Annotated in this window: 50 protein-coding genes (1 of these 50 running past the window's edge); 25 read left to right on the plus strand and 25 right to left on the minus strand. The window is 72.3% G+C overall.

From position 1 onward, the window contains the following. Positions 1-112: 112 nt before the first annotated feature. From ACZ7MG_RS40255 to ACZ7MG_RS40275, 5 genes are all read right to left on the minus strand, one after another. A complete protein-coding gene (locus tag ACZ7MG_RS40255) occupies positions 113-817 on the minus strand; it encodes a polysaccharide deacetylase family protein (RefSeq protein WP_471395060.1) in 705 nt (234 codons plus the stop codon). Further along, positions 814-1,518, minus strand: coding sequence for a glycoside hydrolase family 11 protein (locus ACZ7MG_RS40260; RefSeq protein WP_471395062.1), 705 nt, complete (start codon positions 1,516-1,518; stop codon positions 814-816). Before ACZ7MG_RS40260 ends, ACZ7MG_RS40255 begins: the two co-directional genes overlap by 4 nt. Positions 1,519-1,725: 207 nt before the next feature. After that, positions 1,726-2,352, minus strand: a complete 627-nt coding sequence (locus tag ACZ7MG_RS40265; RefSeq protein ID WP_471395064.1) for a TetR/AcrR family transcriptional regulator — start codon at positions 2,350-2,352, stop codon at positions 1,726-1,728. 93 nt (positions 2,353-2,445) lie between these two features. Continuing rightward, positions 2,446-2,733, minus strand: coding sequence for a YiaA/YiaB family inner membrane protein (locus ACZ7MG_RS40270; protein ID WP_471395065.1), 288 nt, complete (start codon positions 2,731-2,733; stop codon positions 2,446-2,448). 112 nt (positions 2,734-2,845) lie between these two features. Beyond that, positions 2,846-3,997, minus strand: coding sequence for an acyl-CoA dehydrogenase family protein (locus ACZ7MG_RS40275; RefSeq protein ID WP_471395067.1), 1,152 nt, complete (start codon positions 3,995-3,997; stop codon positions 2,846-2,848). 73 nt (positions 3,998-4,070) lie between these two features. Here ACZ7MG_RS40275 and ACZ7MG_RS40280 point away from each other — a divergent pair, with 73 nt between their 5' ends. Together ACZ7MG_RS40280 and ACZ7MG_RS40285 are read left to right on the plus strand one after the other, a co-directional pair. Continuing rightward, positions 4,071-4,718: a TetR/AcrR family transcriptional regulator gene (locus ACZ7MG_RS40280; protein WP_471395068.1), complete on the plus strand. Its 648-nt coding sequence runs from the start codon at positions 4,071-4,073 to the stop codon at positions 4,716-4,718. 108 nt (positions 4,719-4,826) lie between these two features. After that, positions 4,827-5,804: a DMT family transporter gene (locus ACZ7MG_RS40285; RefSeq protein ID WP_471395070.1), complete on the plus strand. Its 978-nt coding sequence runs from the start codon at positions 4,827-4,829 to the stop codon at positions 5,802-5,804. A gap of 13 nt (positions 5,805-5,817) precedes the next feature. On the opposite strand, the gene ACZ7MG_RS40290 is transcribed toward ACZ7MG_RS40285, so the two are convergent. From ACZ7MG_RS40290 to ACZ7MG_RS40335, 10 genes are all read right to left on the minus strand, one after another. Then, positions 5,818-7,143 carry an MFS transporter gene (locus ACZ7MG_RS40290; RefSeq protein WP_471395071.1) on the minus strand — a complete coding sequence of 442 codons (1,326 nt, stop codon included), beginning with the start codon at positions 7,141-7,143 and terminating at the stop codon, positions 5,818-5,820. 234 nt (positions 7,144-7,377) lie between these two features. Continuing rightward, positions 7,378-8,463 carry a Zn-dependent alcohol dehydrogenase gene (locus ACZ7MG_RS40295; RefSeq protein ID WP_471395072.1) on the minus strand — a complete coding sequence of 362 codons (1,086 nt, stop codon included), beginning with the start codon at positions 8,461-8,463 and terminating at the stop codon, positions 7,378-7,380. Between the two features lie 32 nt (positions 8,464-8,495). Beyond that, on the minus strand, positions 8,496-9,884 hold the full coding sequence (locus ACZ7MG_RS40300; protein WP_471395073.1) for an aldehyde dehydrogenase family protein: 1,389 nt from the start codon (positions 9,882-9,884) through the stop codon (positions 8,496-8,498). A gap of 137 nt (positions 9,885-10,021) precedes the next feature. Continuing rightward, a complete protein-coding gene (locus ACZ7MG_RS40305; protein WP_471395074.1) occupies positions 10,022-10,516 on the minus strand; it encodes a DUF3574 domain-containing protein in 495 nt (164 codons plus the stop codon). Between the two features lie 123 nt (positions 10,517-10,639). Then, on the minus strand, positions 10,640-11,221 hold the full coding sequence (locus tag ACZ7MG_RS40310) for a class F sortase (RefSeq protein ID WP_471395234.1): 582 nt from the start codon (positions 11,219-11,221) through the stop codon (positions 10,640-10,642). 553 nt (positions 11,222-11,774) lie between these two features. Continuing rightward, a complete protein-coding gene (locus ACZ7MG_RS40315; RefSeq protein WP_471395076.1) occupies positions 11,775-12,401 on the minus strand; it encodes a hypothetical protein in 627 nt (208 codons plus the stop codon). 100 nt (positions 12,402-12,501) lie between these two features. Further along, on the minus strand, positions 12,502-13,752 hold the full coding sequence (locus ACZ7MG_RS40320; protein WP_471395077.1) for an MFS transporter: 1,251 nt from the start codon (positions 13,750-13,752) through the stop codon (positions 12,502-12,504). A gap of 43 nt (positions 13,753-13,795) precedes the next feature. Beyond that, positions 13,796-15,280, minus strand: a complete 1,485-nt coding sequence (locus tag ACZ7MG_RS40325) for a CitMHS family transporter (protein WP_471395078.1) — start codon at positions 15,278-15,280, stop codon at positions 13,796-13,798. A 121-nt stretch (positions 15,281-15,401) separates the two neighbouring features. After that, complete coding sequence (locus ACZ7MG_RS40330; RefSeq protein ID WP_471395079.1) at positions 15,402-17,669, minus strand: molybdopterin oxidoreductase family protein; 2,268 nt, start codon at positions 17,667-17,669, stop codon at positions 15,402-15,404. Positions 17,670-17,894: 225 nt separating this feature from the next. Next, positions 17,895-18,512 (minus strand): TetR/AcrR family transcriptional regulator, encoded by a 618-nt coding sequence (locus ACZ7MG_RS40335; RefSeq protein WP_086756958.1) that lies wholly within the window; start codon positions 18,510-18,512, stop codon positions 17,895-17,897. A 319-nt stretch (positions 18,513-18,831) separates the two neighbouring features. On the opposite strand from ACZ7MG_RS40335, the gene hmgA reads away from it, so the two are divergent. From hmgA to ACZ7MG_RS40350, 3 genes are all read left to right on the plus strand, one after another. After that, positions 18,832-20,148 carry a homogentisate 1,2-dioxygenase gene (gene hmgA, locus ACZ7MG_RS40340; protein WP_471395080.1) on the plus strand — a complete coding sequence of 439 codons (1,317 nt, stop codon included), beginning with the start codon at positions 18,832-18,834 and terminating at the stop codon, positions 20,146-20,148. 28 nt (positions 20,149-20,176) lie between these two features. Continuing rightward, complete coding sequence (locus tag ACZ7MG_RS40345; RefSeq protein ID WP_471395082.1) at positions 20,177-20,926, plus strand: GntR family transcriptional regulator; 750 nt, start codon at positions 20,177-20,179, stop codon at positions 20,924-20,926. Positions 20,927-21,038: 112 nt separating this feature from the next. Further along, positions 21,039-22,238, plus strand: a complete 1,200-nt coding sequence (locus ACZ7MG_RS40350) for a type ISP restriction/modification enzyme (RefSeq protein WP_471395084.1) — start codon at positions 21,039-21,041, stop codon at positions 22,236-22,238. A gap of 17 nt (positions 22,239-22,255) precedes the next feature. Here the strand turns inward: ACZ7MG_RS40350 and ACZ7MG_RS40355 are convergent, their stop codons facing one another. After that, entirely contained in the window at positions 22,256-22,963 is a 708-nt protein-coding gene (locus ACZ7MG_RS40355) for a TetR/AcrR family transcriptional regulator (protein ID WP_471395086.1), read from the minus strand. A 63-nt stretch (positions 22,964-23,026) separates the two neighbouring features. Here ACZ7MG_RS40355 and ACZ7MG_RS40360 point away from each other — a divergent pair, with 63 nt between their 5' ends. The 3 genes from ACZ7MG_RS40360 (at position 23,027) to ACZ7MG_RS40370 (ending at position 26,095) form a co-directional block, all read left to right on the plus strand. Further along, positions 23,027-23,983 (plus strand): ATP-binding cassette domain-containing protein, encoded by a 957-nt coding sequence (locus tag ACZ7MG_RS40360; protein ID WP_471395087.1) that lies wholly within the window; start codon positions 23,027-23,029, stop codon positions 23,981-23,983. Then, a complete protein-coding gene (locus ACZ7MG_RS40365; RefSeq protein WP_471395089.1) occupies positions 23,980-24,762 on the plus strand; it encodes an ABC transporter permease in 783 nt (260 codons plus the stop codon). The genes ACZ7MG_RS40360 and ACZ7MG_RS40365 overlap by 4 nt, the downstream gene beginning before the upstream one ends. 109 nt (positions 24,763-24,871) lie before the next feature. Continuing rightward, positions 24,872-26,095: a CaiB/BaiF CoA transferase family protein gene (locus tag ACZ7MG_RS40370; protein WP_471395090.1), complete on the plus strand. Its 1,224-nt coding sequence runs from the start codon at positions 24,872-24,874 to the stop codon at positions 26,093-26,095. Between the two features lie 46 nt (positions 26,096-26,141). Here the strand turns inward: ACZ7MG_RS40370 and ACZ7MG_RS40375 are convergent, their stop codons facing one another. From ACZ7MG_RS40375 to ACZ7MG_RS40385, 3 genes are all read right to left on the minus strand, one after another. Further along, positions 26,142-26,408 carry a hypothetical protein gene (locus ACZ7MG_RS40375; RefSeq protein WP_471395092.1) on the minus strand — a complete coding sequence of 89 codons (267 nt, stop codon included), beginning with the start codon at positions 26,406-26,408 and terminating at the stop codon, positions 26,142-26,144. Between the two features lie 115 nt (positions 26,409-26,523). After that, entirely contained in the window at positions 26,524-27,336 is an 813-nt protein-coding gene (locus tag ACZ7MG_RS40380; RefSeq protein ID WP_471395093.1) for an anti-sigma factor, read from the minus strand. A 34-nt stretch (positions 27,337-27,370) separates the two neighbouring features. Then, complete coding sequence (locus tag ACZ7MG_RS40385; RefSeq protein WP_471395094.1) at positions 27,371-27,913, minus strand: sigma-70 family RNA polymerase sigma factor; 543 nt, start codon at positions 27,911-27,913, stop codon at positions 27,371-27,373. Positions 27,914-28,203: 290 nt separating this feature from the next. Here ACZ7MG_RS40385 and ACZ7MG_RS40390 point away from each other — a divergent pair, with 290 nt between their 5' ends. From ACZ7MG_RS40390 to ACZ7MG_RS40405, 4 genes are all read left to right on the plus strand, one after another. Further along, the gene (locus ACZ7MG_RS40390) at positions 28,204-29,727 is read left to right on the plus strand and encodes a DUF4331 domain-containing protein (protein ID WP_471395096.1); all 1,524 of its coding nucleotides are present in this window, start codon (positions 28,204-28,206) and stop codon (positions 29,725-29,727) included. Between the two features lie 174 nt (positions 29,728-29,901). Next, entirely contained in the window at positions 29,902-31,839 is a 1,938-nt protein-coding gene (locus ACZ7MG_RS40395; RefSeq protein WP_471946690.1) for a tetratricopeptide repeat protein, read from the plus strand. Further along, the gene (locus ACZ7MG_RS40400; protein ID WP_471395100.1) at positions 31,836-33,656 is read left to right on the plus strand and encodes a HoxN/HupN/NixA family nickel/cobalt transporter; all 1,821 of its coding nucleotides are present in this window, start codon (positions 31,836-31,838) and stop codon (positions 33,654-33,656) included. The genes ACZ7MG_RS40395 and ACZ7MG_RS40400 overlap by 4 nt, the downstream gene beginning before the upstream one ends. Positions 33,657-33,728: 72 nt before the next feature. Continuing rightward, complete coding sequence (locus ACZ7MG_RS40405; protein ID WP_471395102.1) at positions 33,729-35,459, plus strand: serine/threonine-protein kinase; 1,731 nt, start codon at positions 33,729-33,731, stop codon at positions 35,457-35,459. On the opposite strand, the gene ACZ7MG_RS40410 is transcribed toward ACZ7MG_RS40405, so the two are convergent. Then, positions 35,443-36,249 carry an SGNH/GDSL hydrolase family protein gene (locus ACZ7MG_RS40410; RefSeq protein ID WP_471395104.1) on the minus strand — a complete coding sequence of 269 codons (807 nt, stop codon included), beginning with the start codon at positions 36,247-36,249 and terminating at the stop codon, positions 35,443-35,445. The two genes, ACZ7MG_RS40405 and ACZ7MG_RS40410, sit on opposite strands and share 17 nt — an antisense overlap. 316 nt (positions 36,250-36,565) lie before the next feature. On the opposite strand from ACZ7MG_RS40410, the gene ACZ7MG_RS40415 reads away from it, so the two are divergent. The 7 genes from ACZ7MG_RS40415 to ACZ7MG_RS40445 all read left to right on the plus strand — a co-directional run bounded on the left by ACZ7MG_RS40415 (position 36,566) and on the right by ACZ7MG_RS40445 (position 46,307). Further along, a complete protein-coding gene (locus ACZ7MG_RS40415; RefSeq protein ID WP_471395106.1) occupies positions 36,566-37,771 on the plus strand; it encodes a S8 family peptidase in 1,206 nt (401 codons plus the stop codon). Positions 37,772-38,056: 285 nt separating this feature from the next. After that, positions 38,057-38,386, plus strand: a complete 330-nt coding sequence (locus tag ACZ7MG_RS40420; RefSeq protein WP_471395108.1) for a hypothetical protein — start codon at positions 38,057-38,059, stop codon at positions 38,384-38,386. Positions 38,387-38,389: 3 nt separating this feature from the next. Further along, positions 38,390-39,511, plus strand: coding sequence for a GNAT family N-acetyltransferase (locus ACZ7MG_RS40425; protein ID WP_471395110.1), 1,122 nt, complete (start codon positions 38,390-38,392; stop codon positions 39,509-39,511). 353 nt (positions 39,512-39,864) lie between these two features. Continuing rightward, a complete protein-coding gene (locus ACZ7MG_RS40430) occupies positions 39,865-40,668 on the plus strand; it encodes a glycosyltransferase family 2 protein (RefSeq protein ID WP_471395112.1) in 804 nt (267 codons plus the stop codon). After that, positions 40,665-41,681: a glycosyltransferase family 2 protein gene (locus tag ACZ7MG_RS40435; protein WP_471395114.1), complete on the plus strand. Its 1,017-nt coding sequence runs from the start codon at positions 40,665-40,667 to the stop codon at positions 41,679-41,681. Before ACZ7MG_RS40430 ends, ACZ7MG_RS40435 begins: the two co-directional genes overlap by 4 nt. Continuing rightward, positions 41,678-42,493, plus strand: coding sequence for a polysaccharide deacetylase family protein (locus ACZ7MG_RS40440; RefSeq protein WP_471395116.1), 816 nt, complete (start codon positions 41,678-41,680; stop codon positions 42,491-42,493). The genes ACZ7MG_RS40435 and ACZ7MG_RS40440 overlap by 4 nt, the downstream gene beginning before the upstream one ends. Next, positions 42,486-46,307 carry a lipopolysaccharide biosynthesis protein gene (locus ACZ7MG_RS40445; protein WP_471395118.1) on the plus strand — a complete coding sequence of 1,274 codons (3,822 nt, stop codon included), beginning with the start codon at positions 42,486-42,488 and terminating at the stop codon, positions 46,305-46,307. Before ACZ7MG_RS40440 ends, ACZ7MG_RS40445 begins: the two co-directional genes overlap by 8 nt. A gap of 75 nt (positions 46,308-46,382) precedes the next feature. Here ACZ7MG_RS40445 and ACZ7MG_RS40450 read toward each other — a convergent pair whose 3' ends face one another. After that, a complete protein-coding gene (locus ACZ7MG_RS40450) occupies positions 46,383-47,801 on the minus strand; it encodes a GH39 family glycosyl hydrolase (protein WP_471395235.1) in 1,419 nt (472 codons plus the stop codon). Between the two features lie 201 nt (positions 47,802-48,002). Between ACZ7MG_RS40450 and ACZ7MG_RS40455 the strand changes: the two genes are divergently transcribed. Next, positions 48,003-49,097, plus strand: coding sequence for a DUF5925 domain-containing protein (locus ACZ7MG_RS40455; RefSeq protein WP_471395120.1), 1,095 nt, complete (start codon positions 48,003-48,005; stop codon positions 49,095-49,097). A 26-nt stretch (positions 49,098-49,123) separates the two neighbouring features. Then, positions 49,124-49,891 carry a DUF72 domain-containing protein gene (locus ACZ7MG_RS40460; RefSeq protein WP_471395122.1) on the plus strand — a complete coding sequence of 256 codons (768 nt, stop codon included), beginning with the start codon at positions 49,124-49,126 and terminating at the stop codon, positions 49,889-49,891. A gap of 290 nt (positions 49,892-50,181) precedes the next feature. On the opposite strand, the gene ACZ7MG_RS40465 is transcribed toward ACZ7MG_RS40460, so the two are convergent. Beyond that, positions 50,182-50,550, minus strand: a complete 369-nt coding sequence (locus tag ACZ7MG_RS40465; RefSeq protein ID WP_471395124.1) for a GntR family transcriptional regulator — start codon at positions 50,548-50,550, stop codon at positions 50,182-50,184. 71 nt (positions 50,551-50,621) lie between these two features. On the opposite strand from ACZ7MG_RS40465, the gene ACZ7MG_RS40470 reads away from it, so the two are divergent. Next, on the plus strand, positions 50,622-51,551 hold the full coding sequence (locus ACZ7MG_RS40470; protein WP_471395126.1) for a GNAT family N-acetyltransferase: 930 nt from the start codon (positions 50,622-50,624) through the stop codon (positions 51,549-51,551). Next, a complete protein-coding gene (locus tag ACZ7MG_RS40475) occupies positions 51,532-52,056 on the plus strand; it encodes a ribonuclease FAU-1 family protein (RefSeq protein WP_471395127.1) in 525 nt (174 codons plus the stop codon). The genes ACZ7MG_RS40470 and ACZ7MG_RS40475 overlap by 20 nt, the downstream gene beginning before the upstream one ends. On the opposite strand, the gene ACZ7MG_RS40480 is transcribed toward ACZ7MG_RS40475, so the two are convergent. Then, the gene (locus ACZ7MG_RS40480) at positions 52,037-52,711 is read right to left on the minus strand and encodes a class I SAM-dependent methyltransferase (protein ID WP_471395129.1); all 675 of its coding nucleotides are present in this window, start codon (positions 52,709-52,711) and stop codon (positions 52,037-52,039) included. The two genes, ACZ7MG_RS40475 and ACZ7MG_RS40480, sit on opposite strands and share 20 nt — an antisense overlap. 137 nt (positions 52,712-52,848) lie before the next feature. Here ACZ7MG_RS40480 and ACZ7MG_RS40485 point away from each other — a divergent pair, with 137 nt between their 5' ends. After that, positions 52,849-52,983 (plus strand): hypothetical protein, encoded by a 135-nt coding sequence (locus tag ACZ7MG_RS40485; protein WP_086751667.1) that lies wholly within the window; start codon positions 52,849-52,851, stop codon positions 52,981-52,983. Positions 52,984-53,120: 137 nt separating this feature from the next. Here ACZ7MG_RS40485 and ACZ7MG_RS40490 read toward each other — a convergent pair whose 3' ends face one another. Further along, positions 53,121-53,891 carry a dienelactone hydrolase family protein gene (locus ACZ7MG_RS40490; RefSeq protein ID WP_471395131.1) on the minus strand — a complete coding sequence of 257 codons (771 nt, stop codon included), beginning with the start codon at positions 53,889-53,891 and terminating at the stop codon, positions 53,121-53,123. A gap of 230 nt (positions 53,892-54,121) precedes the next feature. Between ACZ7MG_RS40490 and ACZ7MG_RS40495 the strand changes: the two genes are divergently transcribed. Beyond that, entirely contained in the window at positions 54,122-55,117 is a 996-nt protein-coding gene (locus tag ACZ7MG_RS40495; RefSeq protein ID WP_471395133.1) for a lytic polysaccharide monooxygenase auxiliary activity family 9 protein, read from the plus strand. 74 nt (positions 55,118-55,191) lie between these two features. Here ACZ7MG_RS40495 and ACZ7MG_RS40500 read toward each other — a convergent pair whose 3' ends face one another. Further along, positions 55,192-56,034, minus strand: partial view of an esterase/lipase family protein gene (locus ACZ7MG_RS40500; protein WP_471395134.1) — the 3' portion only. 27 nt of this gene lie beyond the right edge of the window; only the last 843 of its 870 coding nucleotides appear in the window; its start codon lies beyond the right edge, outside the window; its stop codon occupies positions 55,192-55,194.

Genomic DNA, 56,034 nt, shown 5'->3' on the forward strand with positions numbered 1-56,034 from the left:
AGAGGGTGAAGAAAGGCAGGTGTGTGGGGGGGGGTCGGTATCCAGGCACCATTTCTAACCACCGGACGCCCTGTGGTGCGGTGGCCCCCCCCACCCCACCACAGGTGAGGCCCTAACCGGGTGCGACCGCGCGTCCGGTCTGCGGCGAGATCATGCCGGCGCACAGGCCGCGACCGGCCAGTCCCTGGGCGATGCGCGGGATCGCCGCGAGGGTGTTCGCGGACCAGTCGTGCATGAGGATGACCTGGCCGTTGGTGAGCCGGGCGGCGGCCTGCACGATCGCGTCCGTACTAGCCCCGTTCCAGTCCTGCGAGTCGACCTGCCAGAGGATCTCGGTCAGGCCGTACCGGGCGGCGACGGACTTCACCGTCGCGTTGGTCTCGCCGTACGGCGGCCGGAACAGCTTCGGGGTGCCGCCGCCCGCCCCCGCGACGGCCTGCTGGGTGCGGGAGATCTCCGAGTCGATCTGCGCCTGGCTCAGCCGGGTCAGATGCGGGTGGGTGTAGCTGTGGTTGGCCACCCACATCCCGGCGGTGACCTGGGCCCGCACCTGGGCGGGGTTGGCGGCGGCGTACTGACCCTGGTTGAACATGGTGGCCCGCAGCCCGTTGTTCCGGAGTGCGTTGAGCAGGGCCGGGGTGTTGCCGGACGGGCCGTCGTCGAACGTGAGCCCGACATAGCCGGTGCAGGCCGCGGCCCGCGCCGGGGCCGCCTCGGCGGATGTGAGCGCGAGCGGGGCGATGCTCGCCAGGACCGCGGCGACGACGGCCGCCCGTCCGCCCGGGAGACGGGACGGGCGGCGCGCCGCGGTGCTCACGCGGCCACCGTGATGCTGGAGTTGCCGCTGCTCCGGTAGCCCTCGGTGGCCATGATCATGTAGTAGCGGAAGCTGCCGAGGGGCATTCCGGCGCGGGCCCAGGCGTCGAAGTGGGTGCCGGTGGTGATGCTGCCGCCCGTCCGCTTCGACTGACGGACGCTCCAGTACTGGTCGAAGGTGCGGGTGCCCTCGACGGACGGGGCGTTGTACCGCGTGGTCTTGTAGATGTCGTAGGTGCCGCCGTCGCTGGTGACCGTGCCCTTGTACGTGCCGGTGGGCCGGTAGGTGCCCCAGTTGTCGACGATGTAGTACTCGATGAGCGGACTGGCCGTCCAGCCGTAGAGCGTCAGATAGGCGTTGCCGGACGGGTTGAAGCTGCCCGAGTAGCGCACGGTCCGGCGGGAGCCGTTGCTCCAGCCCTTGCCGGCGACGAAGTTCCCGGTGTTGCTCCAGGAGGTCCGGTAACTGCCGCCGGCGGACAGGGTCATGGAGACCGTGCCCGGGGCGTCGGTCCAGAAGGAGTAGTAGAAGCCGTTGTCGGTGCCGGTCCGGTTGCTGGTGACGACCGTGTCCGCCCGGGCGGTGCCGGGCAGGGCCACCGTGGTCGCGGCGGCCAGCGCGGTCGCGCCGAGGCCGCCCAGGAAGAGCCTGCGGCTCGGCGGCTGGCTGGGAGTGGCTGCGGGTGCGGGTGCGTCGTTCATACGCGCGCGTCCTCCTCGGGGCTCGTGGGGGTTCGCCCTGTCACCCGGGGAGTGTTGGCCTGCCCCTGCCAACTGTCAATGCTTTCGGCACTGATCCCGAAACATTCGCGAGCCGCACCAGCGAAGACGCGCCAAGACCGTCGAAAGGGGGATCGGACGCCCGCCCCTACTCTTCGAATGTTTCGAAGAGGCGGCCGATCGCCCGTGTCACTTGCTCGCGCCCACCATGCGCAGCACGAGGTCGGCGTACAGGGTGCCCACCTCGTCCGGGGTGCGGGGGCCGTTGACGTTGAACCAGCGGGCCACGTCGATGCAGAGGGAGAGGACGGCGACGGTGGTGCCGCGGACGTCGGGGACGTCGAAGTCACCGGAGGCGACACCGTCCTCGATGATGCCGCGCACGGCCGCGTCGTTCTCCCGGCGGAGGGTGACGATCTCGGCGCGGGCGTCGGGGCCGAGGGCGTCCAGCTCGTACTGGACGACACGGGCGACGGTGTGCTGACCTGCGTGCCAGCGGACGAAGGAGCGTACGGCCTCGGCGAGGCGGTCGGCCGGACTGCCCTCGCCCCGGGCCGCGGTGCGCAGCACGTCGAGGGCCTTCTCGTGGCCGATGCGGCTGATCCGGTGGAGCAGCTCTTCCTTCGTCTTGTAGTGGATGTACAGCGCGGCGGGGCTCATCCCCGCGCGGCCCGCGATGTCACGGGTCGTCGTCGCGTGGTAGCCCCGTTCGGCGAAGGCCTCCACGGCGGCCACCAGCAGCCGCCGGGCCGCGTCCGGGTTGACCTCGCCCCACGGCTGCGGTTCGTCGCCCGCCGGGTCCTGCGCCGTACTCATCGCTCGTTCGCCCCTTCCGATGGCTGGGCACCACCATACCGCCGAGGGTGAGCGAGCGCTTAGAAGGCCCGTTCAGGGCGGTCGGTGCCGGGCTCAGAGCTTCTCGAAGGGGTCGTGTTCGGCGAGGAGCTTCTCCAGTCTGGCCTGGTCGACCCGGCTGACGATCCGCCCGGCCTCCTGGCGGTCGCGGATCACCTTGGCCAGGGTGAAGGACGAGGTCACGAGGTAGAGGACCGCGATGGCCAGGAAGGCGCGGACCCAGGTGTCGGCGTCGAGGTGGTAGATGCCGACGGTGGTGGCCGCCATGGCGGCGGCGAAGGAGGCGACGGCCTGGCCGTAGAAGGCCGCCGTGTTCTGCTGCTTGACCGGTGTCTCACTCATGGGGACATGGTTCGGCAGGTGTGGTGCGGCCCACATCCGTGCGGGTACTCAGATCGGCGCACGGTGCGGGCCCGCGTACTCAGGATGGCGCGGAACCGCTGACGGCCTCGGCTCAGAATGCCGAAACCCCGGTCAGCGCACGTCCGATGAGCAGTTTCTGTATCTGGCTGGTGCCCTCGTAGAGGGTCATCACGCGGGCGTCGCGCAGGAGTTTCCCGGCGGGATACTCGTCGATGTAGCCGTAGCCGCCGAAGACCTGGAGGGCGTTGTTCGCGGCGCGGACGGCGGCCTCGGAGGCAAAGAGCTTGGCCTTGCTCGCCTCGGTGGCGAAGGGCTGCCCCCGGTCGACGAGGTCGGCGACGCGCCAGGTCAGCAGGCGGGCCGCGTCGACGTCCACCGCGATGTCGCTGAGCAGTTCCTGGACGAGCTGGTGATGGGCGATGGACCTGCCGAACTGCTCGCGCTCGCCCGCGTACCGCACCGCCACGTCCAGCGCGGCCTGGGCGATGCCGACGCAGCCGGCGGCGACCGACATCCGGCCCTTGGCGAGCGCGGACATGGCGACGGTGAAGCCCTTGCCCTCCGGGCCGAGCAGGGCGGCGGCGGGGACCCGGACGTCCTCCAGGACCAGTTCGGCGGTGGCCTGGCCGCGCAGGCCGAGCTTGCCGTGCAGGGCGCGGCGGGTCAGGCCGGGGGTGTCGGTGGGGACGAGGAAGGCGGAGACGCCCTTGTGGCCGGGGGCGTCGGTGGAGCGGGCGAAGAGGAGGACGACGTCCGCCCAGGTGCCGTTGGTGATGAACATCTTGGTGCCGCTGATGACGAAGTCGTCGCCGTCGCGGACGGCCCGGGTGGCGAGGTTGCCCGCGTCGGAGCCGGTGCCCGGTTCGGTGAGGCCGAAGCAGCCGAGGTACTCCCCCGCCGTGAGCCCCGGCAGCCAACGGCGCTTCTGCTCCTCGTCGCCCCAGGCCGCGATCGTCTTCGCGACCAGGCCCAGGGAGACGGAGACGATGCCGCGCACGGAGGAGTCACCGCGGCCGAGCTCCTCGGTGACCAGGCAGTACGCGAGATGGTCGCCGCCGGAGCCGCCGTACTCCTCGTCGACGGTGAGCCCGAGGAAGCCGACCTCGCCGAGCTTCTTCACGATGCCCCGGTCGACGTTCTCGGCACGGTCCCAGGCGATGACGTGCGGGGCGATCTCGCGCTCCACGAAGTCTCGCGCGAGTCGGCGTACGGCGGTCTGCTCCTCGCTGAGCTCCAGGTTCACACGGCCCGCCTCTCATCCGTTCCCGCTTAAATTACCACTGCTAGTTTTACTGTGCAGCCCTACTATGTGCGCCATGGCCCGACCGCGCAAGCCCCTGCTGAGCACCGACCGCATCGTGGAGACGGCGCGGGCGCTGGTCGACGCGGAGGGGCTGGCGGCGGTCTCCACGCGCCGGCTCGCCGCCGAGCTGGGGGTGAGCGGGCCCTCCCTCTACAACCACTTCCGCACCATGGACCAGATCCTGGAGGCGGTCGCCGACTCGGTGAGCGCGCAGGTCGATCTGTCGATGTTCGAGGACGGGCGGGACTGGCGGACCGCGCTGCACGACTGGGCGGTCTCCTACCGGGCCGCCCTGCGCGACCATCCGAACATCGTGCCCGTCCTCGCCCGGGGGCCCGGACGGCGGCCCGCCGGTCTGAAGGTCGCCGACGTCGTGTTCGGGGCGATGGTCGCGGCGGGGTGGCCTGCCGCGCACGCCACCTCCATCGGGGCGTTGCTGCGGTACTTCATCATGGGCTCCGCGGTCGGGTCGTTCGCCGGGGGCTTCGTGGACGACCGGAGCGCGTACGACCCGGCCGACTATCCCCATCTCGGGCAGGCCCATCTGCTGGCCGAGCAGCAGGAGAAGGTGGACGAGCGGGCGTTCGAGGTGGGGTTGCGGGCGCTGCTGGACGGGCTGGAGCGGCAGTACGAGGAGGTCGCGCGGCCGTCCGGTTCCTAGGCGTCCGGTGCTGCTGTCGAGCGGCCGGGGTCGCGGTGGAAGCCATCGGCACGTGGGCGTCCGAAAACCGCGAGCCTCCGGCGCACTCCCCCGCCTAGCCTCGACCCCATGACTGACGACTCCCGGGCCACGCCCACCCGCAGGACCGAGCTGCTCGCGGCGGGGGCGGCCGCCGTCACCGTGGTGCTGTGGGCGTCGGCGTTCGTGTCGATCCGGAGCGCCGGGGAGGCGTACTCGCCGGGCGCGCTGGCGCTCGGGCGGTTGCTGGCCGGGGCGGTGGCCCTGGGGGCGATCTGGGCGTGGCGCCGGGAGGGGCCCCCGCCGAGGGCCGCGTGGCGGGGCATCGCGGTGTCCGGGGTGCTGTGGTTCGGCTTCTACATGGTCGCCCTGAACTGGGGCGAGCAGCAGGTCGACGCGGGCACGGCGGCGCTGGTGGTGAACATCGGGCCGATCCTCATCGCGCTGCTCGGCGCCCGGCTGCTGGGCGACGCGATGCCGCCCCGGCTGCTGGCCGGTATGGCGGTGTCGTTCGCGGGCGCGGTCGCCGTGGGGCTGTCGATGTCCGGCGAGGGCGGCGCCTCGGTGCTGGGCGTCGTCCTCTGTGTCCTCGCGGCCGTCGGGTACGCGGGCGGGGTCGTCGCACAGAAGCCCGCGCTGGGTTCGGCGAGCCCGCTCCAGGTGACCACCTTCGGCTGCCTCGCCGGGGCGGTGGTGTGTCTGCCGTTCGCCGGGCAGCTGTGGCAGGAGGCGGCGGACGCGCCGGTCTCGGCGACCCTCAACATGGTCTACCTGGGCGTCTTCCCGACCGCCCTCGCCTTCACCACCTGGGCGTACGCCCTGGCCCGGACGACCGCGAGCCGCATGGGCGCGACCACGTACGCCGTGCCCGCCCTGGTCGTCCTGATGTCCTGGCTGGCACTGGGCGAGGTACCGGGACCGCTCACCCTGGCCGGGGGCGCGCTCTGCCTGGCGGGGGTGGCGGTCTCCCGGTCCCGGGCACGCACCCGGGAGGTGCTCCCCGGCGCGGGGGCCGCGGCCCCGGACGCCGTTCCGGAACCGCGACCCGGGCCGCGTTCGCGAGGCTAGGGCCCCGCCGGGGCTAGCCGTCCGCTCGTGTACTCGCCCTCCCCGCGAGGATCTTGATCGAGATCAGGGCGATCACCGAGAGGCCGATGATGTACGCCGACACGGACAGGGACGTGTCGGTGGTCTCCAGGAGGATGACCATCAGGAACGGGGCGAGGCCGCCGCCGAGGACCGCCGCGATCTGGTAGCCGAGGGAGGCGCCGGTGTAGCGCATCTCCGGGGTGAACAGTTCGGCGAACAGGGCGGCCTGGGGCCCGTACATGATGCTGAGGAAGCAGCCCGCGACGAAGGTGCTCACGGCGAGCCACACCAGGGAGCCGGTGTCGATGAGCAGGAACATCGGGACGGCCCACACGGCGATGCCGGCCGCGCCGAAGGCGTAGATCCGGATCCGGCCGAGGCGGTCGGAGAGGGCAGCGGCGGCGGGGATCAGCACCAGCTGGGTGAGGCTGACGCAGAGGGAGACGGCGAGGACCGCGCTGCGCTCCATGCCGAGTTCGCGGGTGGTGTAGTCGAGGACGCCGGTGATGAGGATGTAGAAGGTCGCGGTGTTCACGGCGAAGGAGCCGCCCGCCAGGAAGACCGTGCCGAGATGGCCCCGGAGGATCGTCCTGAGCGGGGAACTCTTCTCCCCGCTCTCCTTCTCCGCCAACTCCCGCTCCGCCGCGCGGAATTCGGGGGTCTCCTCGACATGGCGGTGGATGTACCAGGCGAGGCCGAGGACGAACAGGCCGACCAGGAAGGGCACCCGCCAGCCCCAGGCGGAGAACGCCGTGTCGCTGGTGGCGGCGCCCACGACGAGGAACATCGTGTTGGCGCTCACCACACCGATGGGGACGCCGAGCTGGACGAAGCTGCCGTACACCCCGCGCTTGCCCTCGGGGGCGTACTCGGTGGCCAGCAGCATCGCGCCGCCCCACTGGGCGCCGACGGCGATGCCCTGGGCGACGCGGAGCAGGACCAGCAGGATCGGAGCGGCGATCCCGATGGTCTCGTACGTGGGGAGGAGGCCGATGCCGGTGGTGGCGAGGCCCATCAGGGTGAGGGCCATGACCAGCATCGGCTTGCGGCCCCGCTTGTCGCCGAGGTGACCGGCGACGATGCCGCCGAGGGGTCGGGCGAGGAAGCCGACGGCGAAGGTGGCGAACGCGGCGAGGACTCCCGCGGAGGAGCTGCCGGCCGGGAAGTAGAGGTCGCCCAGGACGAGGGCGGCGGCTATGCCGAAGACGAAGTAGTCGTACCACTCGACCGCCGAGGCGAGGGCCGCGGCGGTGGCCACCTTGCGGTGGCTCTGGGGGCGGGGAGTGGTGACGGGGGAGGAAACGGGAGCGGTGTCCATGCGAGCACACTCCGATGGGTGCGGGGACGTTCCGGGGAACGTACTGACCGGACGGTATGTAGGTCAACGGTCGTGCGCGGATGGATTTACCGGGGCGGGGGTGGTTTGTTCGGGCGCGGGTGGGCGGGGGTTGCTCGCGCAGTTCCCCGCGCCCCTAAAAGACTCCGGGCGCGACCCGTGCTTTTTAGGGGCGCGGGGAACTGCGCGACCAGCCCCCACCCACCCGCAGCCGCATCAGAACGTCACCAAGGCCCGGCCGCCCTTGCCCGCTCGCATGTTGTCGAAGGCCACCGGGATGTCGTCCAGGGAGATGCGGTCGGTCACCAGGGTGGACAGGTCGAGGCGGCCGGCGTTGATGTGGTCGGCGAGGACGGGGAGGTCCCGGGCCGGGTCGGAGTTGCCGTAGACGCAGCCGGAGAGGGTGCGGCCCCAGTGGAAGAGTTCCAGCGCGTTGAAGGTGACCTGCTGGTCCTTGCCGCCGATGCCGACGACGGTGGTGCGGCCACCGCGCCGGGTCGACTCCCAGGCCGTACGGATGGTGACCGCGCGGCCCACGCACTCCACGGCGACGTCCACGCCCTGCTTGCCGGTGAGCGCGCGGATCTCCCGGGCGGTCTCCTCGGAGGCGACGACGTACTCCGTGGCTCCCGCCGCCCGCGCCAACTCCTCCTTCGCCGGGGAGACGTCCACGGCGACGATCCGGGACGCGCCCGCGATCCGCGCCGCCTGCAGCGCGGCCAGCCCGACGCCGCCCACCCCGAACACGGCGACGGTCTCGCCCTGACGGACCCGCGCCGAGTGGTGGACCGCGCCGTAGCCCGTGAGGACGGCGCAGCCGAGCAGCGCCGCGTCGGTGAGCGGAACACCGGCCGGGGCGGGCAGCACGCACCCGGCGGCCACGACGGTCTCCTCCGCGAAGGCGGCCACGTTGAGGCCGGGGTGGAGGTCGGCGCCGTCGGAGGCGCGGCGGGCGTACACGTTCCCGGCGCCGACCAGCGCGTTCGCGCACAGCCACACCTCGCCGAGCGAGCAGGCGTGACAACTCCCACAGGACGGGGCCCAGTTGAGGACCACACCGTCGCCGGGGGCGACATGACCGACCCCGTCGCCGACCGCGAGGACCGTGCCCGCGCCCTCGTGGCCGAGGACCGCGGGCACCGGCACGCGCATGGTCCCGTCGGACAGCGACAGATCGGAGTGGCAGACCCCGGCCGCGGCGAGCCGCACCCGGACCTGGCCGGGCCCGGGGTCCGGCAGCTCGATCCCGGTGATCTCCAGCGTGGCCCCGACGGCGAGCAGGACGGCGGCGCGAACGGCCATGGTGCGACTCTCCTCGGATGCGCTCGGACCGGTCAGAACTGGAGGGACTTGGTCTGCAGGTACTCCGTCAGGCCGTGCGCGCCCAGTTCGCGCCCCACCCCGGACTGCTTGTAACCGCCGAACGGGGCCAGCGGGTTGAAGCGCCCGCCGTTGATGTCGACCTGACCGGTGTCCATGCGGCGGGCGAAGGCCACGGCCTCGCTCTCGTCACCGGCCCAGACCGCGCCGGCCAGCCCGTACACCGTGCCGTTGGCGATGCGCAGGGCGTCGTCCTCGTCCTCGTAGCGCAGGATCGACAGGACCGGGCCGAAGATCTCCTCCTGGGCGATCGTCATCTCCGGGGTCACGTCGGCGAAGACGGTGGGGCTGACGAAGTAGCCCTGCTCGCGCGGGGGTTCGGCGCCGCCCGCGACCAGGCGGGCGCCCTCGGCGACACCCTTGTCGATGTAACCCCGCACCCGCTCCTGCTGCTTGGCGTTGACCAGCGGGCCGATCCGGTCGCCGTACTTCGCGGCGGCCTGCGCGGCCAGCTCCACGGCTTCGTCGTACCGGGAGGTGTGGACGAGCATCCGGGTCCAGGCGCTGCATGTCTGGCCGGAGTTGGACATGACGTTGGCGACGCCGACGCTCACCGCCTTGGCGAGGTCGGCGCTCGGGAGGATGACGTTGGCGGACTTGCCGCCGAGTTCCAGGGCCACCTTCTTGATCGCGGCCCCGGCGGTCGCGGCGATGCGCCGGCCCACCGCCGTGGAGCCGGTGAAGGAGACCAGGTCGACGCCCACGTGCTCGGCGAGCGCCTGTCCGGCGACCGGTCCGAGCCCGGTGACCAGGTTGAACACCCCGGCGGGCAGGCCCGCCTCATGGACGGCCTCGGCGAAGAGCTGTGCGACGAGCGGGGTGTCCTCGGCGGGCTTCAGGACGACCGTGCAGCCGGCGGCGAGGGCCGGGGCGACCTTGGCGACGATCTGGTGCAGCGGGTAGTTCCAGGGGGTGATCGCGCCGACGACGCCGATGGGCTCATGGTGGACGGTCGAGTTGCCGACCCGCTCCTCGAAGGCGTGCTTCGCGGCCAGGTCGGCGTACGAGCCGGCGACGGCGACCGGAAGGTCCGCGTGCACCTTCTGGGAGAACGGCAGCGGCGAGCCCAGTTCGGCCGTCACCGTCTCCGCGATCTCCTCGCGGCGCCCGGCGAGCGCGTCGCGCAGGGCGCCGATCAGCGCACCCCGTTCGGCGGGCGGGGTCGCGGCCCAGCCGGGCAGGGCGGCGCGGGCCGCGCGTACGGCGTCGTCGACGTCCTCGGCGGTGCCCGCCGGGACCCGGGCGATGACCTGCTCGTCGGCCGGGTTCACGACCTCGATCGTGTCGGTCCCGGCGGCGGGCCGCCAGCTGCCGCCGATGTACATGCCGTCGTGTGCCTTCATCCTGCTGCCTCCCGGGCGGGCGTGGTCGTCCGCCCCAAAAACTAGCCCTGATAGTTTTCCGGCACCAGAGCATCGGGGAGTGAGGCAGGACTCGTCCGAGGCACCGGGGGCGAAGGGAGGCGGGTGGCCGCCTCGCCTCAGAAGTCGACCCGCTTCCTGTCGTCGACCCGCGCCACCGCCTCCTGCGCGAACTCCTTCAGATAGTCGCCCCGGATCTCCTCGATCTTCCGGTCGTTCACGGCGGCGGCCGACACCGGATACAGCAGGACCAGCTCGTACGACCGCTCCTTCTCGATCGTCCCGCTCGCGTCCCGCCACTGCCCGCGCCCTTCCCGGACGGTCAGGCCGTCCGGAAACCCGGGGGTGACCTCCCGGTCGACGAAGGCCATGAACTGCTCGTCGGTGACGGCCGGACCACCGTCGGGCCGCTCGGTGCCGAAGAGAAGCCGCGTCTCGACGTACGGCGTCCCGCGCGCCGGGGCGACCACGGAACCGGTGGGGGCGTCCTCGGCGAGGGTCGCGTACGCGGACGGGGCGGCGACGGTCAGCAGACAGACGGTGGCCGCGAGGGCGACCCGGGCGCGGGTGAGGCGGCGGGGACGAGGACCGGGAGAGGTGGGGTGCGTATGCATGGGTCCACCTCTAGCGGGACCACCGGTTCCGGTTCCGTCGGCCGCGCCGGGGCCGGGCCGTGGGTGATCCCGTACGCCCCCGGGGGCTCGCCGCACCGCGTGTCGCGCGCCCCGCGCGCCCGTTCACGGCTTGCGCGCTGGCTCCCGGGTCGCGGTGAGGTGGGCGAAGACGACGACGTTGCTCCCGTACCCCTTCCGCCGGTCGTACGTGCCGCCGCAGGTGATCAGCCGCAGCTCGGGACGGCCGCGGTGGCCGTACACCTGCTTGCTGGGGAAGCGGTCCTTCTCGTACGACTTCACGGCGTCCACGGTGTAGACGGCGGTGCGGCCGTCGGCTCGCAGGACCTCCACGACACGGCCGGGCTTGATCACGTCCAGGGCGGCGAAGACGGCGGGGCCGGTCCGGGTGTCCCGGTGCCCGACGACGACCGCCGTGCCGGGCCCGCCGGGCGCGGGCCCCTCCTCGTACCAGCCGACCAGCTTGGGCCTGTCGTCCGGCGGCGCGGGGAGCCGCCGTCGCGCGTCCAGGCGCAGCCCGATCACCGGGGCCTCGATACCGAGGTACGGGATGGTGACGGTCTTCGCCGGGGAGGCGGGCAGCGTACGGGGCCGGGCGGGTCGCTTCGGCCCGGCCGCCTTGGAGGGTGCCGCGGGCGCCGGCGCGGCGGGGGTGACGGGTGCCGGTGCGGTGGGGGTGGCCGGCACCGGCCTCGCGGGGTCGGCGGACGCCGGTCCGGTCGGCGTGGCGGGGGTGGGCCACGTCGGCGGGGCGGACGTCTGGCTCTCCGACTGCCCACGCGCGTCGGTGCGGTCGGCCGCCGGATCGGTGGGAGCGGTCGGAGCGGTGGGAGCGGTCGGGGCGGTGGGAGCGGTCGGATCGGTGGGAGCGGTGGGAGCGGTCGGGGCGGTGGGAGCGGTCGGGGCGGTGGGGACGGCGGGGGTGGTGGAGGCGGTCCGGTCGGCGGGTTCGCCGTGCCCGGCGGATGCGGTCGCCCCGGCCGAGGCGCTTCCCCCGGCGGGCCCGCCCCGCCCGTCGGGCTCGGCCCCTTCGGCCCGCCGGCCGGGGTGCGACCCCTGGGGCTCGGCGCGCTCCGGATCGTCGGGCGGTGGGGGCGTGAAGTACAGGGACGCCTCGGCGGAATCGGTCCGTTCCCTGTCCTCCGCCAGGTGGACGCCGCCCACCACCAGTGCGACGGTCATCGCGACCGTCCGCGTCAGGCGGTAGGCGCGCGTCCGGTACCAGGGCCTCGGCCGGCGTCTACGCGGCGCCATCGGCGCGGCGACGGCGCAGCCGCAGATAGGCCACGCCGCCGACCGCGGCGAGGCCCACGGCCGCCGCGCCGGCGACCGGCGAGAAGTTCTGGGTCAGGGCGAGACCGCCACCGCCGGCCGGGACGGCGCCTTCGGGACCGGCGAGACCGGCGAGCGGGCAGTCGACGTTGATCGCCCTGCGCCCCTCCTCCAGCGCCCCGCCGATGGTCCTCCAGGTGAGCACGTAGTCGCCGTCGGGCAGCCGTGCCGCGTTCTCGGGCGCGACGGGGACGCTGTGGCCGGTGCCGTCGGCGGCGAGGGTGATCTCACCCGTGGCGACGGGGTCGGTGCGCGGCGCGGGGGGCTGGTTGTCGATGGTCCAGGCGATGCGCTGCGACGGCGTGGTGTCCTCGGGGAAGTTGAAGGCCGAGAGATAGAAGTCGCAGACCAGCGGCTGGTTGCGCTGGTTGTCGAACGGGAAGCCCACCTTGTGGATCACGACGTCGGGGTCGCCCGGGGCGGCGACGGCGGCCGGTGCCGTGATCAGGCTGGCTCCCGTGACGGTGAGTGCCGCGAGGACGGCGGCGGCACTCGCGCGCACTCCGGCGGGGCGCGGGCGGGACGAGGTGGACATGCAGAACCTCCGAGTCAGACGATTTTCACACAAATCGCTCTTTCGCCTGACTCTCTGTCACATCACACCGGACACGGGGGGAGCCGCGCCCGACGCCCCGTCAGATGTCCCCCTTCCGGCCCAGGGCCGCGCCGGGCGGCGCGCTCTCCGTCGTCGCCTTCCCCCGCGCGCCGCTCCCCCGCCCCGGCTCCGCCGGTGAGCGCAGGGCGATACCCGCCGACACCAGCAGCAGCGCGCCGAGCATCACGAACGGCGCGGCCACACCCGCGACCCCGGCGATCAGACCGGCCGCGGCGGGCGCACCGGCCTGCCCCAGCCGGTTCCCCGTCAGCCGCAGCGCCAGGGCGGTGGACCGGGCCTCGTCCGGCGCGGCCTGCACCACCGTCGTCATGGACAGCGGCTGTCCGACCCCGAGGCAGAAGCCGAGGGCGGCGAGGATCAGGGCCAGCGCCCACACCGGGACCGGCAGCGCGATCCCGGCGCAGAGCACGGCGCCGAGCACACAGGTGACGGTGAGCAGCGCGGTGCGGCCGAGCAGGCGCAGCATGGGGGTCATCACCAGCCGGCAGGCGATGGTGGCCGCCGCGCGCAGGCTCAGCAGGAGGCCGATCACCGAGGGGGCGATGCCCCGGTGCTCGCCGACCACCGGCAGATACGCGGTGAGGATGTCCGTCGCCGACAGCACGGCGAGGCTGATGAAGATGCCGCCGGGCACACCACGGGTCCGCAGTATCCGGTGCACCGGGACCCGATCGCCCCGCGCCGTACGGGACTTGGGGTCGAGGGGGCGCTCTATCCGCCACAGCGAGGTGAACGAGACCGACGCCCCCGCACCGGCCACCACCAGCGCCAGGGCGCTGGTCCGGGCCATGTCCTGGCCGCCGATCAGCGCGCCCGCGGCGACGGGTCCGACGAGTTGGCCGAGGGAGGCGCCGATGGTGAAGTGGCCGAAGTTACGGTCGTGTTCGTGCGGCGCGGACTGGCGGGCCACGAGCGACTGGGCGCCGATCACGAAGGAGAGGTGGCCGAGGCCCATCACTCCGCTCCATACGGCCATCGCCGGAAGGGAGTTGGCCAGGCCGCTCAGCACACAGCCGCCGGATATGAGGACGACGCCGATCGGCAGCAGGGGCGCGCACCGGCCCTGGTCCGTCCTGCGGCCGAGCGGAACGGCGGCGAACAGCGGGAGCAGGGCGTAGACCCCCGCGATCACACCGATCGCCCGCTCGTCGGCGCCCAGCGCGAGGGCCCGGTAGGACACGGCGGGCCTGGCCATCGACACCGCCCCCTGCGCGAAGCTGAAGGCGATGACGAGGCGGAGCAGCCAGCCGCGGTTCCTACCGGGCCTCACGATGCGGGTCCTCCTTGGGGAAGTTCACGCCGGGACGCACGGCTCAGATGATGCCGAACAGCACGCCCGCCGCCAGGATGATCAGCGAGGTCGCCGCCGCCCACTTCACCACGAACTTCGTGTGGTCGCCGAACTCGACCTTCGCCATACCGACGAGCACGTACACGGCGGGCACCAGCGGGCTGGACATGTGCAGCGGCTGGCCGACGAGGGAGGCGCGGGCGATCTCCAGCGGCGACACCCCGTGCGCGGCACCGGCCTCGGCGAGGACCGGCAGGACACCGAAGTAGAAGCCGTCGTTGGACATGAAGTAGGTGAGCGGCAGGCTCAGGAAGCCGGTGACGAGGGCCATGTGCGGGCCCATGCCGCCGGGGATGCCGTCGACGATCCATTTCGCCATCGAGTCGACCATGCCGGTGCCCTGGAGGACGCCGGTGAAGACGGCGGCGGCGAAGACCATCCCGGAGACGTTGAGGACGTTGTCCGCGTGGGCGGCGAGCCGTTCCTTCTGGTCGGGGATGTGGGGGAAGTTGACCGTCAGGGCGAGCGCGGCGCCGAGCAGGAAGAGCACCGGGATCGGCAGCAACTCCATGATCATGGCGGTGAGCAGCGCGACCGTGAGCAGTGCGTTGAACCAGTACAGCTTGGGGCGCAGCGTCGGGCGGTTGGGGTCCAGGCCTTGGAGGCGGGCGTCGTCCTCGTCGTCGTCCTCGGCATCGGCGTCGGTGCCGGAGCCCGCGCCGCCCGTGGTCTTCGCCGTACGGCCCTTGTCGTCACCGGCGCCGGAACCCGCGGCGGAGGCGGCGGAGCCGCCGGCGGCGACCAGGACGGTCTCCTCGGTCGCGGACTTCGCCTCGTCTCCGTCGGTGTCCTTGAGGATCTTCTCCTGCTCCAGCACCTCGTCGAGGCTCAGCACCCCGAGGCGCTTGCGCTCGCGCAGGCCGAGGAAGTAGGCGAGGACGAAGACGAAGAGCAGACCGACGAGGAGCGCGGGGATCATCGGGACGAAGATGTCGCCGGCGTCGAGCTTGAGCGCGGTGGCGGCGCGGGCGGTCGGGCCGCCCCAGGGCAGCGTGTTCATCACGCCGTTGGCGGTGGCGGCGACACCGGTCATCACGACCAGGCTCATCTTCAGGCGCTTGTACAGCGGGTACATCGCCGAGACGGTGATCATGAAGGTGGTCGAGCCGTCGCCGTCCAGGGAGACGATCGCGGCGAGCAGGGCCGTGCCGACGACGATGCGCAGCGGGTCGGCCTTGCAGAACTTCAGGATGCCCCGGACGATCGGGTCGAAGAGACCCACGTCGATCATCAGGCCGAAGTAGACGATGGCGAACATCAGCATCGCGGCGGTGGGCGCGAGGTTGCCCACCCCCTCGATGACGTAGTCGCCGAGATGGGCTCCCTTTCCGACGAACACGCAGAAGAGCGCGGGGATCAGTACGAGCGCCGCGATCGGCGACATCTTCTTCATCATGATCAGGACCAGGAAGGTCGCGATCATGGCGAAGCCGAGGATGGTCAACATGTGGATACCTAACGTTCGCCCTTGAACTCCCACCAGGGCACCGGCGGTGCGACGACGTTAGGGCGGGCCCACAAGCCTTAACAAGACGTTGACATGCGAGCAATAAGAGCAGAACTCCAGGTCACAGCGTTGCGCCTGCTCGGGCGGTGACTGGGGCCAGCTCCACGGGGATGCCGTTGAGGACCGCGTTGCCCGACAGCGGGTCGAGCAGGGAGCCGTCGAGGAGCTGGTTGACGTTGACTCCGGGGTCGATCGCCGCGTGGCTCATCCGGGTGCCGGGACGGTCGTGTCCCCAGCCGTGCGGAAGGCTCACGACACCACGGCGTACGACGTCGGTGACCTCGACGGGAGCGGTGACCTCTCCCCCGGCGCCCTTGACGCGTACGGCGTCCCCGTCGGCGAGGCCGAGGCGGCTCGCGTCGTCGGGGTGGAGGTGCAGGGTGCAGCGGTTGGTGCCGCCGGTGAGGGCGGGGATGTTGTGCAGCCAGCTGTTGTTGGAGCGGAGGTGGCGGCGGCCGATGAGGACCAGGCCGTCGGGGCGCTCCCGGAGGGCGGTGTGGAGCCTCGGCAGGTCGTCGGCGATCGGCCGCGGGAGCAGCTCGATCTTGCCGCTGACCGTCTTCAGCGGCTGCGGCAGCCGTGGCTTCAGCGGTCCGAGGTCGATGCCGTGCGGGTGGGCGAGCACCTTCGCGAGGGTCAGGCCCTCCGGGTCGGCGCCGAAGCCGTCGCCGTACGGGCCGAGGCGGAGCATCAGGTCGAGGCGGCGCTCGGGGCCGGTGTCGCCCGTGAGCAGGGCGGCGAGTTCCTTGGGGTCGCGGCCGTGGACGGGTGAGTGGGCCTCCTTCACGGCCTTGCCGAGGGTCTGGCTGATGACCAGGTCGTCCACGGCGGAGGGGTCGGCGCCGTGCATGCCGGTGGCGGCGAGGACGAGGCGCGCGAGGATCTCCGTCTCGGCCATGCGGCCGTCCTCCAGGGGGACGGCGGCGCGGTTGTAGCGGACCTGGTTGCGGACGGCCAGGGTGTTGAGCGCGAAGTCGTAGTGCGGGGCCTGGGAGGGCGGGGGCGGCGGCAGGACGACGTCGGCGTGGCGGGCGGTCTCGCCCAGATAGGGGTCGACGCTGACCATGAAGTCCAGGGAGTCGAGGGCCTTGTCGAGGCGGTCGCCGTCGGGGGCGGAGAGCACCGGGTTGGCGGCGATCGTGACGAGGGCGCGGATCGGGGCGCCCTCGGGGGTGGCGGTGTCGATCTCCTCGGCGAGCGCGGACAGCGGCAGTTCGCCCTTGGCCTCGGGGTGGCCGCCGACCCGGCTGTGCCAGCGGCCGAGCGCGAAGCCGTGGCCGGGGCCGGCGGGCCGGGGCGTCTTGTCGGTGGCGGACTGCGGGAAGAGCGCGCCGCCGGGCCGGTCGAGGTTGCCGGTGAGGATGTTGAGGACGTCGACCAGCCAGCTGGCGAGGGTACCGTGCGGGACGGTGCAGCTGCCGATGCGGCCGTATACGGCGGCGGTGGGCGCGGCGGCCAGTTCGCGGGCCAGCGCGCGGACGGTGTCCGCGTCGACGTCACAGGCGTCGGCGACCGCCTCGGGCGTGAACTCCCTTACGGTGGCGGCCAGTTCCTCGACGCCCTGCACATGCGGGGCGAGGTGTCCCAGGTCGACGAGGTCCTCCTCGAAGAGGACGTACGTCATCGCCGCGAGCAGCAGCGCGTCCGTGCCGGGGCGGATCGCCACATGCCGGTCGGCGAGCTTGGCCGTACGGGTCGTGCGCGGGTCGACGACGGTGAGGGTGCCGCCGCGCGCCTTGAGGGCCTTGAGCTTGCCGGGGAAGTCGGGGGCGGTGCACAGACTGCCGTTGGACTCCAGCGGGTTGGCGCCGAGGAGCAGCAGATGGTCGGTGCGGTCCAGGTCGGGTACGGGGATGGCGTGGGCGTCGCCGTAGAGCAGGCCGCTGGAGACGTGCTTGGGCATCTGGTCGACCGTGGAGGCGGTGAAGAGGCTGCGGGTGCCGAGTCCGGCGAGCAGGACGGGCGGGTAGAGGGCGCCGGCCACGGTGTGGACGTTCGGGTTGCCGAGGACGACACCGACGGCGTTGGGCCCGTGGGCCTCGACGACGGGCCGGATGCCGGCGGCGACGGCGTCGAAGGCCTCCTGCCAGGTGGCCTCCCGCAGTTCGCCGTCCCTGCGGACCAGTGGGGTGCGCAACCGGTCCGGGTCGCCGTCGGCCGCGCCCAGGGAGGCGCCCTTCGGGCAGATGAACCCCTTGCTGAACACGTCGTCCCGGTCGCCGCGCGCCTTGGTCACCCGGGTGCCCTCGATGGTCAGGGTGAGCCCGCAGGTCGCCTCGCAGAGGGGGCAGATCCGCAGGGCGGTGCGGGAGTCGGTGGTGGTGGACACGGGTCCTCCCGGAGGGGCGGCGGCGACGGTGACGCTCGGACGGGGGCCGCGCACCAGGAGGCACGCGGCACCGAGGCCGAGCATACCGAGCGGTATGCACCACGGGGAGGGGGTGCCGGGGGTCTTGTCGGGAAATCGCGAAGCCTTGGAAGCCGCACAGCTTTGGCAGCCGCGATCACGAGACCCCCGGCACGGCGCGCTCTCGTGGCCGGGTCCGGCCCGGTGTCAGTCCAGCACCCGTGCCAGATACGCCCGCAGCAGCTCCCGCATCTCCTGGATGACCCGGGCGTCGCCCTCAGGGGAGACACGGAAGGCCAGGTGGACGAGGGTGTCGGCGGTCTCGACGGCGATGAGGAAGGTACGGCGCAGATCCTCGTCCGGGGTGCGGTCGATGAACGCGGAGAGCAGGTCGGAGAGCCGGTCGGCGACGCGGTGGTTGGGCTCCTGGCGGCGCCCGCCGACGGGGATCTGGTTGCCGAAGTCGATGAGGGCGAAGCCGGGGGCGTTGCGCTTCATGTCGAGGTACTCGTCGAGGACGGCGTCCATCGCGGTGCGCCAGTCCCGGCCGCCGGTCGCCTGGAGGCGGCGGGTGACCCGGTCGGTGAACCGGTCCAGATTGCGTTCGGCGAGCGCGTCGGCCATCGCGCGCTTGTTGCCGAAGAAGCGGTAGACGGAGCCGATGGGCACACCCGCGCGCAGCGCCACGGCACGGGTGCTCAGCGCGTCGTACCCCACCTCGTCGAGGAGGTCGGCGCAGGCGTCGAGGATCCTGGTCAGTCGTTCGGCACTGCGCCGCTGCACGGGCGCGCGGCGCAGGGAGGTCGCCTGGGACACGGGCTTCATGATGCCTTTCCGCCGAGGTCCGATGAACTGTCCGAATATCAGTACGGGCACTACCGCCGATCCCGCTCACTGGTGGAGCGACACGGACAGCGAACATCCGCGCGACCACAGCTTGCCGGGAGACTAGAGCACCGCACTGACAGGACGGATCTCCCGGCGGTCCGGTTCTCCCGCTCCGTCCGATGCACCCGATCTGTGGACGTCCCGTGGGCGTCCGGTTGTCGTCGTGTGCCCTTGTCACGCTCCCGCCGTGCCCTTGCGCGCGTGGCGGCCGAATCCTACGGTGAAGCATAGGAATCGGGATCGCGAGGGAGCGGGCATGAGCGGGGACGCCAGGAAGACGGCCGAGGGGCTGGAGTACGTCACCGGTTTCGGCAACGAACACGCCTCGGAGGCGGTCCCGGGCGCCCTGCCGCACGGCCGCAACTCCCCGCAGCGCGCCCCGCTGGGCCTGTACGCGGAGCAGCTCAGCGGTACCGCCTTCACCGAACCGAGGGCCCACAACCGCCGCTCCTGGCTCTACCGGATCCGCCCCTCGGCCGCCCACCCGGCGTTCACGCGCGCGGACAACGGCACGCTGCGCACGGCGCCCTTCACCGAGACGGTCCCCGACCCCAACCGGCTGCGCTGGAACCCCCTGCCGGAGCCCCCGGCGGGCACCGACTTCCTCGGCGGCCTGTGGACCCTGGGGGGCAACGGCGACGCGGCGCAACGCTCGGGCATGGCGGTGCACCTGTATCACGCCAATTCCGGCATGGAGCGGGTCTTCGGCGACGCGGACGGCGAGCTGCTGATCGTCCCGGAGCGCGGCGGCCTCCTGCTGCGCACGGAGTTCGGTCTGCTGCACGCCGAGCCCGGCGAGATCGCCCTGATCCCCCGGGGCGTCCGCTTCCGCGTCGACCTCCTGAACGGCACCGCCCGCGGCTACGTCTGCGAGAACTACGGCGCCCCCTTCCGCCTCCCCGACCTCGGCCCGATCGGCGCCAACGGCCTGGCGAACGCCCGTGACTTCCGGGCGCCGGTGGCCGCGTACGAGGACGTCGAGGGCCCGGTGGAGGTGGTGAACAAGTACTGCGGCAACCTGTGGACCGCCACCTACGACCACTCCCCGCTCGATGTGGTCGCCTGGCACGGCAACCACACGCCGTACGTCTACGACCTGCGCCGTTTCAATGTCATCGGGACGATCTCGTACGACCACCCGGACCCGTCGATCTTCACGGTGCTGACCTCGCCGAGCGACACCCCCGGTCTGGCGGGGGTGGACTTCGTGGTGTTCGCGCCGCGCTGGCTGGTGGGTGAGGAGACCTTCCGGCCGCCGTACTTCCACCGGAACGTGATGAGCGAGTACATGGGCCTGATCGAGGGCGCGTACGACGCGAAGGCGGAGGGCTTCGTACCCGGTGGCGGCTCGCTGCACCCCATGATGTCGGCGCACGGACCGGACCGGGAGACCTTCGACCGGGCGAGCGCGGCGGAGCTGAGGCCGCAGCGGGTGGACGACGGGCTCGCGTTCATGTTCGAGACGCGCTGGCCGATCCTCACGACCGCGCAGGCGGCCCACGCGGAGCACCTTCAGCGGGGGTACGACGAGGTGTGGTCCGGACTCCAGCGCCACTTCGGCCCGTTGCGCTGAACGCGCCGGGCCGGGTACGGATTCCGTCATGACCTCCTTCGCTCCGGACTCGCTCGTCCTGAACCGCAAACTGCCGCTCTGGTACCAGGTGTCGCAGTCCCTGCGCGCCTCGATACTCGGCCGGTCGGCCCAGGATCCGCTGCGGCTGCCGACCGAGGAGCAGTTGGCCGGGCACTACGGGGTGAGCGTGCTGACCATGCGGCAGGCGTTGAAGGAGCTGGAGGGCGAGGGGCTGATCACCCGGCACCGCCGGCGCGGAACGTTCATCGAGCCGAGCGCGCGGCGGGGTTCGCCGGTACGGCTCCTCGGTTCGGTGGACGCGATCGTGGCGCAGCAGTCCGGGATGACGACCGAGCTGCTGGACCAGGGCACCACCCCCCTGTCGGGTGAACTCTCCGAGTACTTCCCCGACTTGACCGAGGTGGCCACATACCACCGGCTGCGCGGCGACGAGCGGACGGGCGAGCCGACCAACCACGCGCGCAACTACGTCCGCCCCGAGCTGGCCGAGCGCATCGACCGTGACGCTCTGCTGCGCTGGCCGATGACCAAGGTCCTGCGGGATGTGGTGGGGGTGGGCATCAGCCGGATCACCGACACCGTCGAGGCCCGGATCGCCGACCCGGAGACCGCGCGTCTCCTCCGGGTCCCGCTCCTCAGCCCGATCCTCCACTACACGGGCGTCACGTACGACGACTCCGGGCGCGTCCTGGACGTGGCGGTCATCCACTACCGAGGCGACCGCTTCTCCTTCACCGTGACCCTCGACGCGCACTGAGCGCTCCGCCGGAAGTGCCGCGAGGGGCCTCGATCGTCCGCGGCGCCATCGCGGCCGGTCGCGCAGTCCCCCGCGCCCCTTCAGGGCGCTGCCCGACGGACGAGGTCGTACGATGCCCAGCGTGACGCCCGACGACGCTCCGCTGCTCGCGGACCTCATGCCGTGGTCCGTCGCACCGCCACGGCTGGGCCGGGGGTGGCCGACGGGGCCCGACGCGGCCTCCCTCAAGGCCCGCTGGGACGCTCTGGTGAAGGCGGAGGGGCCGGACCGTGAGGCCCTGTTCGGCCCGACCCGGTCCCGTACGCTCACCTCCGCGGTGACCCAGCTGCCGGGGCAGTCCAGCGGCACCGGGCGGCTGGCCCGTGAGTCGGGGCCCTGTCCGGAGCCCGTAAGGATCCTGGCCGCCCCGTTCGACGAGCAGTGGCTCATCCCCGACCACCGTCTGATCGACTCCGCCCGTCCCGAGCTGTGGCGGGTGGCGGACGAGCGGCAGGTCTTCGTGGTCGAGCAGACGGCCGCCCCCGAGTCCCCGGGCCCGGTCCTGCTCGCCTCCCCCGTCCTGCCGCTGCCGCTGCCCCCGCCGCGCGGCCCGCGTGTCGGCCGCGTACGCCCGCTGTACCGGCGGCCGGGCGGGGTGGAGCCCAACCTCGCGCCGGGCCTGCCGGAGTACCTCGGCGAACGCCTCGGCAGCGGCCCCGTCGACCCCGTCGACGTCCTCGCCTGGATCCTGGTGGCCGCGCGGCCCGGCCCGAACCGTGTCGAGGTCCCCCTCCCCACCGACCCGGACGTCTGGTCCCACGGCGTCGAACGGGGCCGTCGCATCCTCTGGCTGTCGCTCCGGGACGGCGACCGCCCCAAACTCCCCGGCGGCCGGCGCCCCTACGTCCGTGCCCCGCTCCCCTCCCGCCCCCTCGAACTCCTCTACGACCGCGAGGAGGAGAGCCTTCTCATGGGCGACGGCCGTATCTCGCCCGTCCCCGCCGAGGCCTGGGACTTCCACGTCGGCGGCGTCCGTGTCCTGGAGGAGTGGTTCAACCGCCGGACGGAGGCCGCCGAGCCCGGCACGCTGGAGGCGATCCGGCCCACGACCTGGCCCCAGCCCTGGACCTCCGAGCTGCTGGAGCTGATCACCGTGCTGGCCCTGCTGGCGGAACTACGGCCGGGGCAGGACGAGTCGACCGTGGAGGCACCCCTCACCACGGCCGACCTGCGCGAGGCGGGCGTCCTCCCGGTCCCGGACGCGTCCCGCGCACCCGCCTCGGTCCTGGACCACCACGAGGAGGGCCCGGAGGGCCAGTTCACGCTGTTGTGAGGCAGTGTGGGTCCCGGTCACGGCGCGAACGAGTCCAGCACCCTCCCCAGCATCCACTCGAACGCGGCGTCCAGATCGATCGGCCCCGAGTCCTCCATGAACGCCGCGGCCAGCCGTGGATACGCCCCGCTCGCGATCTGCCCCCCGAGATACGCGATGCGCACCGCGTTCTCCCGCTCCTCCGACCACGGCAGTGACCGCACCCGCTCGGCCGTCGCCAGCTCGTTCGCGACGTACGTCGTCACACACCCGTTCACCATCGCGAGCAGCTGCATCTTCGTGCCGTACGGCGCGTCGAGCGAGTCCATGCAGGCCATGCAGTGCTCCAGATACCGCAGCCCGTTGGGGCTGAAGCCGTAGACGGGCGACATCAGCCGCGGCATCCAGGGGTGCCGGCGCAGCAGGGCCCGCGTCTGGTGGGCCACCCGGCGCATGTCGCCGCGCCAGTCCCCGCCGGGCTCCCACAGCTCGTGCTCGCCCCCGACCGCGTCGACCATCAGCTCGTACAGGTCCTCCTTGCGCGGCACGTAGTTGTAGAGCGACATCGTGCCGCAGCCCAGCTCGGCCGCCACATGCCGCATGGACACCGCGTCCAGCCCGCCCGCGTCGGCGAGCCGCACGGCCGCCGCCGCGATGTCCGCGCGGCTGAACGCGGGCCGCGGGCCTCGGCCGGTGCGCTCGGGGCGCGCCCAGATCACTTCGGGTTCGGCCGCTCGGCCAGCCATCGATCATCACCTCGGCCACCATCCTAGTTACGTACAGCGTACGTAGTGCGCTATGGTCGCTCCATGACTACTACGTACGCCGTACTTAGTGAAGGTCTGGAGAAGACCTTCGGGGACGTCCATGCCGTCCGCGGCCTGGATCTGGCGGTGGCGGAGGGGACGGTGGTGGGGATGCTCGGCCCGAACGGGGCGGGCAAGACGACGGCCGTCCGGCTGCTGGCGACGCTGCTGCGGCCGGACGCGGGCTCCGCCCGGATCGCGGGCCACGACCTGGTGCGAGAGCCGGGCGCGGTCCGGCGGGCGATCGGGGTGACCGGGCAGTACGCGTCGGTGGACGGCGACCTGACCGGGCGGCAGAACCTGCGTCTGTTCGCGCGGCTGCACCGGGTCCGCGACACGGCGGCCCGCGCGGGCGAACTCCTCGACCGCTTCGGCCTGACCGAGGCCGCCGACCGGCCGGCCTCCACCTACTCGGGCGGGATGCGCCGCCGCCTCGACCTCGCGGCGAGCCTGATCCGCCGCCCAGCCGTGCTCTTCCTCGACGAGCCCACCACCGGGCTTGACCCGGTCAGCCGCAACCAGATCTGGGACGCCGTGCGCGCCCTGAAGGCGGAGGGCACGACCGTGCTGCTGACCACGCAGTATCTGGAGGAGGCCGATCAACTCGCCGACCGGATCGTGCTGATGGAACGGGGCCGGATCGCGCACAGCGGCTCGCCGCCCCAGCTCAAGGCGCTCATCGGCTCGTACGCGGAGGTCGTCGTCGCGCACCCGGACGCGCTGACCGGGGCGGCCGGTGTCCTCGACCAACTCGCCGGTGCGGAGCCCTCGTTCGACCACGAGCGGAACGCGGTGGGCGCGGTGACGCTGGACCCGACGCTCACGCTCCCCCGGCTGGTGCGTGAACTCGACGCGGCGGGTGTGCCGTTGGTCGACGCGAGCCTGCGCCCGCCGACCCTCGACGACGTCTTCCTCCGGCTGACGGCCGGTCCGGTGAACCTCAAGGAGCGTGCGGCATGAGCGCGTTGGCGTACGACGGCACGGCGATGCTGGGCCGGCAGCTGCGGCGGGTGCGGAACAACCCGGGGCTGCTGATCCTCACCCAGGTCATGCCGATCTCGATGCTGCTGTTCTTCGGGTACGTCTTCGGCAGCGCGCTCGCCGTGCCGGGCGAGGAGTACCGGCGGTTCCTGGTGCCGGGGCTGCTGGTGGCGACGGCGGCCGGCGGGATCATGACCGGGATGTTCCAGGCCGCGGTGGACACGCACCGGGGCGTGATGGACCGCTTCCGCACCCTGCCGATGAGCCGGGCCGCCGTGCCGCTCGGGCAGGCGCTGGCGGATGTGCTCGTCACGGCCGCCGGGACGGTGCCGTTCCTGCTGGTCGGGCTCGCGGTGGGCTGGCGGATCGAGGGGGGCGCGCTCGCGGCGGCCGGTGCGTTCGGGCTGTTGCTGCTGTTCCGGTTCGCGTGCGTGTGGATCGGGATCTTCCTGGGCCTGCTGACCCGCAACGAGGAGGCGGCCGGGCAGCTGGGCGGCGCCACGTTCCTGCTGCCGCTGCTGTCCAGCGCGTACATCCCCACCGAGGGGCTGCCCGGCTGGCTGCGCACGGTCGCCGAGTGGAACCCGATCAGCGCCGTCGCCACGGCCCTGCGCGACCTCTTCGGGAACGCGCCCGTGCCGACGGAGGCCGCCTGGCCGGTGGCCCATCCCGTCGCCGGGTCGCTGCTGTGGTGCGCCACCCTGCTCGCGGTGTTCGCCCCGCTCGCGGTCCGCACGTACGCGTCCGGGTCCAGATGACCTCCGGCCCGTTCGGGGGACGGGCCGGAACCCCGCCCGACCCCGGGGCGCGCCTTCGGGGCAGGTGACACACGGCACTCCCTGGTGACAAGCGCGCCCCGGCGGGGACATGATCCACGGCATGCGTCCACTCCCCCGCACCGCCGACCCCCTGCCCCTCGACGGCCTCACCGTCGTCGCCGTCGAGCAGGCCGTCGCGGCGCCCTTCGCCACGCGTCAGCTCGCCGATCTCGGTGCCCGGGTGATCAAGGTGGAGCGGGTGGACGGCGGTGACTTCGCCCGTGGCTACGACACGGCCGCCCGGGGTCTGGCCTCGCACTTCGTGTGGTGCAACCGGGGCAAGGAGTCCCTGGCGCTGGACCTGAAGGACCCGCGGGGCCTGGCGGTCGTCCGGCGGCTGGTGGCGGACGCTGATGTGTTCGTGCAGAACCTCGCGCACGGGGCGGCGGCCCGGCTCGGCCTGGACGCCGCCACGCTGTGCGCCGCGCACCCCCGGCTGATCGCGGTGGACATCTCGGGATACGGGGCGTCGGGGCCGTACGCGGACAAGCGGGCGTACGACATGCTCGTGCAGTGCGAGGCCGGGCTGGTGTCGGTGACGGGGACGCCGGAGCGGCCGGTGAAGGCGGGCATCCCGGCGGCGGACATCGCCGCCGGGATGTACGCGTTCTCGGGGGTGCTCGCGGCGCTCGTCCGGCGGGGCACGACCGGGCGGGGCGGGCTGGTGGAGGTGTCGATGCTGGAGGCGCTGGCCGAGTGGATGGGGCACCCGCTGCACCACGCGATGCACGACGGGGCCGCGCCGGCGCGCACCGGGCTCGGGCACGCGGTGATCGCGCCGTACGACGCCTATGCCACGGCGGACGGCGGGCGGGTGCTGCTGTCGGTGCAGAACGACCGGGAGTGGCGACGGCTCGCCCAACAGGTGCTGGGGCGCGCGGAGTTGGCGGACGATCCGGCGTTCGCGACGAATCCTGCGCGGGTCGAGCACCGGGACCGTACGGACGAGCTGGTCGGGACGGCACTCGGGGTGCTGGGCACCGATGAGGCGCTGGCGCGGCTGGAGGCGGCGGGGATCGCCTGTGCGCGGCTACGGGATGTCACCGAGGTGGCGGAGCATCCGCAGTTGGCGGCTCGGGACCGGTGGCGGGAGGTGGGGTCACCGGTGGGGCCGCTCAGGGCGTTGCTGCCGCCGATCACGCTGCCGGGCGGGGACGAGGCGCGGATGGGTGCGGTGCCCGCACTCGGGGAGCACACCGGGTCGCTGCTGCGTGCCGCGGGGATGACGGACGAGGAGATCGCAGCGCTGCGCCGGGACGGTGTGGTCGCCTGAGCGCGGGCCCTCCTGCTTGGATGAGCCCTTGGTGCTGGGGTGCGTGTTAGCGGCTGCCGAACAGCGAGCGGCGCAGCCTCTTCAGGGGTGCGAACAGCTTGACCCGGCCGACGCGCGTGTCCTTGCGGTTGCTGCGCTCCTGCGGGGAACGTGACGTCAGCTCACGCATCAGCGAGGTCGCCTCGGCCGCCTCGCGCTGCGGCACCGCGGGACCGCTCAGCACCGAGAGATGGCGGTCGAGACGCGAACTGGTCGCGCTGCTCCCGCACGTGATCGCAGGGACTCGCGCCCTGCGCACTGCTATCTGTTCCATGTCACTCCCCACCCGTACGAGTCCACCCGGCCCGGGCAGCGTAACCATATCGCCCCGTTGGAGCACTCGGGAATCACGGTCCCACTCTTCCTCTACCCCGTGACAGGGTTGTTGACTACTCTCCGAATCCGACCGATTCCAGGGCGAGTTGGACAACTGGCTGGCTGGTGGGTTGCGCTGATCCACCGTCGGGTTCGACGGTCACCGCGAGTGACGTCGCGTCGGTGTTCATTCCGCTCGTGACCAAGGGCGTGTCGCCGACGAAGAGCCCGAGGGAGCGTGGTTGCACGTCGGGGCGCATGAGCCACAGTTGATGCACCCGGTCCTTCGGGAGGTCCTCGAATCCGCCGAGGGTCACGATCGCGCTCCCCTCCTCCGCGGAAGCGATCACTCCGATTCGATGGCCCTCCGTGTCCCGGTCACTGGTCGCCCGGGCGTCCGGCGCGGCGAGAACGTGGGCGATCTCACTGGCCTGGGCGCGCTCGGCGGCCAGTTCGTCCCGGCTGCGGTCGGCCTGCACGGCGAACAGGGACGCCACGACGAGCGCGGCGGCGGCCGTGACGGTGGACAGCGGGACGAGGAAAGAGCGCAGCCGGGGCGCACGGGCGCGCGCCTTCGGCGGCGGCTCGGTGCCCCACACATGCCGGGGCAGATGCCGGTCCCGCTCCGGCTGCGCGCTCCAGGACCGGTTCTCCTGGGGTGTGTTGCGTACGGCGGCGAAGACCCGGTCGCGCAGCGCCGCGGGCGCCGGGGCGGCCGTCGACCAGGCGAGGCGGACCGCGTCCTCGGACAGGGCACGCACCTCGGCGGGACAGCGGTCGCAGCGCTCCAGGTGCTTCTCGAAGCGACGCCGCTCGTCGGGCTCCAGGGCGTCGAGCGCGTAAGGGGCGGCGAGCGAGTGGGGGTCCTCGCGACGGAACAGGCTCACCCGGCACCTCCCCCGGGCCGGCCGATCAGGGCGCTCATGCGACTCCTCCCAGGCATTCGCGCAGCCGTGTGAGTCCGTCGCGCATACGGGTCTTGACCGTGCCGAGCGGCAGTGCGAGCCGTTCGGCCACTTCTCGGTAGGTGTAGCCGTCGTAGTAGGCGAGGGTGACGGACTCGCGCTGGAGGGTGGTGAGCTTCTCCAGGCAGTGGCGCACCCACTGGCGTTCGAGGCCGGCCTCGACCTCCTCGGCGACCTGGTCGAAGGCGGGGTGGTGGTTGCGGCGCCCCTCGCGCTGCTCGCGCTCGGTGGCGGCGCGGGCGCTGCGCACCCGGTCGACCGCGCGCCGGTGCGCGAGGGTGAGTATCCAGGAGAGCGCGCTGCCGCGGGAGGGGTCGAACCGGCCCGCGGAACGCCAGAGTTCGAGCAGCACCTCCTGAGCCACCTCCTCCGACTGCGCGGGGTCCCGCACGACCCGGCGGACCAGCCCGAACACCGGGCCGGACACCAGTACGTACAGCTCCTCGAACGCCCGTTGGTCGCCTCCGGCCACCCGGACCAGAAGCTTGTCCGCCTCCACTCGCTCCCCCTCGCCTCCGGCCGAGCACGGCCATCCCCGCGCGTAAGGCATTCGCAACCGACCCACCTCCCGGATGGGTTACGGATCAGACTGCCCAAAACGCGGGTCTCCGGTCGACCGATCGGACCGACCGATCGGGCCGACGATCCGAACATCGGATCAACGAATGTCGCTCTCCGCTGAAACAACCTTTCAAACGCGCCGTAAGAACGTTTGGGATTCGACCAATCCACCCTGCCGACCGCACCGAATGGCGTTCGTCAGGCAAGTTGGGACAGAGGACGGACGGCATGACGACACCTACTTCCAGGAGCGGCTCGGGACGGCGGAGCATCGCCTCCCTCATCTGTGCTTCGCTGGCCGCCGGAGGGCTCGCAGCCGCCGGCGTGACCGTGCTCGAACCGGGGACAGCCTCCGCTTCCAGCCACCGTGAGGCTCCGCTGATCTCCGGGGAGCCCCAGTTCGACAACACCGACGTGTACGCGTTCGTCAGCCCGGACGCGCCGGACACGACCACGGTCATCGCGAACTGGATCCCCTTCGAGGAGCCCGCGGGCGGACCGAACTTCTTCACCTTCTCCGAGGACGCGCAGTACGACATCCGTGTCGACCAGGACGGCGACGCGCAGGAAGACCTGATCTTCCGGTACACGTTCGAGACGAAGACGAAGAACGACAAGACCTTCCTGTACAACACGGGCGTCGTGGAGAGCCTCGACGACCCGGACCTGAACATCACGCAGACCTACGACATCGAGCTGATCAAGCTCAAGAACCGCAAGGCGGTCTCCAAGACACAGCTCGCCGACGATGTGTGGGTGGCGCCGTCGAACGTCGGCAAGGCGTCGATGCCGGACTTCAAGAAGCTGCGCGACGAGGCGGTGTACAAGACGGCGAGCGGGGTGACCACGTACGCCGGTCAGGCCGACGACCCGTTCTTCCTGGACCTGCGCGTCTTCGACCTGCTGTACGGCGGTGACCTCTCCGAGGTCGGGCGGGACACGCTCAAGGGCTACAACGTCAACTCGATCGCCCTGCAGATCCCGAGCGAGGCGCTGGTCCAGTCCAAGGACCAGCCGATCGTCGGCATCTGGTCGACCACCCAGCGCGCGGGCGCCGACGGCCAGTACCGCCAGGTGTCGCGCCTCGGCATGCCGCTGGTGAACGAGGTCGTCAACCCCATCGGCGACAAGGACGAGTTCAACGCGTCCTCGCCGGTGGACGACGCGCAGTTCCTGAAGAACGTCACCGAGCCCGAGCTGCCCAAGCTCATCGAGGCGATCTACAAGATCCCGGCGCCGGCCGAGCCGCGCAACGACCTCGTCGACGTCTTCCTCAAGGGTGTCGAGGGCCTCAACCAGCCGCCGCACGTGACCCCGTCGGAGCAGCTGCGCCTCAACACCTCCATCGAGCCCACCAAGAAGCCGAAGCGGCTCGGTGTGCTGGACGGTGACAACCAGGGCTTCCCGAACGGTCGCCGGCTCACCGACGACGTGATCGACATCGCGCTGCAGGTCGTCGAGGGCGAGCTGGTCGACGCCCCGAACGACCTGGGTGACGCGGTCGACAAGAACGACAAGAAGTTCGGCAAGTCCTTCCCGTACGTCGGTCTGCCGACGGCCGGTTCGCGCGGCAAGACCGTCAAGGGCAACACCACGAACAACGTCCGCAGCGCGCTCGGCGGCGGTGTCGAGAGCGGCACCGACGACACCACGCTGATCGCCGCCTCGGCGGGTGCCGGCGCGGCCGGTGTCCTGCTGATCGGCTCCGGTCTGCTGTGGTGGCGCCGTCGGAACGACCGCGCCTACTACTAGGCCGGCCCGCCCGCGGTCAGGCCGTCCGCCGACCAGCGGGCCACCCGACCGGGCCCTCCCCCATTGGGCCCGGTCCCCGTGACCGGCGCGGCCCGCTCGTATCCATCCCCCACGGCGCGGGCCGCGCCCCACGACCACGATCACCGCACTCGGCAAGGATGTTGAGGAGAGGGCATGTCCCCGCGTACGAACGAGAGCGCGTCGCACGACGGGCGCCCGCGCCCCGACGAGGGGGCTCCCGAAACCGACGTTCCCGACCTCACGGAGTCGGACACCGCGCCCGGCCCCGGGTCCGACTCCGGGTCCGGCGTCGAGTCCCCTCCTGAGGCCGCCGCCGAGCGCGGCTCCGGACACGATTCCGAACCCGGGGCCGCGCACGGCACCGGGGCCGAGTCCGAAGCCGGGTCCGACTCCGATGCCGACCCCGGGGCCGGCATCGAGTCCCCTCCTGAGGCCGCCGCCGAGCGCGGCTCCGGACACGATTCCGAACCCGGGGCCGCGCACGGCACCGGGGCCGGGGCCGGCGTCGAGACGGACGCCGAGTCCGACGCCGGAGACGGCGTCGCCACGTCCGAGTCGGCGTCCGGCGCCGGGGGTGGCCCCGGGTCCAAGTCCCCAGCGGGTTCCGCTTCCGTGGCCGACGTCGGTTCCCTGGCCGGCGCCGAAGCCGGAGGCGACGTCGTCGGGTCCGGTCCCGCGTCGAGGAGCGAGGCGGGACCGGAACCCGGGACCGGTGCCGGTGCCGGGCGCGGTCGTCGGCCCGCGCCCGTGGCCGAGTCGGCGCGGCGGCGGCTGGTGCGGGTCGGCGCGTGTGCGGCGGCGCTGGCCGTCGCGTTCACCGGGTTCGCGGTGGCGCTGGGGGCCAAGGACGACGGGCGGACGGTGGCCATGTCGTCCTCGCCGGGGGTCTCGGCGGCGCAGCTCGCCGGGGGCGATCTCGACACGGCGGTCGAGCGGTTGCAGGCCCATCTCAAGGAACAGCCCAGGGACTTCGGCTCCTGGTCCACGCTCGGCCTCGCCTATGTCGAGCAGGCCCGGGTGAAGGGCGACCCGTCCCGCTACCCGCAGGCCGAGAAGGCCCTGGAGCGCTCGCTGAAGCTGCGGCCGGACAACGACCCGGCGCTCGCCGGCCTCGCCGCGCTCGCCGCAGCCCGCCACGAGTTCGAGGACGCCCTGCGGTTCGCGGACAAGGCGCTGAAGGAGAACCCGTACAGCGAACGGGCGTTGTGCAGCCGCGTCGACGCGCTGGTCGAACTCGGCCGCTACGACGACGCGTTGAAGGCCGTCAAGCTCGCCGACGCCCGCCGCCCCGGCATCCCCGTCTTCACCCGGTACGCCTACGTGTACGAGCTGCGCGGCGACGTGAAGACCGCCCGGCGCGTCCTGGAACAGGCCCTCCGTTCGGCGGCCACCCGGGGCGACATCGCCTACGTGGCCACCCAGCTCGGCCAACTCGCCTGGAAGCAGGGCGACTACAAGACCTCGCTCGACCACTACGCCCGCGCCCTCGGCGCCGACGACACCTACCTCCCCGCCCTGGAGGGCCGCGCCCGCGCCCAGGCCGCGAGCGGCGACCGCGCGGAGGCGATCAACGGCCTGGAGCAGGTCGTGTCCTCCTACCCGCTGCCCGGCCCCCTCGTCGTACTCGGCGAGCTGTACGAGGCGAAGGGCGACAGGACGCGGGCGAGGGACCAGTACGCGCTGGTGGACGCCTACACCGCCATCGCCCGCGCCAACGGCGTCAACGCCGACCTCGACACCGCGCTCGCCGCCGCCGACCACGGCGACACCAAGGCCGCGCTGCGGGCCGCCGAGGCCGAGTGGAAGCGCCGCGAGACCGTCCACACCGCGGACGCCCTCGCCTGGGCGCTGCACGTCAACGGCCGCGACGACGAGGCCCTGCCGTACGCCCGCCGCGCCACCGCCACCGGATTCAAGGACGCCACGTTCCTGTACCACCGGGGGATGGTCGAGTACGCGGCCGGCGACAAGAAGGAGGCCCGCACCTCCCTCAAGGCGGCGCTCGACCTCAACGCCGGTTTCTCGCCGCTCGGCGCGGCCGAGGCCCGAAAGACCCTGAAGGCACTGCAGGCTCTGGAGACCGCCAAGTGATCGTTCCCCGGCGCGTGTTCGCCTCCGGCACGGCGGTCCTGGTGGCCGCCTGCGCACTGGTCCTCGGCCCCGCCCAGGCCGCCAGCGCCCACCCGCTCGGCAACTTCACCGTCAACCGCTACGACGGTCTGGTCGCCGCCCCCGGACAGCTGAAGATCTTCCATGTCGAGGACCTGGCGGAGATCCCGGCGACCCAGGCCGCGCCCGCCGTGAAGCGGCAGGGCAAGGAGAGTTGGGCCCGGGAGCGGTGCGAGAAGGCCGCCGAGGGCAGCGAGGTCACCGTCGACGGAAGCGCCGTCGAGGTGGCGCTGAAGTCGAGCCGGGCCGAGGAACGCCCGGGCCAGGCAGGGCTGAAGACGCTGCGGGTGGAGTGCCGGCTGACGGCCGCGCTGCCGGACCGGGCCGCCGACGTACGCTTCCACGCGGCCGTGGACTCCGGGCCCGGCTGGCGCGAGGTCACCGCCCGGGGCGACCGGATGACGCTGACCGGGTCGGACGTGCCGGAGGAGTCGGTCTCGCATCAACTCACCGGGTACCCGGCCGAGTTGCTGCAGTCGCCGGAGGACACGGCGAATGCCTCCCTCCAGGTGGAGCCGGGCGGTCCCGCGCTGGACGAGCGGGAGAACGCGGCGCCGGGCGCCTCGGTCCTGCCGCGCGGCGCGGACCGCTGGACCAGGGCCCTCGACGACCTGGTCTCCAGCCAGGACCTCACCCTCGGCTTCGGTGCGCTGGCCTTCGGGATCGCCCTGTTCCTGGGCGCCATGCACGCGCTCGGCCCGGGCCACGGCAAGACCCTGATGGCCGCGACGGCCGCCGCGCGCGACCGGGCCCGGATGCGGGACGTCCTGCCCATGGCCGCGTCGGTGACGGTCACCCACACCCTGGGCGTCGTCGCCCTCGGCCTCCTCGTCCTGGCCGGCTCCGCCGCCGCCCCGTCCGTGATCACCTGGCTGGGCATCGCGAGCGGCCTGTTCGTGATGGGCGCGGGCATCACCCTGGCCCGCCGCGCCTGGCTGAACCGCAAACTGGCCCTCACCCACGCGAGCACGCACGGGCACAAGCACGACCACGACCACGGGCACACCCATGGTCACGACCACGACCATGACCACGAAGAGGGTCATCACCACCACGACCACGACCACAGCCACAGCCACAGCGACGGCCACACCCACACGCACGACCCCGCACCCGAGCCCAGCCGCGAACTCGTACTCGCCCAGGCGACGTCACACACCCACGCGCACGGCGAGGCCACCGCACACACCCACACCCACGCGTCGGTCGCGACCCACACCCACGAGCACAAGACGGCCGAGCCCCACACCCACGACCACGGTCACTCCCACCAACACGACCACAGCCACGACCACGGTCACAGCCACGACGAAGCCCCCGCCCAGAAGCGCTCCCTCTTCGGCGGCGGCGTCACCCACACCCACGGCGGCTTCACCCACACCCACCCCACCGCCCCCACCCTGCGCGGCACGATCCTGCTCGGCTTCGCGGGCGGCATGGTGCCGAGCCCGTCGGCCGTGGTCGTGCTGGTCGGCGCGGCGGCGCTGGGCAAGGCCTGGTTCGGGCTGCTGCTCGTGCTGGCGTACGGCATCGGGCTGGCGCTCACGCTGACCGCGGCCGGGTACGCCGTCGTCAAGGCAGGCGGCTGGGTGACGCGGGTGATGGACCGGGGCGAGGGCAGGCTCGGCGGGCCGACGGCCGCGCTGGTGCGCAGGACCGTACCGCTGGCGTCGGCGCTGCTGGTCGTCGGGCTGGGGGCCGTTCTGGTGTTCAGGGGGGCAACATCCGCACTCGGCTGAGCTACTTTTGGGGAGAAAACGCACGGAGTGGAGATTCCGGGCCGATGCGCGGGTGGATACGAGTGACGGGGGATGGCCGTGTCCGAAGAACCCGGCGGTGAACGTGTGATCGCGGGCCGCTACCGGCTGCTGACCCCGCTCGGCGAGGGCGGCATGGGAACCGTGTGGCGGGCCCGTGACGAGGTGCTGCACCGCGAGGTCGCCGTCAAGGAGGTGCGGGCGCCGGGCGGGATCGCGGTGGCCGACGTCGAGCGGATGTACGCCCGGCTGGAGCGGGAGGCGTGGGCGGCGGCCCGGGTCGCCAACCGCAATGTCGTCACGGTGTACGACGTGGCCATGGAGGACGGCCGCCCGTGGATCGTGATGGAGCTGGTGCGCGGGCTGTCGCTCGCCGATGCCCTGGACGCCGAGGGTCCGATGTCCCCGCAGCGCGCCGCGCACATCGCCGCGGAGGTGCTGTCCGCGCTGCGGGCCGCGCACGAGGCCGGGGTGCTGCACCGGGATGTGAAACCGGCCAACGTGCTCTTGTCCAACGACGACCGGGTCGTCCTCACCGACTTCGGTATCGCCACGGTCGAGGGCAGTTCGGCGCTCACGATGACCGGTGAGGTGATCGGCTCCCCCGAGTTCCTGGCCCCGGAGCGCGCGCTCGGCCGGGCGTTCGGCCCCGAGTCGGACCTGTGGTCGCTCGGTGTGCTGCTGTACGCGGCGGTCGAGGGCAACTCGCCCTTCCGGCAGAACACCCCGCTGAGCACCCTGCGCGCGGTCGTGGACGAGGAGTTGCCGCCGCCGCACCGGGCCGGTCCGCTGGCCCCGGTGATCGAGGGGCTGCTGCGCAAGGATCCGGCCGAGCGGATCCCCGCCGAGCAGGCCGAGCGGGATCTGCGGATCATCGCCGCCGGGGGCACCCCGCACGCGGACGCGACGACCCCGTACAGCCCGACGGTGGCCGCGTTCCCCACCCCGGGGACGAGCCCGGGGCAGGGCAGGGGCGAGTTCGGGCCACCGACCCCGCCGCACCCGACGCCCGCCGCCTCCACGCGCCCCTCCGCGGTGCCGACCCGCGAGCCGGACCGCAACCGCCGGGCCCTGGTCTTCCTGGTCGCCGGTATCGCGGCGATCGCCTTCGCCATCGCGGGACTGACGTACGCCCTGGTCAACCAGGACGACGGCGGGAACGACGGCAACCCCACCAACGGCGTGGGCACGGCGGGCGGCACGAACGAGCAGACCGGTGACGGCGGTACGGGCGAGGAGCCGGGCGGCGACGGCACGAGCGCCGAGGAGGAGCCCCCCTCCAGGACACCCGAGGAGGAGAAGCCGACCACCGAGCCGCCCGCGCAGTCGGTCGAGGTGACGGTGGAGGGCGCGAACACGGACTACTCCGGGGCCTGTCCGCCGGCGGAGGCCGAGGTGCCCACGTTCACAGCGACGTTCACCGTGGGCAGCGTCCCCGTGGACGTCGAGTACCGCTGGGTGGCGAAGGACGGCGAGGTCGAGGACGAGGGCTGGAAGACCCTGTCGTTCGCGGCCGGCGGCGAGAAGACCAAGCAGGACCGGGTGGTCGTCTCGACGAACGGCAGCTACGCGGACGAGATCAGTGTCGAGGTCCGCGGTCCGGTGGACGTCGAGTCCAACTCGGTGGCGTTCTCGGTGACCTGCGAGACGGAGGCCCCGGCCACGGGCGGGACCTCCCCCTCCGACGACTCGGAGAACCCTGACGGCTACAGCGACTCCGACGCCGACTTCGACGACGAGGCCGCGGCCCCGGACGGGGCCGGAGCCGTCAGGCCGCGTTCCTGAACACCGGCAGATAGCCGCCCGACTGGCCCGCGGCCTTCGGGTGGTACGACTCGCCGATGTTCAGCAGGTTGAGGCTGTGCAGCCACGCGCTGCCCGAGCACAGTTCGTGCCCGGTGAACGCGGAGCGGACGTCGCCGAAGGTGAAACCGTGGTCGGCGGCGCGTTTGGCGATCGCGGTGTTCAGGTGGTCGGCCGCGTTGTTGATGGCGGTGCGCTTGGTCTGGGAGAGGCCGGCGCAGGTGCCGCCGAGCTGGTAGAAGCGGGGGTAGCCGAGCACGACCACATGGGCGGCCGGTGCCTTCGCGCTGATCGCCGAGTAGACCTGGTCGAGTCGGCCGGGGAGCGTGGAGTCGACGTACGCCTTGGCCGTGTTGATGCGCGAGACGCAGGCGCTGTCGGACTGCAGGACGCAGGTGGTCATGACGTCGGCGAAGCCGGCGTCGTTGCCGCCGACGGAGACGGAGACCAGCCCCGTGCCCGCGCCGAGCGGCCCCAGTTGACTCGCCAGAACATCACCCGTTCGGGCGCCCGAGCAGGCCGTGAAGTCGAACGAGGACGGGGCGTTGGCGGCGGCCCAGAGGTACGGATAGGCCTTCGTGCTGCGCTTGCAGTCGCCGCTGGAGGAGAGGTAGCTCCCCGCGCCGACGCCCGAGGAGTAGGAGTCGCCGAGCGCCACATAGCCGGTGGCGGCGGCCTGTTGGGACGCCTGCGCCGTCGCGGCCCCGGTGAGGGCGGCGCCGGCGGCGAGGAGGAGCGAGGTCATGTATGCCGCAAGTCGGGAACGTCTCATGGAACCTCCCTTTAGCAGGATCTCTGCCTCAACCGTCGTAGCAACTACGCGTGTTGATCGGAAGTGTTCATGTCAATACTTTCCCGCTCGCAAGGGAACGTACCCACCGCGTTCCACCTCCGTTCGATTTCGTACGTGTGACAGAAACATGACAACGCCTCAACTCTCTTGAGCTGTCCCGACGGATCACCCAGTCTGCTTACAGCCGTGAGCGGAACGCGACGCTCCCGGTCGTGAGTGCGATCTCGCACGCACCCCCCACAGACGCGCGCCCCCACCCATGGCGTGCGCCGCCTATGAGGAGGAACACCTCGTAATGGCACACCTGCGGAGCAAGAACATCCGGCTCGCCGCCGTCACCACCCTGGCGACCGCCGCCCTGCTCGGCGGCCTCACGGCACTCCCCGCCCAGGCCGCCCCGGCCGAGGGCAAGGTGCTCGCGGCCGACTCCCCCACCGCGATCAAGGACAGCTACATCGTCACGCTCAAGAAGAGCGCGGGCCTCAAGGCCGCGTCGAGCGCGGGCAAGGGCCTGGTCGAGGAGTACGGCGGCTCGGTGAAGCGGACCTTCAGGACCGCGCTCAACGGCTACGCGGCCGAGCTCTCCGCGACCGAGGCGAAGAGACTGGCCGCCGACCCGGCCATCGCCTCCGTCGAGCAGAACCAGGTCTTCACCGCCGACGCCACCCAGACCAACGCCCCCTGGGGCCTGGACCGCTCCGACCAGGCGTCGCTGCCGCTCTCCGGCACCTACACCTACCCGGACAGCGCGGGCAGCGGCGTGACCGCGTACGTCATCGACACCGGCGTCCGCATCTCGCACTCCCAGTTCGGCGGCCGGGCGGTCAACGGCTACGACGCCGTGGACGGCGACACCGTGGCCCAGGACGGCAACGGCCACGGCACCCACGTCGCGTCCACCATCGCGGGCTCGACCTACGGCATCGCCAAGTCCGCGAAGATCGTGGCCGTGCGCGTGCTCAACAACGCCGGCTCGGGCACCACGGCCGGTGTCGTCGCGGGCATCGACTGGGTGACCGCGAACCACAGCGGCCCCTCCGTCGCCAACATGTCCCTCGGCGGCGGTGCCTCCACCGCGCTCGACACGGCCGTGGCGAACTCCATAGCCAGCGGGGTGACCTACGCGGTCGCGGCCGGCAACAGCAGCGCCAACGCCTCCTCGTACTCCCCGGCCCGTGTCGCCTCGGCGATCACGGTCGGTGCCACCACCAACACGGACGCGCGGGCGAGCTACTCCAACTACGGGGCGATCCTGGACATCTTCGCCCCGGGTTCGTCGATCACGGCCGGCTGGTACACCAGCGACACCGCGACCAACACCATCTCGGGCACCTCGATGGCGACCCCGCACGTCGCGGGCGCGGCCGCGGTCTATCTGGCCGGCCACACCTCGGCCACCCCGGCCCAGGTCGCCACGGCCCTGACCGGCGGCGCCGTCACCGGCAAGGTCACCAGCCCCGGCACCGGCTCCCCGAACCGCCTGCTGCAGATCGTCCCGTAACACCGATCGACCGCACGACTGTCCGACTGTCCGACTGTGAACGGAAGTTTCCCTGGAGGCGCGGGTCGCCTCCAGGGAACCTTTCTATGACGCGGCGCATTTCTTTGCCGACGCATGACGAAAAGGGCGGCGGCGCGTGCGGGGCGCCTCGACGTATTGACTCCCCCGCGCCCGCTGAGCGACATTGAAGCCCGGCATCCGGCGCTTCGGGGGGCAAAGTCGCCCATGCAGACCTTGGGTATCAGGCCGTCTCTGTCAGACGGTGGCGGGCCACTGCTGGCGGGCGTGGCCGCGGCCGTCGCGGGGGTCGGCGCGGCGCTCGCGTTCGCCGGCGCGGACTCGGTGCTGCGCGGCCCGTTCACCCTGTTCTTCCTCCTCGTGGCGCCAGGGGCCGCCATCGGTGCCGTACTGCGCGGACTGGAGCCGTTCGGCCGGATCGTGACGTCCCTCGCGGGCGCGGTCGCGGTGAACCTCCTCGTCGCCCAGGGCATGATCGCCACCCACTCGTGGTCCATGACCGGTGGGATCACGGCCGTGACCGTGATCAGCTCGCTCGTCCTCCTGCCGAGTCTGGTACGGCTCATGCGCGGCCGTACGGAGAGAAGACGGACCTGAGACGTGGACATCAGTGTGTACCGCCCCGGCGAACTGACCGCCGCCGACCGGGCGGCCTGGACCGCTCTGCAGTCGAAGGCCCATCTCCACGGCGCGCCGGAGCTGGCGAACCCGTTCCTGTCCCCGGAGTTCGCGCTCGCGGTGGGCCGCTGCCGGCGCGGGGTGCGGATCGCGGTCGTCCGGGAGGGCGGCGAACCGGCGGCCTTCTTCCCGTACCAGAGAACCCCGGTCGGGGTGGGCAGAGCCGTCGGTCTCGGCCTCTCCGACTGCCAGGGCGTGGTCCACCGCCCCGGATTCACCTGGGACGCCCAGGAGTTGCTGCGGGCCTGTGGGCTCGCGGTGTGGGAGTTCGACCATCTGGCGGAGGGCCAGACGCCGTTCGCGGCCCATGTCACCGGGACCTTCCCGTCCCCGGTCATGGACCTGGAACAGGGCTACGAGGCCTATCTCGGCCAACTGCGGGCCGGTTCCCCGAAGTTCGTCCGCTCGACGTTCGCCAAGGAGCGCAGGCTCGGCCGCGCGGTGAACGAGGTGCGCTATGTGCACGACGAGCGTGACCCGAAGGCCCTGCGCACGCTGATGGCCTGGAAGTCCGCGCAGTACAGGCGGACGGGTCGCAGCGACCGCTTCGCGCACCCGTGGATCACCCGGCTGGTGCACCGGCTCTTCCACACCCGCACCGAATCCTTCGCCGGCCAGCTGTCCGTGCTGTACGCGGACGGCGAGCCGGCCGCGGCTCATTTCGGGCTGCGCTCCGAGCGGGTGCTGACATGCTGGTTCCCGGCGTACGACCCGGCGTTCGCGCGGTTCTCGCCGGGGCTGCTGCTGCATCTGCACATGGCCGAGGAGGGCGCCGCCGACGGCATCGCCTACCTGGATCTGGGCCGGGGCCAGAAGCAGTACAAGGATTCCCTGAAGACCCGGGAGATCTCCGTGTCGGAGGGGTGGGTCACCCGGCGCCACCCGGTGGCGCTCGGACACCGGGCCCGCCGGGCACCGGTCCGGGCCCTGCGCAACGCGGTGCTGGCACGACCGGAACTGTTCGAACCGGCCGACAGACTGCTGAAGCGGATGGGCAGAATCCGGTCGGGAGGTCAGGTAACGGACACAACAACAAAAACGTGAGGCCTGGTATGAGGTCTTGCCATACGGGCTCAACCATCAATACCGTCTTACATCGTTGTACATCCACCCGCATCGGTCCGTCAGCACATGCTCCTGGGGGAGGGCTCAAGGAGCGCGGCGGTCCCGGCGCGGGGCGCGGTAGGGGGGTGCCGTGCTCGGTGACCGCATCGTTTACCGAGTCGTGCCGCGCGACCGACTGCCGAGTCGCGACAGTCGGCCGGCTTTGCCAGCTCACCCGGCATGCACGGAGACCTACTTCGCCGTGCCGTGAGTGAGAAACCCCCCTTTCGAACCGGACAACATGCCGAACCACCCAGGGGCGGGTGGTTCACCGGACGAGAGGGACCAGACTCATGAGCTCAGTTCTGCGCCCGGCTGTACCCGAACCGGTCACCTACCGGCCGATCACCGACCACCTGGCCATCGCGCCGCCGGTGAGTGTGGTCATCCCGGCCATGAACGAGGCGGAGAACCTTCCGTACGTCTTCAAGACGCTGCCGGGCTGGATCCACGAAGTGGTCCTGGTCGACGGCAACTCCACCGACGACACGATCGAGGTGGCCCGCGAGCTGTGGCCGGACGTCAAGGTCGTCCCGCAGCGGGGCAAGGGCAAGGGGGACGCCCTGATCACCGGTTTCGAGGCGTGCACCGGTGACATCATCGTGATGGTCGACGCGGACGGCTCGGCCGACGGGCACGAGATCGTCAGCTACGTCTCCGCCCTCGTCTCGGGCGCGGACTTCGCCAAGGGTTCCCGCTTCGCCAACGGCGGCGGCACCGACGACATGACCCTGATCCGCAAGCTCGGCAACTGGGCGCTGTGCACCACCGTGAACCGCAAGTTCGGCGCCCGCTACACCGACCTGTGCTACGGCTACAACGCGTTCTGGCGGCACTGCCTGGACAAGATCGACCTTGACTGCACCGGCTTCGAGGTGGAGACCCTGATGAACATCCGGGTCGTCAAGGCGGGCCTGAAGGTGCAGGAGATCCCCAGCCACGAGTATCTGCGCATCCATGGCGCGAGCAATCTGCGGGCCGTCCGCGACGGGCTGCGCGTGCTGCGGGTGATCCTGGGCGAGCGCTCCAACCGGCGTGCGCTGCGCCGCCGTTCGCACGCGACGATGCTCACCGCCGGCCGGGGAGAGTCGTCTTGAGCGAGCCGGCCGTCTCGGTCGTGATCTGTGCGTACACCGAGGACCGCTGGGAGGACATCCTCGCGGCGGTCGCCTCGGTGCGCGCCCAGTCCCGGCCGGCCCTGGAGACGCTCCTGGTGGTGGACCACAACCGGTCCCTCCTTGAGCGTCTGACCGGGGAGTACAAGGAGGTGCCCGAGGTGCGGGTGCTCGCCAACGCGGGCCCCCGCGGGCTGTCCGCGGGCCGCAACACGGGCATCGCCGCCTCCTACGGGGAGATCATCGCCTTCCTCGACGACGACGCGGTGGCCGAGCGCGACTGGCTCGCGTACTTCGCCGAGGGGTACGCCGACCCCCGGGTCATGGCCGTCGGCGGCCGTACGGTGCCCGTGTGGGCGTCCGGCCGCCGCCCGGTCTGGTTCCCGGAGGAGTTCGACTGGGTGGTGGGCTGCGCCTACAAGGGCCTGCCGGGCGGGGTCGCCGAGGTCCGCAACGTCCTCGGCGGCAACGCCTCGTTCCGCCGTACCGCCTTCGACGCGGCCGGGGGCTTCGCCACGGGTATCGGCCGGGACGGGGACAAGCGCCCGCTGGGCTGCGAGGAGACGGAGCTGTGCATCCGGCTCTCCCGGGCCAGACCGGACGCGGTGCTGCTGCTCGACGACCGGGCGGTGATCCACCACCGGGTGCCCGGCGTACGGGAGCGCTTCGCGTACTTCCGCACCCGCACCTACGCCGAGGGCCTGTCGAAGGCGCTGGTGGCCCGGAGCGTGGGCGCGGGCAAGGGGCTGGAGTCGGAGCGCCGGTACACCACGCGGGTGCTGCCCGCCGGGGTGGCGCGCGGGCTGCGGGACGCGCTGCTCGGCCGCGCGGGGGGCGCGGGACGTGCGGGCGCGATCGTCACGGGGGTGGCGGCGGCGGCCGGGGGGTACGTTGTCGGGAGCGTCCGGGCCCGCAGGGGCGAGGTCACGTTCTCGGTGGGCGAGATCCCGGGCGGCGGTGCGGGCGGCAAGGGGGGCGAGGGGGGCTCGTCATGACCAGGACCACGGGGACGACGGCGGGGGCCGTACCGATCCTGATGTACCACGCGGTGTCCACCGCGCCGAACGACGCCACGAGGGACCTGTCGGTGACCCCGGAGGCCTTCGCGGAGCAGATGGCGCTCGTCGACGACCTGGGGTACACCCCCGTAGACACGGCGGCCCTGGCGGCTGGTTGGCGGCTCGGCCGTCCGCTGCCCGCCCGGCCCGTCCTCGTCACCTTCGACGACGGCTACGCGGGCGTGCACCGGCACGCCCTGCCCGTCCTCGCCAAACACGGCTTCGCGGCCTCCCTGTTCGTCACCACCGGCTGGATCGAGGGCCCGTACGACAACGGCGAGTCCCTCGACACCATGCTCGACTGGGACCAGGTCCGCGAACTCGCCGCGGGCGGCGTGGAGATCGGCGGGCACAGCCACACCCATCCGCAGCTCGACATGCTCGACGACGACCGGCTCCGCTTCGAACTGCGTCGCTGCCGGCAGATCGTCGCCGACGAACTGGGCACCCGGCCCGTCTCGTTCGCCTACCCGTACGGCTACTCCAGCCGCCGGGTGCGCGTCGCGGTGCGGGAGACGGGGTTCGCCCAGTCGCTCGCGGTCGGCAACGCACTGGCCCGGCGCGCACAGGGCCCGTACGCGCTGCGGCGGGTGACCGTACGGCGCTCCACCGGCATCGCCGAGTTCGAACAGCTCATCGAAGGCCGTGCGATCGCCCGCACCTTCGCCCGGGACCGTGCCCTGACCAAGGGGTACGCCATGGTCCGAAGAGCACGACAGGTCCGGAAGGCCATCCGTTCCCGTGTCTGACACGACCACCACCACGGCACACGAGGCCGAGGACACCACGCCCGAGGAGACCGGGCGCAGCTCCGGCGCCCGCCGGGGGCCGCGGCTGCGACTGCCCGGGCTGGGCCGGGGCGCGGGGGGCGACCAGCTGTTCCGCAACGCCTACGCCCTGATGCTGAACACCGGTATCTCGGCCGTCCTCGGTCTCGGCTTCTGGCTGGCCGCCGCCCGCTACTACACCGAGGCGTCGGTCGGCCAGGGCTCCGCCGCGATCGCCGCGATGAAGCTCCTCGCCGGGCTCACCGCGCTGACGCTGACGGGCGCGCTGGCCCGGTTCATCCCGGTCGCGGGCCGCGACACCGGCCGGCTGATCTTCCGTACGTACGCGGGCAGCGCGATGGTCGTGGCGCTCGCAGCGGGCGTGTTCCTGCTGACGCTGGGGCTGTGGGGGTCGTCGTACAGCTTTCTGCACGATCCGCTCTACGCCGTGTTCTTCGTGCTCGCGGTGGTGGCCTGGTCGACGCTGACGCTCCAGGACGGGGTGCTCACCGGGCTGCGCAGCGCGGTGTGGGTGCCGGTCGGCAACACCGTGTTCTCGGCGGTGAAGCTGGTGCTCCTGGTGGTGTTCGCCGCCGCGATCCCGACCATGGGCGTCTTCGTGTCCTGGGTCGCGGCGATCGCGCTGTCCGTGCTGCCGCTCGGCTGGCTGGTGTTCCGGCGGCTGATCCCGAGGCATGTGAAGGCCACCGCGGACCACGCGCGTCCCCCGTCGCTGCGGGAGATCGGCCGCTTCCTCGCCGGCGACTACACGGGCTCGCTGTTCTCGCTGGCCGTGGTCTATCTGGTGCCGGTGATCGTGGCCGCCCAGGTCAGCTCCGCCGACAACGCGTACTTCTACATCACCACCACCATCGGCGGCACGGTCAATCTGCTCGCCATCAACATGGGCGCCTCGCTGACCGTGGAGGGCGCGCACGACCCGGCCCGGCTCGCGGCCAACACCCGGGCCGCGCTGAAGCGGATGGCCCGGATCATGCTGCCGGTGTGCGGGGTGCTGTTCTTCGGGGCGCCCTGGATCCTGGCCGTCTTCGGCGAGGCGTACGCGGACGCGGCGACGCCGCTGCTGCGCTGGTTCGCGGTCGGCGCCCTGCTGCGGGTCGTCATGGAGACGTACTTCGCGGTGCTGCGCGCGCAGAGCCGTACGGCCGGACTCGCCTGGCTGCAGGGCCTGTTGTGCGCCCTGGTGCTCGGTCTGACGCTGGTGCTGCTCCCCCGGATGGGCCTGACCGGCGCGGGCGTCGCCGAGATCTCCAGCCTCGCGGTGATCGTGCTGATCGCCGCGCCCCGGCTGTACCGCGTCCTGCGCACCGCCGGGCCCGCCGAGGTGCCCGCCGAGGTGCCCGCCGGTACGGCACCGGACGGCGACCTCACCGACCTGGGCCGGGTGGCCACGGCCGCGAAGCGGCAGAGCGGGGCGTGGTCCCGGCGCCTGGACTCCGACACCCTGGCCCTCGGCATCCATGTCGACCTCGACCATCTGGAGCGCCGCCCGGACGTCCGGCCCGGCCCCGGCACCCCGCCCACCGGAACCGCGTCCGTGCGCGGGGACCACCGGCCGGCCTGGGCCCAGGACCGGCCGACCCGTCCGCTCACCCCGATGCCCTCGGTGGGCCTGCCGGTGGAAGAGCGCGAGCCGGGCTCGGAATCGTCGCTGGGCCCGGCGGAGGCCCCGGAGGTGGACGCGCCGTTCGAAGAGGGCGTACCAGAAGCAGCGGGTGCACGAGAGGAAGAGGGCACGTCCCTGCGCGAACGGCTGTCGCACCCCACGATCACCGGCGCGGTCCTCGGTTTCCTGCTGCTCTCCGCGCTGCTGCTGTACTGGGTGCCCGCGCTGGCGCTGGACGACGCCGACCTGGACCGGATGGGCGGGCTCGGCCTGATCTCCGTGCTGCCCGTGCCGACGCTGGCGGGGGCGGCGCTGCTGGCCGTGGTGTTCGCCGCGCTGCTGTGGCCGGCCCGTGAGCACCGCGGACTGCTCCTGATCACCCTCCTGGCCACCGTGTTCTCGCTGCACGCGCTCCCGGCCGTGATCGAGACCGAGCCCCGCTTCGCCACCGCCTGGCAGCACCTGGGCTTCATCGACTACATCGAGCGCACCGGCACGGCCGTACCCGACCTGGACGCGCGCTGGAGCTGGCCCGGCTTCTTCGCGGCGGCCGCGTTCGTCGCCGAGGCCTGCGGGATCACCGACTTCACCGAGATCATCCGCTGGTGGCCGACCGCCATCCAACTCCTCTACCTGGCCCCGATGTTCCTCCTCGCCCGCCATATGCGGGCGAGCTGGCGCGCCAAGTGGACCGGGGTCTGGGTCTTCGTCCTCAGCGGCTGGGTGGGCCAGGACTACTTCTCCCCGCAGGGCTTCACCTACCTCCTCTATCTGGCCTTCGTCGCGATCCTGCTGGTCTGGTTCCGGGCCCCGCACATGCTGTGGGGCAGGGTGCGCCCCGGCGAGGCCGAGGTGGAGCCGACGGACCGCCGGCAGCGCGCGGTCCTGCTGATGGTCCTGATCGGGCTGTACGCGGCGACGGTCCCGGCCCATCAGCTCACCCCGTTCGTGATGCTGGGCGTCCTCGCGGTCCTCGTCCTGATCGGCCGCTCCGAACTGCGTGGCCTGCCCATCCTGTTCGCCGTGATGGTCGCCGTCTGGCTGGGCTATCTCGCCGAGCCGTACTGGTCGGGCCACTTCGACGAACTCTTCGGCGGGGTCGGCGGAGTCGGCGGCAATGTCACGTCCTCGGTCTCCGGCCGGATCGGCGAGGGCAGTTCGACGCACAAGCTCGTCCTCTACGCGCGCGTGGCCCTCGCCGGCTCGGTCATGCTGCTGGCCTGCTACGGCTTCTGGCGCCGCCGCTCGAACAGGTACCGCGAACGCTCCCTGCTCGTCCTGACCTTCGTGCCGTTCCTGGGCTTCGGCATGCAGTCGTACGGCGGCGAGATGGCCCTGCGGGTCTTCATGTTCGCCCTGCCCGGCGCCGCGCTGCTGGCCGGCCTCGCCCTGTTCCCGCGCACCGGCGTCACCACCGAGGAACGCGACAAGGACCGCGTGAGCCTCGCCCCGCTGGCCGCGCTGATGGCCGGCCTCGTCCTCATCGGCGGCTTCCTGGTCGCCCGCTGGGGCAACGAGCCCTTCGAGCGCGTCCGGCCGGGCGAGGTCGCCGCCATGGAGTACGTCTACGCCCACGACGACCCGACGGTACGGCTGCTCTGGCTCAGCGACGACCCGGTGAACAACGTGACGCCCGCGATGCCGTGGGGCGCGCGGGACATGGAGAAGGTCGAGTACGTGCCGACGCTCGCGCCGAGCGACCCGGTGCTGGTGTCGGGGGTGGTCAAGGCGCTGAAGGACGCGGGCGCCAACTCCTTCCTGATCGTCAACCGCAGTCAGGTGGTCAACCTCCAGATGGACGCGGGCTACTCCGCGAACTGGGAGTCCCGGCTCGTCCAGAACCTCGACAAGCGCGCCGACCTCGAACAGGTCTTCTCCAACACCGACGCGACGATCTTCGCCCTGCGCGACCGGACGGGAAAGGCCCCGGCGCCCGATCCCGGCCCGATCGGCCCCCAGGTCACCTGGACGCCGTGGTCGGTGGTGGGCGGCCTGGCCGCGATCGCCCTGATCGTCCTGCTGAGCGTCCGCGAACTCGTACGGGTGGCGGTCCGCCCCGGCGTCCGCCAACTCCGCTGGCTCCAGAGCAGCTTCTGGTTCAGCCTGCCGCTGCTGGCCCTGCTGCTGGCGTCACTGGTGCAGCGCTTCGTGACGATGGGCCTGCGGTAGCGCCCTGAAGGGGCGCGGGGAACTGCGCGACCAGCCACGACGGTCCGGCAGTTTCCCACGGACCTCACGAGGCACTCACCTCTTGAGCCACTTCACCTCGTACGCGGCCATGTCGAACTTCTTCCCGTCGACATCCGCGCTGATCCTGCGGTCGAGCGTGTTGACGACGAGCACGGCCTTGTCGTCGGCCAGCACGCGCACGTTCGGCTTGTCATCGGCGGCGACGGACACCGACTCGTACGACGTCCCCGGCGGGAACTCCTCGCTGAACCTCGACAGCAGCCCGTACATGGGCAGTTCCTCACCCCCGTCGCGCTCGTCGGTCGGCGTCCACAGACACCCCGGGCACTCCCCGCTCTTCTCCTCCGGATTCCAGTAGAACCCGGAGGTCGCACCGCCCTCGGCCATGGCCATCAGCCCGGAGGCCTGGACGGCGACCCGCCGGTTCTCGGACCAGCCGTGCCGGTTGTCGTCGCCGTCGGCCGGCTCGACGTAGTACTCGGCCCACCACAGCGGCAGATCACCGGACCGCTCCCGCACCCACTCGCTCACGGCCGTGAACTTGTCGGTCGCCGCGAACTCGTCGGGGATCAGCTCGTCGTCCTTGGTGTAGCTGGACCCGTCCACCACCACGAAGTCCGCGCCGGCCTTGTGCTCGTTCCAGTAGTCGAAGGCGTCCAGCACCCGCTGGTCCATGGCCCCCCAGTCACCCTTCAGCGACGTGGACGCGTCCTGCTCCTGGCGCGGATCGAGGCTGTCCATCACCAGGTACGGCCCGCCGACCATGATGTCCTCGTCGACCTTCTTCAGGGCCTTGTAGACGAGGTTGTACAGCTCGGTGTACCCCTCGTAGTCCCAGCGGGCCTCCGCGTTGTTCCAGAAGCCCTTGAACTCGTTCCAGACGATGAAGTGCTTTACGTCCGGGTACCGCTTGGCGACGGTCGCGGCGAGGGCGGCGTAGTCCGCGAAGTGCTCCGGCTCGGGCGCGGTCTCCAGCGCGGTCTGGCTCCAGTCGGTCCGGTCTGCGCCGGCTCTGCCGCCCTTCATCCAGTCGGGCGCGCAGCACAGGGTGACGACGGGCGTGCCGCCGGTGGCGCGGACGAAGTCGATGCGCCGGTCCATCTCCTCGAAGTCGTAACGCCCCTTGACGGGCTCGGGGTTGCCCGCGCCCCAGCCCATGATGTGCTGGATCTGCGGCAGGGCCCGCTCACCGAGGCGCTTCTCGACACGCTCGACGGCGGATCCGCTGCCCTCGTCCGCGCTGTACTGGGTGTGGGTGAAACCCCATCCCACATCGGGTCCGGTGTCCCCGGACGGGGTGGCGGGTGTGCCGTGCACCTTGTCGCCGTCGGGCGAGGTGCCGGCGGTGCTGCCGCCGTTCCCGGGCAGTGTGGTGAGCAGGGTGACGGCGAGGGCCAGCACGGCCGCGCCCACGCCCAGAAGCGCGGTGAGCCGCCACCGCCGGTCCCCCGAATTCCACCCATGACGTCCCATCATGGGCAACAGTAACCGCGCGGACCCGTGGTGGGGGAGCTTCCGCCGGTGAACTCCCGGGCAATCGGAGCCCCCGTGCGGCCGGGGCGCGCGGCCTCCGGCCGAACCGCCCGGCGCACGACGGAACAGCGCAGGGGGACACAACCGGCGCACTACGGAAAGCGGATGCACGGGGAGCCTTCGGTGACGGATCATGGCGACATGTCTGCCAACCCACACGACGCACTGCCGATCCGGCTCAACGTCGACGACAGCGACTCCCCGTCCGATGTCGTCGACGCGCTGTTCCTCGGCCGTTTCGCGACGGGCGAGCAGCCGCACGCGCACGCGGCGAACATCGACCGGGTACGGTCCGGGGCCACCCTGCTCCCGCCGGGCGCCCGGGTGCTGCGCTCCGCGCGCGACGACGACCGCAGCGCGACCCTCGCCGAGGGCGAGGGCTGGACCGTGCTGATCTCCCGCTGGAACCGCGGCGCCGACGTCACGGTCACCGCGACCACCGCCGAGCTGGCCCAGAAGGTGCTCGGCCAGGCCACCGACGGCGCGGCCGACGAGCCCGAGCCGCAGCCGGAGAACGTGACGATGGGCTTCTGGTACGTCTCGCCGCGCCGGGGCCCGCACCGTACGACGCGGCAGATCTCGGCGGGTACGTGGGAAGAGGTCCGGCCGAACTACACGGCACCGGTGGCGGACGCCATGGACCGCCTGATGAAGACGACGCCCGAGGACATCGCGGGCCGCCTGTTGCTGCTGCACGGCCCGCCCGGCACCGGCAAGACCTCCGCGCTGCGCACGCTGGCGCGTTCCTGGCGGGACTGGTGCCAGGTCGACTGCGTCCTGGACCCCGAGCGACTCTTCTCCGACGTCGGCTATCTCATGGACATCGCCATCGGCGAGGACGACTCCACGGGCAAGGGCCGCTGGCGGCTGCTCCTGCTGGAGGACTGCGACGAACTGATCCGCGGCGAGGCCAAGCACACGGCCGGCCAGGCGCTCTCCCGGCTGCTGAACCTCACGGACGGCCTGCTCGGCCAGGGCCGCAACGTCCTGGTCGGCGTCACCACCAACGAGGACCTGGAGCGGCTGCACCCCGCCGTGGTCCGCCCCGGCCGCTGCCTCGCCCGGATCGAGGTGGGCGCGCTGACCCGCGCGGAGGCGGTGAACTGGCTCGGCACGGACGAAGGCGTCGGCCGCGAGGGCGCGACCCTGGCCGAGCTGTACGCCCTACGGCGCGGCACATCCCCTACCTCTCTCCCGGAGCCGAGGGGCGGCGCGGACGCGGGCCTGTACCTGTAGGCCCTCCCCGGGTGTTTCCTAGAGATATGACCCTGTTCGTCGGCACGTCCGGGTGGCAGTACAAGGACTGGCGGGGCGCCTTCTATCCGGAGGGCTGCCCCACCCGGCTGTGGCTGGAGGAGTACGCGGCGCGGTTCGCGACGGTGGAGCTCAACAACGCGTTCTACCGGCTGCCGACGCGGGAGAACTTCGAGGCGTGGCGGGAGCGGGTGCCCGGGGACTTCGTGGTCGCGGTGAAGGCGAGCCGGTATCTGACCCACATCAAGCGCCTCAGGGATCCCGAGGAGCCGGTGCGCCGTCTGATGAGCCACGCGGAGGGCCTGGGCGACCGGCTGGGCCCGATCCTGCTCCAGCTCCCGCCGACGCTACGGGCCGACGCGGACCTCCTGGACACCTGCCTCGGCTGCTTCCCCGCCGGCACCCGGGTCGCGGTCGAGCCCCGGCACGACTCCTGGTGGACCGCCGAGATCCGCGAGGTCCTGGAGGCGCACGGCGCGGCCCTGTGCTGGGCCGACGCGCACTCCCGCCCCGTCACACCCCTCTGGCGCACCACCGACTGGTCCTACCTCCGCCTCCACCAGGGCCGGGCCCACCCCTGGCCCCACTACGGCCCCCACGCCCTCACCACCTGGGCCCACCGCCTGACCGACACCTGGCCCACCACCGCCGACGCCTACGTCTACTTCAACAACGACCCCGACGCGGCAGCGGTGGAGGACGCGACAACCTTCGCGAGGGCGGCGGCAAAAGCGGGCCTGAAGCCGACCCGAACCCCGAAACGCCCACCTCGCTGACCCCGAACGCCCCGCCCCCCTGTTTCCGCCGCGACGGCACTCAGCCACGACGGCGGGTCTCGGCGGTGCCCGGCCCTCCTCAGCCCGCGGCCTGCGCGCCCCGCTACTCCGCGTACGCGGCCCGCAGGACGTCCCGGGCCGCCGCTTCCGCCTCTGCCACCCCGCTGCTTGCCGCTCTGGTGCCCGGCTGACCTGTTCCCACCGGTCAACCGAATTCCGCCGCGACGGCGCTCAGCCACAGCGGCGCGTAGCGGCGGTGCCGGACTCCGCTCAGCCCCCAGCGGCGCCCTCTACTCCGCGTACGCGGCCCGCAGGGCGTCCCGGGCCACCGCCAACGCCTCCGGCTCGCTGAGGCCGAGGCGGCGTACGCGCTCCGCGTACGCCGCCGCCGCTGTCGCCGCCTCGCGCTCCGCGGCGGAGCCGGCCGCCGCCACGAACGTCCCGTTGCGCCCCCGGGTCTCGATCACCCCGTCCGTCTCCAGCGCGCGGTACGCCTTGGCGACGGTGTTGGCCGCCAGCCCGAGCTGCTCGGCGAGCCCTCGTACCGTCGGCAGCCGGTACCCCACGGGCAGCGCGCCGGAGCGGGCCTGTTCCGAGATCTGGGCGCGCACCTGCTCGTAGGGCGCGCTCCCGTCCACGATGCGAATCTTCAAGGTCACGCGGCGATTGTCCCGTACCCAGCGGAAATTCGGAGGCAGCCCACCGCACGCCCCGCGTACCGTGCGCACCCATGACACCGATCGTGCGCGATCTCCGCGCCTCCGATCCCGCCGACGCCGAGGCCTTCGCCGAGGTACGGCGCCGCGCCCTGCCCTTCATGGTCGCCACCGCCGCGTCCGTGCTCCACGACGCCACCCACGCCGCCCCCGAGGCCCACTACGGGCAGCTGGTCGCCGAGGCGGACGGCGAGGTGATCGGCACCGTCCAGCTGGGCATCGCCGACGACAGCCCCGTACCGGGCCAGGGGTACCTGAACGTGTACGTGCACCCGGAGCACACGCGCCGGGGCGCAGGCGGCTCGCTGGTGCGCGCCGCCGAGGAGCGCCTGACGGCGGTGGGCGCGCGGCGGCTGCTGGCATGGGTGCTGGACACCCCGGAGAACCGCGCGTTCGCCGAGCGGCGCGGCTACACCTCCAGCCGCTCCGCGCACTTCCTCCGCCTGGACCTGGCCCACGGCACCCTCCCCCCGCTCGAAACGCCACCCCCGGGCGTGGAACTGCGGACGGCCGCCGACTTCGCCGACGACCCGCGCCCCCTGTTCGACCTGGACGCGGAGGCCTCGGCGGACGAGCCCGGCGACCTCGACGCGGAGTTCGACGACTACGAGCTGTGGCTCGCGGAGACCTACCGTCACCCCCTCCTCGACCACGCCCTGAGCACGGTGGTCGTGGTGGACGGCACACCCGCCGCGTTCACCGCGGTCCGCACGGACGGCCGGGACCGCTACTTCACCGGGATGACGGGCACCGCCCGCGCCTTCCGCGGCCGGGGCCTCGCCAAGCTCGCCAAGAACGACTCCCTGCACCGCGCCCGCGCCGCCGGCCACACGGAGGCGTTCACGGGCAACGACGCCGGCAACGGCCCGATGCTCGCGGTCAACAAGTGGTTCGGATACGAAATCTGCGCGACGGAGGTGCGGTATGTCAGGGAACTCGGCTGAGCCGGTGGTGGAGTCGGACGGGGAGTCGGCCGCGGAGCTGGACGTCGTCCTGCTCAAGGCGGGCCGTACGAAGATCCGTTACCCGGCCCGGCTGCTGGCCGACGACGGCACCCGGATCACGGTCCGCGCCGACTGGGCGACGGACGGCGTACGGGACTTCGGCTTCGTCCAGTTCGGGCCCGGTGACGTCTTCACCGAGTACTACTGGCGCGACCGGTGGTACGCCGTGAAGGAGGCCCGGGACGCACAAGGCACACTGAAGGGCTGGTACTGCGACATCACCAGACCCGCCACGCTCTCCGGCGGGGAACTCGTCGCCGAGGACCTCGACCTGGACCTGTGGCGCTCCGCCGACGGCACGGCCGTACTGCGGCTGGACGAGGACGAGTTCGAGGAGAGCGGGCTCGCGGCGAGCGACCCGGAGGCCGCGGCGGCGGCCATGGCCGCCCTCGACGAACTGGAACTCCTGGCCCGCGAGGGTGGTTTCACGGCCCTGCTGGGCTGAGCCGGGCCACCACCGCGTACCGCTCGTCCTCGACCTCCCTCCCCCACAGCGCGGGGTCGTCCGACAGCGGCACCACCTCCGCGTCGGACACCAGCGGCGCGAGCAGCCCGTACAGCCGCTCGGCGGGTATCCCCACCGGGCTGACCGCGCCCCACACCCCTTCGACCAGCACGAGCCGCCCCCCGGGCCGCAGCAGTCCGCACCAGCGGCGCAGCACGCGGCCCGGGTCGGGCAGGGTCCACAGCACATGGCGGACGAGGAGCACGTCGAACCGCTCCTCCCCCACGGGCGGGGCCGCCGCGTCACCGACGAGGAACACGGCGGGCAGCCCGGCGAGTTTGGCGCGGGCGAGGGCGACCATGGCCGTGGAGGCGTCGATTCCGGTCACCCGGTGCCCCTGTTCGGTCGCGAGGAGTGACAGGCTGCCGGTACCGCAGCCGAGGTCGAGCACATCGCAGGGGCGGCTCGGCAGCCAGTCCCGCAGTCGGGCCGCCCAGGCCGCCCGGACGGTGGGTTCTCGCAGGCCATGATCGGGTTCATCGTCGAAAGAGGGGGCTTCCGCGTCCCAGTCGACGGCCTTCGGAGAGTCATCTGCCGCTGGTTTATTCGGTGTTCGAAGGGCTCGGGAGGTTTCGCCGTCGTCGATGTTGGTCATGCCGCCAGAGTGACACCTGCCACTGACAGTCCAGATGGTGACAGCCGCCACTGACAGAGCACGAACGATGAGTAACGCTCCCGGAACGGGTCTACCTCCGTGAAAACGCGGAACCCGGTAGACGCAAGGAGGCAGCCATGCGCCGTACGACCGTGCAGAAGCCCCTGAGGAAGTCCACGTCCCGCCGGGTGCGGGACGAGGCCGACGAACGCCCCGTCGAGCGCCGGGAAGTGCGAAAGGACATCGCGCGCACCTGGTGGCCGGACGGCTGAGCACTCGCGCCCCGGCCGGGAGCACGCGCGCGTGACCACGAACTCCGACGGCCGTCCGCCCCGGCGCCCCACCTCGGGCGCCGGGGCGGACGGCCCCGTACATCTGTCCCGACCGGCCCTCCGTGACCGGCCCTCCGTCAGACCGCGGGCCGTGCCAGGGTGCGGTCCAGCAGGTCCGTCAGCGCCGTCCAGTGGCGTTCCGTCGCCTCGGCGTCGTACGCGGCGGTGTCGGCCTGGGTGTAGCCGTGTGAGGCGCCCGTGTACACCTCGGTGCGGTGGCGGACCCCCGCCTCGGTGAGCGCCTTGTCCATCAGGTCTATCTGCTCCGGCGGCAGGGACGGGTCCCCGTCGGCGTGCCCGAGGTACACCTCACCGGTGATCCCGGCCACCGCCAGGTGCGGGCTGTCCGGATCGTCGGTGGCCAGCCGCCCGCCGTGGAAGCCGGCCGCGGCGGCGACCCGCTCCGGGAAGGCACCGGCGGTGTACAGCGCCAGCCGGGCGCCCATGCAGTACCCGGTGATCCCGACCGGCCCGGCGGCGGCCCGCGGGCTGTCGGCCAGCCACCCCAGGTACGCCGCCGCGTCCCGCAGCGCGAGTTCCGGCGTCAGCGTCAGCATGACCGGCAGGATCTGGTCCCACATCTGCGGACGCGCGGCCGGGTCGATGAACTCGGGCAGGTCGAACACCGGGGTCCGGCCCGACCGGTAGAAGACGTTCGGCACAAGGACGGTGTATCCGGCACCGGCCAGCCGGTCGGCCATCGCCCTCAGATGCGGCCGCAGCCCGAACGCGTCCATGTAGAACAGGACCGCGGGATGCGCGGCGTCGTCGTCGGGGTGCACGAGGTAGGCGTCGGCGGTGCCGTCCTCGGTGGTGATGTCCACGGTCGTGCCGCGTACGGCGGTCATGCGCGGGTTCCCTTCTCTGCGACGGACACGAGCGGCGTCCAGTCTCACGCACCGAGGTAAGAATCAGATCTTCGGCCGGATCCCGACGCCCCCAACGCGCTTTCCTGAGCCCTCGGTTAGCCCATCCTTAACGCCACCATAAGGATCGCGCGCACCCGTCCCCAGCAGGCGATTTCACGGTTCCTTGGGGTTAGCTTGCTGATCGACCCCGTCCCGAGGAGTGCCCCGCCATGCCCGCTGCCCGCCGCAAGGCCACCGCGTACGCCACCGCACGGGTCGTCGGCGCGGTCGGGGCGGCCACCGTCGTCCCCCTCGCCCTGACCGCGCTCGCCGCCGGACCGGCCGCGGCGCACGGTTCGATGGGCGACCCGGTGAGCCGGGTGGCGCGGTGCTACGCGGAGGGCCCCGAGAGCCCGCGGTCGGCGGCCTGCGCGGCGGCGGTCGCGGCCGGCGGCACCCAGGCGCTCTACGACTGGAACGGCGTCAGGATCGGCGAGGCGGCCGGCCGCCACCGGCAGCTGATCCCGGACGGCGAGCTGTGCAGCGCGGGCAACGAGGCGTTCAAGGGCCTCGACCTGGCCCGCGCCGACTGGCCGGCGACGAGCGCGCGCCCCGGGTCGGCCACCTTCCGGTACCGGGTGACGACCCCGCACAAGGGCACCTACCAGGTGTACGTCACCAAGCCGGGCTACGACCCGTCCCGGCCGCTCGCCTGGGACGACCTCGACCTCGCGCACCCGGTCGCGAGGGCCACCGACCCGGCCGTGTCGGGCGGCGTCTCCACGTTCTCCGGCACCCTTCCGCAGCGCTCCGGCAAGCACCTGCTGTACGCCGTGTGGCAGCGCTCGGACAGCCCGGAGGCGTTCTACTCCTGCTCGGACATCACCTTCGGCGGCGGTGACGCGAACACCCCGAACACCCCGGATACGCCGAACACCCCGAAGGCATCGGAGAAGCCGGCGGTGAAGGAGGCGGTGAAGGAGGCCGCCGGTACCACGTCCGACGCGTCTCCGACCGCGAAGTCGACGACGGCCGTCGGGTCGGCCGCGGGGAACCGCCTCGCGGAGCCCGCCGGCGGCAAGGAGGGCCTCGCCGACACCGGCGGCGACGCCAGGACCGCGTATCTGGCCCTCGGTGGCGCGGCCGTCCTGGCGGCCGGCTCCTCCCTCCTCTTCGCCGCGGCCCGCCGCCGCGGCACGACGGGCGGCGGCCGCCACGGCCGCTGACCGGGACTCGGAGCTTCCGGGGCCTGTCGGGCGGCTCAGGCCGGACAGGCCCCGGCGGAACGTGTCGGCACGTGTCAGCCGACGACCGAGAGACAGGTCGTCGGGGTGGCGTGGGCCGGGTCGAGGGCGTTGGCGACCTCGTGGAAGGCGACGCGGTCGAGGAGCCCGATCGCGGCGTGCTCGGAGAGGTCGAGCGCGCAGAGGTCCTGGACGACGATGTTGCGTACGTTCGGCCCGTCGAGGAACTGGGACCGGTACGGCGTGACCACCTCGTCGTACTTGGTGGCGAGGACCGTGTAGGTGACACCGGGGACGGTGTCGCCGCCCGCGTTGAGCTTGGTCATGAAGGGGGACCCGACCACCTGGTCGGCGAGGGCGGGGGTGGCGCTGGACAGCAGGTCGCCGGCGCCGGGGAAGTGGTCGAGGAGTTGGGTGAGGCCGTTGAGGGTGGTGCCGTGGTTGGAGGGGGCGATGCCGACGAGGGCGTTCACCTCCGCGGCTCCGCCGAGGAACTTGAGGTAGTAGCGGGGCATCATGCCGCCCTGCGAGTGACCGACGAGGTCGGCCTCGGCGGCGCCGGTCGCGGCGAGCACCCGGTCGACGAAGGCGTCCAGCTGTTCCGCCGACTCGTCGATGGGGCCGAGCCCGTTGAAGAAGGCCACGCCGGGCAGTTGGCCGTAGTCGAGGGAGTAGACGCAGTAGCCCCGGTTCACGAGGTACGGCGCGAGGCCCAGCCAGTTGTCGACGGAGTTCGCGAACGTCCCATGGACAAGGACGACGGGGCGGGGGTGGGCGGCGGAGGGTTCGCAGGAGTAGTCGTTCCAGCCACGGGAGGTCACGGTGGCCGAGTCGGCGGCCTCGGCGACGGTGGCGGGGACGACGGTCGCCGCGGCAGCCAGGCACAGGGCGGCCAGCGG

The organism is Streptomyces sp. NPDC107538 (assembly GCF_055657445.1).

Coding starts and splice junctions, on each gene's coding strand:
- ACZ7MG_RS40450 (WP_471395235.1), bottom strand. CDS start 47,801: ATGGGACGTCATGGGTGGAATTCGGGGGACCGGCGGTGGCGGCTCACC.
- ACZ7MG_RS40355 (WP_471395086.1), bottom strand. CDS start 22,963: ATGGCTGGCCGAGCGGCCGAACCCGAAGTGATCTGGGCGCGCCCCGAG.
- ACZ7MG_RS40490 (WP_471395131.1), bottom strand. CDS start 53,891: ATGACCGCCGTACGCGGCACGACCGTGGACATCACCACCGAGGACGGC.
- ACZ7MG_RS40430 (WP_471395112.1), top strand. CDS start 39,865: ATGAGCTCAGTTCTGCGCCCGGCTGTACCCGAACCGGTCACCTACCGG.
- ACZ7MG_RS40265 (WP_471395064.1), bottom strand. CDS start 2,352: ATGAGTACGGCGCAGGACCCGGCGGGCGACGAACCGCAGCCGTGGGGC.
- ACZ7MG_RS40415 (WP_471395106.1), top strand. CDS start 36,566: ATGGCACACCTGCGGAGCAAGAACATCCGGCTCGCCGCCGTCACCACC.
- ACZ7MG_RS40285 (WP_471395070.1), top strand. CDS start 4,827: ATGACTGACGACTCCCGGGCCACGCCCACCCGCAGGACCGAGCTGCTC.
- ACZ7MG_RS40390 (WP_471395096.1), top strand. CDS start 28,204: ATGACGACACCTACTTCCAGGAGCGGCTCGGGACGGCGGAGCATCGCC.
- ACZ7MG_RS40345 (WP_471395082.1), top strand. CDS start 20,177: ATGACCTCCTTCGCTCCGGACTCGCTCGTCCTGAACCGCAAACTGCCG.
- ACZ7MG_RS40260 (WP_471395062.1), bottom strand. CDS start 1,518: ATGAACGACGCACCCGCACCCGCAGCCACTCCCAGCCAGCCGCCGAGC.
- hmgA (WP_471395080.1), top strand. CDS start 18,832: ATGAGCGGGGACGCCAGGAAGACGGCCGAGGGGCTGGAGTACGTCACC.
- ACZ7MG_RS40365 (WP_471395089.1), top strand. CDS start 23,980: ATGAGCGCGTTGGCGTACGACGGCACGGCGATGCTGGGCCGGCAGCTG.
- ACZ7MG_RS40295 (WP_471395072.1), bottom strand. CDS start 8,463: ATGGCCGTTCGCGCCGCCGTCCTGCTCGCCGTCGGGGCCACGCTGGAG.
- ACZ7MG_RS40270 (WP_471395065.1), bottom strand. CDS start 2,733: ATGAGTGAGACACCGGTCAAGCAGCAGAACACGGCGGCCTTCTACGGC.
- ACZ7MG_RS40455 (WP_471395120.1), top strand. CDS start 48,003: ATGTCTGCCAACCCACACGACGCACTGCCGATCCGGCTCAACGTCGAC.
- ACZ7MG_RS40370 (WP_471395090.1), top strand. CDS start 24,872: ATGATCCACGGCATGCGTCCACTCCCCCGCACCGCCGACCCCCTGCCC.
- ACZ7MG_RS40360 (WP_471395087.1), top strand. CDS start 23,027: ATGACTACTACGTACGCCGTACTTAGTGAAGGTCTGGAGAAGACCTTC.
- ACZ7MG_RS40375 (WP_471395092.1), bottom strand. CDS start 26,408: ATGGAACAGATAGCAGTGCGCAGGGCGCGAGTCCCTGCGATCACGTGC.
- ACZ7MG_RS40290 (WP_471395071.1), bottom strand. CDS start 7,143: ATGGACACCGCTCCCGTTTCCTCCCCCGTCACCACTCCCCGCCCCCAG.
- ACZ7MG_RS40480 (WP_471395129.1), bottom strand. CDS start 52,711: ATGACCAACATCGACGACGGCGAAACCTCCCGAGCCCTTCGAACACCG.
- ACZ7MG_RS40485 (WP_086751667.1), top strand. CDS start 52,849: ATGCGCCGTACGACCGTGCAGAAGCCCCTGAGGAAGTCCACGTCCCGC.
- ACZ7MG_RS40495 (WP_471395133.1), top strand. CDS start 54,122: ATGCCCGCTGCCCGCCGCAAGGCCACCGCGTACGCCACCGCACGGGTC.
- ACZ7MG_RS40405 (WP_471395102.1), top strand. CDS start 33,729: ATGGCCGTGTCCGAAGAACCCGGCGGTGAACGTGTGATCGCGGGCCGC.
- ACZ7MG_RS40315 (WP_471395076.1), bottom strand. CDS start 12,401: ATGTCCACCTCGTCCCGCCCGCGCCCCGCCGGAGTGCGCGCGAGTGCC.
- ACZ7MG_RS40280 (WP_471395068.1), top strand. CDS start 4,071: ATGGCCCGACCGCGCAAGCCCCTGCTGAGCACCGACCGCATCGTGGAG.
- ACZ7MG_RS40470 (WP_471395126.1), top strand. CDS start 50,622: ATGACACCGATCGTGCGCGATCTCCGCGCCTCCGATCCCGCCGACGCC.
- ACZ7MG_RS40335 (WP_086756958.1), bottom strand. CDS start 18,512: ATGAAGCCCGTGTCCCAGGCGACCTCCCTGCGCCGCGCGCCCGTGCAG.
- ACZ7MG_RS40475 (WP_471395127.1), top strand. CDS start 51,532: ATGTCAGGGAACTCGGCTGAGCCGGTGGTGGAGTCGGACGGGGAGTCG.
- ACZ7MG_RS40305 (WP_471395074.1), bottom strand. CDS start 10,516: ATGCATACGCACCCCACCTCTCCCGGTCCTCGTCCCCGCCGCCTCACC.
- ACZ7MG_RS40460 (WP_471395122.1), top strand. CDS start 49,124: ATGACCCTGTTCGTCGGCACGTCCGGGTGGCAGTACAAGGACTGGCGG.
- ACZ7MG_RS40395 (WP_471946690.1), top strand. CDS start 29,902: ATGTCCCCGCGTACGAACGAGAGCGCGTCGCACGACGGGCGCCCGCGC.
- ACZ7MG_RS40440 (WP_471395116.1), top strand. CDS start 41,678: ATGACCAGGACCACGGGGACGACGGCGGGGGCCGTACCGATCCTGATG.
- ACZ7MG_RS40410 (WP_471395104.1), bottom strand. CDS start 36,249: ATGAGACGTTCCCGACTTGCGGCATACATGACCTCGCTCCTCCTCGCC.
- ACZ7MG_RS40350 (WP_471395084.1), top strand. CDS start 21,039: ATGCCCAGCGTGACGCCCGACGACGCTCCGCTGCTCGCGGACCTCATG.
- ACZ7MG_RS40325 (WP_471395078.1), bottom strand. CDS start 15,280: ATGTTGACCATCCTCGGCTTCGCCATGATCGCGACCTTCCTGGTCCTG.
- ACZ7MG_RS40300 (WP_471395073.1), bottom strand. CDS start 9,884: ATGAAGGCACACGACGGCATGTACATCGGCGGCAGCTGGCGGCCCGCC.